Raw genomic sequence first — 55,633 nt, 5'->3', positions numbered from 1 at the left:
GTTCGTCCACGATCTGCTGGATGCGTGGCCGGAGTTCGACGGCCCGCTTGAGGGTGAAGTCCCCGACGACCATCCGCCGCTGGGCGCGATGCTCGGGGTCGTCGACGCCGAGCAGGGCCGTCCTGCGGTTGCGGATCCCGGCGAAGCGCTTGGTGGGGGCGGGGAAGCCGGGCCGGTCGCGGTTGGACGACAGGCGCGGGTCGGCCAGCAGCGCGCGGGCGGTGGCGTGTCCGCTGACGAGCCAGGCCTCGCGTCCGTCGAAGAGGGTGATCCGGCTCAGGGGGCGCTCGGCGCGCAGGGCGTCGTAGGCGGCGGGCGGGTGATAGGGACAGGTCCGGCTCTGGGGGAAGGCGACGGGTGCGGTCGTGTCCGTCATGGAGACCTCGCAGACGAGTAGAACGTCGTGCCGATCTTCATTAGATGCCCCAGGCATCTAAGGGGGCGACGCGAAGTTCGGCCAGATCGGCTGCGGGGTCGACATGGCCGGGGAGTGCCGTCCTCTTGTTCGAAACCGGGGGACCGTCACGGGTGGTACGGCCCCGGCGCCCCCGTCTCCGGGCCCACAGAAGCCGGCGCCGGTGCGAAAACCGGTTGCCCGCGCGGCGGGTCAGGCCGCAGGATCCGGCCATGTCTACGTTCACCGTGCTCCTGCCGTCGTCCGTCGCCGTTCCCGCCGCGGCCCGACAGCAGCGCACCGGCCGCCGGGGAGGACCGACGCCGCCGCGGTCATGACGGCCGCGCTCGTCGCGGGGCTGCTCGCCGGGTACGGCATCGCCGTGCCCGTGGGCGCCGTCGGGACCTACCTCGTCTCCCTCACCGCCCGCACCTCCCTGCGCACCGGCGTCTGCGCCGCGCTCGGCGTCGCCACCGCCGACGGGCTCTACGCCCTCGCCGCCACCCTCGGCGGCACGGCCCTGGCGTCCGCGCTGCGGCCGGTGCTCGGGCCGCTGCGGTGGGTCTGCGTGCTGGTGCTGCTCGCGCTCGCGGCACGGGGCGCGGTCATCGCGCTGCGCGAGTACCGCGGCCGGCGGCTCGCGGCCCGTACCGCCCCCGCTCCCCCGGGCCCCGCCCGGGCCTATCTGGGCCTGCTGGGCATCACGCTGCTGAACCCCACCACCGTCATCTACTTCGCGGCCCTCGTGCTCGGTTCCCGGGCCACCGGTCCCGCCGGCTTCCTGGAACAGGGCGTCTTCGTGCTGGCGGCCTTCGCCGCCTCCGCGAGCTGGCAGGTGCTGCTGGCCGGGGGCGGAGCCCTGCTGGGCCGTGCGCTGACCGGCCGTCGGGGGCGACTGGCGACGGCACTGGTGGCGAGCGCCGTGATGACGGCTCTGGCCGTGCGGATGGCGCTCGCCCCGGGGTGAGGTCCGGTTCCGGCCGGATCCGGCGGGGCGGATGATTCCCGCGCGTACGGGTGTTGACGACAGGTGGCAAGGAGCCGCGGACGCGACGATGGGACGGATGTCATGCCTCTCGAGGGCGAGTACGAACCCAGCCCGACACAGTGGGTGCGCAAGCAGGTGGAGCTGTACGAGAGCTCCGGCGGCACGGAGGGGACGACGCTGCAGGGCTCGAACATGCCGGTCGTCGTCCTGACCTCACGCGGTGCCCGGAGCGGGAAACTGCGCAAGACGCCGGTGATGCGCGTGGAGCACGAGGGGCGTTACGCCGTGGTGGCCTCCCTCGGCGGGTCGCCCAAGCACCCCGTCTGGTACTTCAACCTGCTGGCCCACCCGCACGTGGAGCTCCAGGACGGGCCCGTGAAGCAGGACATGACCGCCCGTGAGGTCTCGGGCGAGGAGAAGGCGCGGTGGTGGGAGCGGGCCGTCGCGGCCTATCCCGCGTACGCCGACTACCAGAAGAAGACGGACCGGGAGATCCCGGTGTTCGTGCTGGAGCCGGCCGCGGCCGGCTGAGACGGGGCCGGCCGCCCGGTTGGGGCAGCCGGCGCACAACGTCCTCCCCCGTGGGTGTGAACCTGCCGCGACGGGGCAAGCGAGGTTCAGGCCCCGCCGCGTTCCCCCGTCGCGGCGGGGCTTTCCGCTGCCTCGCGCGCGGGCCGGTCGGTCACGTCCAGGAATATCTCGGCCGCCTCGGGCACCGTATGGGCGATGGAGCGCTTGATGCGGACGGCGACCTCCTCCACGCGCTCGCTGTCCAGGCCGGGCATCAGGTCGACGCGGGCGGCCACCAGGGCCGTGTCGAGGCCGGTCTTCATCGTGAACAGCGCCTCCACGCTGTCGATCTCCGGCTGGGCCCGCAGCAGCGACTCGATCCGCGCACTCGACTCCGGGTCGGCCGCCTCGCCGATCAGCTGGTCGCGGGCGTCACGGCCCAGCCGGAAGGCCACGTAGACCAGCAGCGCGCCGATCGCGAGCGAGGCCGACGCCTCCCACACCACCTGGCCGGTGACCATGTGCAGCGCCATGCCCACGATGGCCAGGGTGACGCCCAGCACCGCGGTGCCGTCCTCGGCGACGACCGTGCGCAGGGCCGGGTCGCGCATCCCGGCGCCCGCCCCGCCCTGCCGGCGCACCTGATACAGCGCCCGCACCAGTGAACCGCCCTCCGCGAGGAGGGCGATCCCGAGCACGATCAGGCCCGCCACATAGCCTCCGAGTTCCTCCTCCGCACCGCTCGTGAGGGCCTCGAAGCCCTGGAAGAAGGAGAAGCAGCCTCCCATCACGAAGATCCCCACGGCGGCGAGGAGCGACCAGAAGAACCGCTCCTTGCCGTACCCGAAGGGATGACGGCGGTCGGCGGGGCGCCGGCTGCGGCGCAGCGCCGCGAGCAGGAACACCTCGTTGAGACTGTCGGCCACCGAATGGGCCGCCTCGGACAACAGGGCCGGCGACCCCGCTGCCAGTCCGCCGATGGCCTTGGCCACCGCGATCACCAGATTGGCCGCGAGCGCCACCAGCACGGTGACGCGTGTCCTGCGATCACTTCCCTCATCAGTCACCTCCGCCGATTGCCCCGGTCGGCGGTGCTCACACCGTGCCGTCGGCGGAAAACGGGGAACGCGTTCACCAGGGTCCACGTACGGCAAGGAGGTCACCCCCATGAGCCGCGACGACGGCGACGACGGCAACACCGGTTACGGGAGGAAGGCGTTCAAACGGTCCAAGGCGCATTTCGCGGACCGCATCACCGCGGACGGCCGGGACGGCTGGCCGGTGGAGGCCGGCCGCTACCGCCTGGTCGTCAGCCGCGCCTGCCCCTGGGCGAGCCGGTCGCTGGTCTCCCGGCGGCTGCTCGGTCTGGAGGACTCCCTGTCCCTGGCCGTCGCCGACCCGATCCAGGACGACCGCAGCTGGCGCTTCACCCTGGACGAGGACGGTCGCGACCCGGTCCTCGGCATCCGCTATCTCAGCGAGGCCTACGACCGGCGCGAGCGCGACTACCCCGGCGGGGTCAGTGTGCCGGCGATCGTGGACGTGCCCAGCGGGCGGCTGGTGACCAACGACTACCAGCAGCTCACCCTCGACCTCGCGACGGAGTGGACGGCCCTGCACCGGGACGGCGCCCCGGACCTGTACCCGGACAAGCTGCGCGACGAGATCGACGAGGTGATGGCGGACGTCTACGAGGACGTCAACAACGGCGTCTACCGAGCGGGTTTCGCCACCGGGCAGGAGGAGTACGAGGCAGCCTGCGCGGGCGTGTTCGGGCGGCTGGAGTCACTCGCGGCCCGGCTGGAGCGGCAGCGGTACCTCGTCGGCGACACGATCACCGAGGCGGACATCCGGCTGTTCACCACGCTGGTCCGCTTCGACGCGGTCTACCACGGCCACTTCAAGTGCAACCGCTGGAAGCTGACGGAGAACCAGGTGCTGTGGGGTTACGTCCGCGACCTGTACCAGACGCCCGGGTTCGGCGACACCGTCGACTTCGACCACATCAAGCGCCACTACTACCGGGTGCACACGGGCATCAACCCGACCGGCATCGTGCCGCTGGGCCCGGACCTGTCCGGCTGGCTGACCCCGCACCGGCGTGAGGAGCTGGGCGGCAGGCCGTTCGGTGACGGCACACCGCCCGGGCCGGTCCGCGCCGAGGAGCGGATCCCGGCGGCGCCCACCCCCTGACCACCCTCATTCCCCCCTTATTACGAGCGATCAAGGAGTTCTCGTGGCCAAGAAGAAGAAGATGTCCCTCGCGTACCAGCCCCTCGGGTTCGTGCTCGGCTGGTCGGGCGGCTGGCTGGGCGGGCTGGCCTTCCGCAAGGCGTGGATGGCGATCCGGCACGAGGAGGACGCGCCGGACGCGCTGGACAAGGACCGCGGCTGGGGCGAAGTGCTGCTGGCCGCCGCGATCCAGGGCGCCATCTTCGCGGTGGTGCGCAGCGCCGTGGACCGGGCGGGCGCCAAGGCCATCGAGCGTTCGACGGGCACCTGGCCCGCCGGCGAGAAGGGCGGCCGGGACTGACGACGGCGCGGCCCCGCCCGGCTTCTGCCGGGCGGGGCCGTTTCGTGTGCGCCCTGCCGTCCGCCGCTGCCCGTGGGGTGCTGGTGCTCAGCCCTGCTTGGGCGCCGTCGGCGCGGTGCGCCGCAGGGTGAAGGAGTGGCCCGCCGGGTCGGCGTAGCCGCGCTCCTCCAGGGGCCCCGAGGGCTCCTTGGCTTCCAGGGGGCGGCCGCCGAGACCGATGACCCGGCGTTCCACCGCGTCGAGGTCGTCGACCACGAACTCCAGGTGGGCCTGGAGGGAGTTCTCGGGACGTGGCCAGCTGGGCGGGGTCGCGTTGACGTCCCGGCGCAGTGCGATCCGGAAGCCGTCGGCGCTCTTGATCTCCACCCGGTTGGCGGTGGCGTCCGACTCCTCCCCCTCCAGCAGTTCCTTGTAGAACACGGCGAGTTTCTCGGGCTCGGCGCAGTCGAGCACGAGGACCCCCGCTTTCACCAGTGCCATGTCTCCTCCGCAGGATTCCGGTCGCGGGGCGGTCGTGCCCCGCGGACCCGTACCTTGCGGATATCCCGGACCGGCGGATTCAGTCGGTCTTCAACCACCGTCCGTCGCCCATGAGTTCGCGCCGCGCGTGAGGGCGGTGAGGTCATGGTTCCGGTGTGACGGGGTCTCCCCCGCGCCCCCGCCGCACGACCGGGGATTCCGGTTGTCCCAGGGAGGGTGGGAGTGTACGCAGCTCAACACCTTTCGGCAGTAACCGAGATCACGGTCCGGTCACGAATGGCGCATTAGCGCCTTGGGCAGCCTCGTACCGCTTCTCGCTTCAACTTTCGAGGCGGGAAGTCCAGTTCGAGTGTGCGGGCGGTCCTGCTGACCGTCCGCTCCCAGGGGTGGAGGGACTCAGCGTTCCGCCTCCCGAAAGGAAACGCATGCCTCAGGACGCCCGGTTCGACCTGCCCTACGACACCCCGTGGCGTCGACGCGGCAGTCGTACCCCCCGCGGTCGTTCGTAGCGAGCCGAAGCCGGTCGCGTGAGTCCGGCTGTCCGGCGAGGCCGTCGCCGAAAGCACAGAACATTCCCGGACACGGCCGTCAACGACCACGGTCGATCGATTCCGTTGCCAGGACCACAGCCCATTGGGAGACCGGTGTGAAATCTCGAGTCGCAGGTGCCGTTCCGAAGACGTCCGTCGACAGCTCGCTCCCGGCGCAGCCGAGCGCCCAACTCCAGCCCACGGAGGCGGGAAACGCCCTGGCCCGCCTTCTGGTGGACCACATCAACGGGAGCACGGAGCAGTACCGAAGGTCCCAGAACGCCCTTCAGCAGCGGCTGAACGCGTTCGGCTCCCCCCACTCCTCCAGCACCACGCTGCATGTGGAGGGAGCCCTCCATCTGGCGCGGCCCGCGTTCCTCCCGCCCGACGAGGAGGGCTACGCCAGGTTGCGGCACCTGGACGCCGGCCTGCGCATGATCGAAGCAGCCTTCCCCCAGGTCAGCACCGACATCGAGGTGTGCAGACTCGCCTGCGCGATGCTGGAGGGGGCCTGGAGGAGCCGGGCACTCACCCCGCCGCCGCGCGAGGAGGAGCAGACGACCGTCTGCGCCTGCCCTCTGTGCCGCCGGCTGCCCACGCCCCCCGCGCGCACGCTGGACGACTACCGCTGGCGGCAGAGCGCCGGTCGTCCCCTCACCGTCAAGACCTGGCCCTACCGCCGGGAACTCGACAGCGTCCTGACCGGTGGCTGGTCCTGGACCCGGCAGATGAACGACCTCGAACGAGACCTCGGCCATCGCCACCGCTTCGAGGACGACATCCTCGTCTTCCACGAGTACAAGCGCGTGGTCGACACCATCGACACAGCGCTCCTCACCCGGCACGTCGAAGACCGCCTGGTCGAGGACTTCAGCACCAACAGCGCACGGGCCCTGGTCTCCGGACTCTTCGCAGCCCACAAGCGCTCCGTCGACGAGTACTGGCTCCAGCAGCACGAGGCGGGCAGCGTCGTGCTCCCCCAGACCAACCCGCTCAGCCAGAGCGCCTACTCGGCCCTGCAGATGCTGGACTGCCTCTTCTGGCACGTCGCCCCCGACACCGAACTCTGGCAGGAGGAGAACCTCGCCTCCCTGCTGCTGTGCCGCGTCATCGACGACATGGCCGATGTACGGGCCGACGCCCTCACCGGCGAGATCAGCAACTTCTGGCTCGCCGACATGCCCACCCACACCAAGGCGCTCTACGCCGCCTGCGCGATAGCACTCGTCAAGTACGGCTGCACGCCCGAGGCCCACAGCGCGATGTGGAACACCTGGCTGATGACCACCACCATCGTCTGGATGGGGCTCACGGGCCGCCACGCCCTGTGGTTCGACGGCATCACCGAGGGCCTCCCCCCGGCCGAGGAGTGCCCGCTGTGCGACCTCCAGCCCAACCCGTGCACCGGCATCCTCACCCACGGCACCACCCTCACCATCGCCCCGCGGCCCACCGCACCGGAACTGAGCCCCCGGACCGCCGAGCTGTCCGCACGCTGCCGGGCCCAACACCCCGCGGCCTGGGCCCTCTTCGACGCCGAGCTCCATGCCTTCGAGGCACTGCACGGCCCCTGGTACGGCAACACGGACAGCACCTGGGAGATCTTGCGCCGCACCTACATCGCCGCCGTGGAGGCATCCAGCGCCGCTCCCTCGCCGGACCGCGCGCGTCAGATCCAGCAGGACGCCGGCGTAGTCGGATCCGAGACCTTCCACACCCTGCACGATCACCGGACCGGGCGGGAGGACACCGCACTGCTCGCCTACATGTTCGGCTGCGCCCATCCGCATTTCCTCTGGAACGCCACGGGCTACCGTCCCACGGGCGTCGCGGGCGACTGGCTCGACGGCTGACGCCTCGATGCGGTGACGGCCTGCCGAGCGGATGAGCCACCGCCCGCACCCACGCACGAAAGTCGCCCGGCCGGAAGCCGGCCGGGCGAGGGACTTCCGGTGTGGCCTAGACGGTGAACTCGACCGGCAGGCTGTCCAGCCGGGACTCCCACGTGGAGGCGGTCGAGCTGAGCTCGTCCGGCGGTACGGCCAGACGCAGGTCCGGCAGCCGGTGCAGCAGGACGTCCACGCCGATCTCGATGATGGACTGGCCGATGTTCTGCCCCGGGCACTCGTGCGGTCCGGCGCTGAACGCCAGGTGCGACTGGTTGCCCTGCACGGCGACGGCCGCTTCGGGCCGTACCTCCGGGTCGAGGTTGCCGGCGGCCAGGCCCAGGATGAGCAGTTCTCCCTCCTGGACGTGATGGCCTCCCAGCTCCAGGTCGGCGGTCGCGAACCGGCCCGGCAGCACGGACAGCGGCGGGGCGTCCCACATGACCTCTTCCACCACCGAGGAGATGTTCAGCTCCCCGCTGACCAGGCCGGACAGCCGGGCGGCGTCGGTGAGGACCCGTTGCAGGACCCGGGCCAGCAGATTGCTGGTGGTGGTGTGCGCGGCGATCAGCACCAGGCGCAGATGGCTGACGACCTCGTCGTGGTCGAGACCGGCCGGGTGCTCCAGCAGGGCCGTGGCGAAGTCTGAGCCCGGCTCGGCCCGCTTGCGCTCGGCGAGTTCCGCGAGGATCTCCATGATCCGCTCGTTGTGCTCGAGGGCGCCCTCACCGCCCTTGAAGACCTGGGCGCACGACTCGATCAGGCGGAGCCCGTCCGCCGCGGGAAGGCCCAGCATCCTGGTGAGCACGAGCATCGGCAGCTGCTCGGCGTAGTCGGCCACGAGATCGGCGCGCCCGGCGTCGGCGAACGTGTCGATCCGCTTGTTCGCGAAGTACGCCACGTGCCGCCGGATGCCCCGGGCAGCCGCCGCCTGCAACCCGTCGGTGACGGCGCCGCGCAGCCTGCGGTGCGGTTCGCCGTCCTGGGACACACAGTCGGGGCGCCAGCCGACCATCGGCATGATCGGCGAGGTCTCCTCGATCCGGCCCTCCCGCCAGTCCCGCCAGATCCGCGCGTCCCGGCTGAACTGGCGGGGGTTGTCGAGCACCCGCCGGTTGTCGCGGTAGCCGAGGACCAGCCACGCGGGGACGTCCCCTTCGAGCAGGACCGGCGCGACCGAGCCGTGCTCCTTGCGCAGCCGCTCGTAGATGCCCGCCGGGTCGGTCGCGGCTTCCGGGCCGTACAGCCGGGTCAGGTCGGCCCCGTGGTGGGCGACGGGGCAGCCCCGCACGGCCTGCAGGCCGGATTCGGTCGAGTCGTTCATCGGGGCTCCATGGCCACGGCCGAGCGTTCCTTCAGATGGTGGATCAGGGCGACGAGGACGTCCCGGCTGGAGGCCCGGTCGCGGGCGTCGAAGGCCACGACCGGGGTGTGCTCGGGGATGTCCAGGGCGTCCCGGATCTCCTCGACCGGATAGTTGCGGGAGTCGGGGAAGACGTTCAGGGCGACGACGAAGGGGACGTCCAGCCGCTCCATCTCCTCGATCGCCCGGAAGCTGGACTCCAGGCGGCGCGTGTCCACCAGGACCACCGCGCCGAGGGCCCCCTTGAACAGCCCGTTCCACAGGAACCAGAACCGTTCCTGCCCGGGCGTGCCGAACAGGTACAGCACCAGGCTCTCGTTGATGCCGATCTTGCCGAAGTCCAGGCTGACGGTGGTCTGCGTCTTGTCGGCGACGCCGATGAGGTGGTCGACGTCGGCGCTGGCCTGGGTGAGGGTCTCCTCGGTGGTGAGCGGCTTGATGTCGCTGACCGACCGGACCATGGTGGTCTTCCCGGTGCCGAACCCGCCGGCGATCATCACCTTCACCGAGCGGGTGTCCCCGGCCGAGCCTCCGGGTTGGTCAAAGCCTTTCAAGTCCACTGAGTACCTCCTCAAGGAGCGCGAGGTCGGGCCCGCGGCCGGCTTCGTGGGCCGGGATGGGGTTACGGGCTTCGACGCGACCTGCGTCCAGCAGGTCGGACAGCAGCACCGCGAGAATGTTGAAGGGGAGCCCGAGGTGAGCGCCGAGTTCGGCGACCGACAGCGGGTCGCGGCAGCGGCGGAGGATCTCCTCGTGCTCGTGCTGCATGCCCGGTAACGGGGCGGCGCGGGAGACGACGAGAGTCGCCACGTCGAGACTCGACGCCGAACCGCCCGGTCCGCTGCGCCCGCCGGTGAGGACGTAGTAGCGCTCGAGACCGGACGGGTCCGACGGCCTGCGGGGAGCACTCATCCAGAGTGCTCCTCCAGGCGAGGAGTGGTGCCGAGGAGCTCACCCATCCTGCGGGCCAGGTCCCTCATCTGGTGCCCGAGCAGGCCCTGGTCGAGGCCTTCCCTGGCGAGGACACCGAGGTACGTCTCCACACCGGCGCGCACGACGAAGAGGTGCCCGCCGTCCACCTCGATCATCGCCAGGCGCAACTGCCCGGCGTACTTGGGGAACTGCTCGGCGACCGGCTGGGCCAGGGCCTGCAGTCCGGCCACCACGGCGGCGAAGCGGTCGACGTCGTCGGGGTCTTCGGCGCCGTAGGAGGTGATGGCCTTGCCGTCGCTGGAGGCCACGAGGGCGAAGCGGATCTCCTGGATGCTCTCGACGAGATCGCGGAGCGCCCAGCTCACGTCTGTTCCTTGTTGCGTCATGAGGAGTGGTCGCTCTCTTCGGTGCGGTGCTCGGTGTACGCGCGGCCGGCGCGGGTGTCGCCGTCGTCGGCCGCCGGGGAGGCCTCCGCCGCGTCGCGTCCGGCGGTGGCGAAGGCGGCGAGGCCCGAGAAGGACGCGTCCGGCGGGACGGCGGCGACGGTTCCCCGGCCGGTCCGGTCGGTCCGCTCGGCCGGCTTGGACGCCTCCGTCTCGTTGCGCCTGCTGCGGCGCCGGGGCAGCCCGCCGGGCGTGGTCTCCCCGGTCTCGGCCGGCGGGGCGGACGTGGTGACCGTCTCGCGGGCCGGGGTGGCCGCGGCGGCGCGGACCTCCTGAGCGGGTGGGGCCGGTGCGGTCACGGCCGTGGGCAGCGGGCTGAAGTACTTGTGCGGGACCACGACCACCACGGAGGTGCCGAGCCACGGCGAGTCCGCGAAGGTGACGCGGATGCCGTAGCGACGGGCCAGGGCGCCGACGACCCGGAGGCCGATGCTGGCGTCCTCGGTGATGCCGCCGAGGCCCGCGCCGGGCGCGGTGCCCGCGAGGGCGTGCTCGGCCTCGCGCTTCTTCTCCTCGCTCAGGCCCTTGCCGGAGTCCTGGATCTCGATGCCGACGCCGTTGGGCACCTCCTTGCCGGAGATGAGGACCGGCTCGGTGGGCGGCGAGTAGCGGGCCGCGTTGTCCAGGAGGTGGGCCAGGATCAGCGTGAGGTGGTCCACCAGGCCGCCGTCGACGCCGAGTTCGGGCAGATGGCGCACCTGGATCCGGTGGAAGTCCTTGATCCGGCCGATGCCTCCGCGCACCACGCTCAGCAGCCGCTGCGGCTCCTGCCACTGCCGGCCGGGCCGGTCCGAGCCGCCGAGCACACCGATGCTCGCGGCGAGGGAGTCGGCGGGGCCGAGCTCCTGGTCGAGCTCCATCAGGCCGCGGGCGACGGCGGGCAGCCGGCCGTGCTCGCCCTGCATCTCGTGCAGCCGGCCGCGGAGCTTGCTGGTCAGGACGTGGATGCGGTTGCCGATGCTGATCACGGCCTGCTCGGCGGAGGTGGAGCGGTCGAACTCCGCCTCCAGGCCGATCAGGGAGGTGCGCAGCAGCTTGCGCAGTTCGGCCTGGAGTTCCGCACTGACCTTGGCGCACTGGCTGACCGTGGGCAGCAGGTCGTCGACGGCCTCGCCGGCGCGCAGCTTCTCCATCGCGTCGGGCAGCTGTTCGTCGGCGAGCAGGGCGACGGCCGCGAGCTGGTGGGAGAGCTGCTCCTGCCAGGCCTCGGCCTGCTCGGCGAGCCGGGCCTCGTAGGACGTGGTCTGTTCGGTCAGCCGCTCCTCATAGGCCCGGGACCGCTCGGTGAGCTGTGCCTCGTATGCAGCGCTCTGGTCGGCGAGCTGCGTCTCGTACGCGGCGCTCTGGTCGGCCAGGCGCCGTTCATAGGTCGCGTTCTGCTCGTTGAGCCGGGATTCCAGCCCGGCGCGATCGGCGGCGAACTTGCGTTCCAGGCCTGCCACATGCTGCTGCCACTGCTGGTTGTGCTCGGCCTGCGTGGCACGGAAGGAGGTCTCCGCCCGGTGCAGTTGGGCCCGGGTGCGCAGCAGCAGGCGTACGCACACGGCACCGGCCGCCGTCGCCGCGACTCCGGCGACGGCCGTGGTTATTCGCTCCGAGCTCATGAACGTGGCGGCAACGGTCCCGCCTCCCAAGCCCAGCGGCAACAACCACCAGCTGTACCAGGCGACAGGGGCCCGCGCCGCCGGTGGCGGAGTGGCGAGTTCCATCTGCATCCTTCGAGGCAACACGATCGAACGGGGGGGTGTGGACCGCACTCATGAGTACGCACCGCGAGTCGGCCGAACGCGATCGCGTCAACTCGCAGCGCCGATCGGAACCTTATCGGGTTTGGACCCGAAAGGATCAACCTCGCCCCCCGGCCGGAGGTGAGGGTTCCGTCACGTCGTGACGGAAGGCAACACGTCGACAAATGTCCTTGCTGGCAGTCGAATTGGACGATTGGCAGGTGGGACGGGTCGCCCTGGCGTCAGCGGGCCGTCTGGAACGTGCGGCGGTAGGCCTGCGGGGAGACGCCGATCGCCGCGTTGAGGTGCTGACGCAGGGAGGCGGCGGTCGCGAAACCGACCCGGCCGGCGATCTGATCCACTGTCAGGTCGCTGGACTCCAGCAGGTGCCGGGCCCGGGACACGCGCTGCTGGATCAGCCAGCGGCCGGGGCTGAGACCGACCTCGTCGTGGAAGCGGCGGGCGAAGGTGCGCTGGCTCATCCGGGCGTGGCCGGACAGATCGGCCAGGGTGAGCGGTTCACCAAGGCGCTCCAGGGCCCAGGCGCGGGTGGCGGCGGTGCTCGCGGGGCCCTGTTCGGGGACGGGCTGCTCGATGTACTGGGCCTGGCCGCCGTCCCGGAAGGGCGGGACGACGCAGCGGCGCGCGACACTGTTGGCCAGCCGGCTGCCGTGGTCCTTGCGCACGAGGTGCAGGCAGACGTCCACGCCGGAGGCGGCTCCGGCGGAGGTGAGGAAGGGGTGGTCGTCGACGAAGAGCACGTCCGGGTCGAGGTCGACGCGCGGGAACATGCGCCGGAACCGGTCGGCGACCTGCCAGTGGGTGGTCGCCCGGCGCCCGTCGAGCAGGCCGGCGGCGGCGAGGACGAAGGCGCCGGTGCAGATGGAGACGATGCGGGTGCCGGGGCGGATGAGCGCCAGCGCGGCCAGGACGTCGCCGGACACCTCGTCGGTGAGGTGGGCGGGCGCGACGGGTGCGATCACCACCGTGTCGGCCGTGGCGAGGGCCTCGGGGCCGTGCTCCACGGTGATGCCGAAGTCCGCGTTGGTGCGCACCGGACGGCCGTCGACCGAGCAGGTCAGGACCTCGTACCGGTCGTCGGCCGCGCCGAGGATCCGGCTGGGGATGCCCAGCTCGAAGGGGTACACCCCGTCCAGGGCCAGGACCACCACACGTTCACGTCGCATGGCACGATCCTATCGAAGGTTGGCAATCTTGCCATTGGCGACCGGCGTGCGGACCGGCACGCTGGTTGACCATGAGCACACAGAACACGATGCGAGCCATCAGCCAGGACGTCCTCGGCGGTCCCGAGGTCCTCAAGGAAGTGGAGATCGAGCGCCCGGCACCCAAGCCCAACGAGGTGCTGGTCCGGGTGCGGGCCGCCGGGGTCAACCCGACCGACTGGAAGCATCGCGCCACCGGCGGTTTCCTGGGCGAGCCGCCCTTCGTCCTCGGCTGGGACGTCTCCGGGGTGGTGGAGGCGGTCGGCATCGGTGTCGTGGCCTTCGCGCCCGGTGACGAGGTCTTCGGCATGCTGCCGTACCCCTACGGGCACGGCTCGCACGCCGAGTACGTCATCGCCCCCGTCCGGGCCCTGACCCGGAAGCCGGCCGGCGTCGACCACGCCCAGGCGGGCGCGCTCCCGCTGGTCTCGCTCACCGCCTGGCAGGCGCTGACCGAGCACGCGGACCTCCGGCCCGGGCAGCGGGTGCTGATCCACGCGGCGGCGGGCGGGGTCGGGCATGTGGCGGTGCAGATCGCCAAGGCGCGCGGCGCCTACGTGATCGGCACGGCCAGCGCGGGCAAGCACGGGTTCCTGCGCGAGCTCGGCGTCGACGAGACGATCGACTACCGCGAGACGGACGTCACCGAGGCAGTGAAGGACGTCGATGTCGTCCTGGACACGATCGGCGGCGACACCTCGCTGCACTCCCTGCGGGTGCTGCGCGTCGGCGGTGTGCTGGTCTCGATCCTCCCGGGCGGCTCGGATGAGCTCTACGAGCAGGCCGGGCGGCTCGGAGTGCGGGCGCTGCGGATGCTGGTGGACGCGGACCGCGGCGGCATGGAGGCGATCGCGGGCCTGATCGAGCAGGGGAAGCTGCGCGCCACGATCGCCGGGACGTTCCCGCTGTCGGACGCGGCCGAGGCGCACACCCTGGGAGACACCGGCCGCACGACGGGCAAACTGGTGCTGCTGAACGACTGACCGGGCGAACGGCGTGCCCGGGCGGCCGGTCGGGCGGGCCGACACGCGGGACCGGCCGCGCCGGGCACGAGGGCCGGGGCCCACCGAGCCGTGCGGGCGCGCGGCCCCGGGCACACCGAGCCACGCGGGCACGCAAGCCAGGGCACACCGAGCCACGCGGGAACACGGGCCCAGGGCACACCGCACAGCGCGGGCGCGCGGGCCGGACACACCGAGCCCCGCGGGCACGCGGGTCGGGGCACACCGCACAGCGCAGGCACGCGGGCCAGAGCCCACCCAGCCGCGCGAGCCTGCAAGTCGGGGCACACCCAACTCCGCAGGCACGCGGGTCGGGGCACACCGCACAGCGCGGGCACGCGGGGCCAGGACACACCGAGCCCCCCGGGCACGCGGGCCCAGGGCACATCCAGCCGCGCAGGCACGCGAGCCAGGACACAGCGAACAGCACAGGCACGCGGGCGCAGGGCACACACAGCCCGCAGGCACGCGAGCCAGGGCTTGCCTGTGGGCGCTGGGCTCGTCTTCGATCCGTCCGGTCGGGGCGGCTGGGTGGCCCGTGATCGGCGCATCCAGAGGACGGACGAGTTGCCAGAGGACCTGGCGGCCGTCCGCCCGGACCTCGCTACACCGCCCGAGCCGTACGGCCCGGCGGCGCCGCGCGGGCGTGAGGGGGCCGGGCCCCCGGGGGGCCGGTCAAGCGCCGACCCCGGCACGGTCCGCGACCAGGCCCGCAGGGCCGCGGAGCCGCCTGCGGCGGTGTCAGAACGTCAGAACCGGCTTGATCGTCTTGCCCGACCTCATGTCCTGGACCGCCCGGTCGATGTCCCCGAAGGGATACGTGCTGATCAGCCGGTGCAGCGGGAGGCGGCCGTCCTTCACCAGGCGGACCAGGGCCGGGATCATGGTCTGGGTCTCGCTGTCGCCGAGGGTGAGGCCGACGATCCGCTTGCCACCAAGGAGGCCGTTGACGTCGAGGGCGACCTCCGTGCCGAAGGGCGGGGCGCCGACGACGACCAGCGTGCCGCGGGCGGCCAGCGCGTCGACGCCCTGGCGCAGGACGGCGACGTTGCCCGTGGTCTCCACGATCCCGTCCGCGCCCTGCCCGCCGGTGATCTCGGCGAGGGCGGGGGCGAGGTCCGTCCCGCTGGTGTCGACGGTGTGGGTGGCGCCCAGTTCCCGGGCCAGCGACAGGCGTTCGGCGACCCGGTCGACGGCGACGATCCTGGTGGCGGGGGTGAGGGCGGCCGCCATCACGGCGGACAGGCCGACCGCTCCGGCGCCCAGGACCACGACCGTGCCGCCGGTCTGCGGTTTCAGGACGTTCCACACGGCCCCGACACCGGTCTGCACGCCGCAGCCCAGCGGGGCGATCGACTCCAGCGGCACGTCCGGGTCGACCTTGACGAGGCTGCGCTCGTCCGCCAGGGCCCGCTCGGCGAAGGAGGACTGGCCGAAGAAGTGGCCGCCGAGGGCCTGGCCGTCCCGGCTGATGGTGCTCGTTCCGTCGGCCCGGCTGCCGCCGATCAGGTTCAGCGGCAGCCACGTCGCGCAGTACGCGGGGTGCCCACCACGGCAGTTGCGGCAGTCACCGCAGGAGGTGAAGGAGAGCAGGACGTGGTCGCCGGGTGCGACGCCGGTGACGGCGGGGCCGACGGCCTCGACGACGCCCGCCCCCTCGTGACCGAGGACCCCGGGCAGGGGGAAGGGCAGTCCGCCGCTCGCCACCCCGAGGTCGGTGTGGCACAGACCGCCGGCGACCATGCGGACCAGCGCCTCGTGCGGGCCGGGCTCGTCGAGGACGACGTCGGAGAGGGTGAAGGGCGCGCCGCCGGACTCGACGACCGCGGCACGGGTGGTGGTGGGCATCGCGATGACTCCTTGACGGTGTCTCAGCCGAGCGAGACGACGACGGACTTGACCTTGGTGTAACCGGCGAGGGCCTCGGGCCCGTACTCGCGGCCGTAGCCGGAGTCCTTGACCCCGCCGAAGGGCACCGCGGGGTCGAGCATCGCCCAGTCGTTGACCCAGACGATGCCCGCCTGGAGCCGGTCGGCGACCCGGTGGGCGCGGGCGAGGTCGGTGGTCTGGACGCCCGAGGCCAGTCCGTACGGCGTGGAGTTGGCGAGGGCGACGGCCTGGTCCTCGTCGTCGAAGGGCTGGACGGTGAGAACGGGGCCGAAGATCTCCTCCTGGATCACGCGGGAGTCGTTCGCCAGGTCGGCGATGACGGTGGGCTTGTAGTAGTAGCCGCCGTCGAGGTCGAGCCGCTCACCGCCGCAGACGATCCGGGCGCCCTCCTTGCGGGCCAGGGCGACGTACTCCTCGACCTTCCTCAGGTGCTTCTCGGCCGCCATCGGGCCGACGACCGTGGCCGGGTCGCGCGGGTCGCCGACCGGCACACCGGGCACGGCCTCGGCGAGGATGCCGAGCAGGGTCGGATACACCGAGCGGGCCACCAGCAGGCGCGGGCCGCCCATGCAGAACTGGCCGGTGTTGAAGACGAAGCCCTTGATGACGGCGCCGACCGCCTTCTCCAGGTCGGCGTCCTCGAAGACGAGGTGGGCGGCGTTCCCGCCGAGCTCCATGGTGACGGGCTTGAGGGCCTCGCCCGCGACGCTCGCCACATACCGGCCGATCGCCGTGGAGCCGGTGAAGGCGACCTTGTCGACGCCCCGGTGCCGCAGCAGCGCCTCCCCCGCCACCGGGCCGGTGCCCGTCACGACGTTCACCACGCCGTCCGGTACGCCCGCCTCCTGGAGCAGCCGGGCCATGTACAGGGCGCTGAGCGGGGTCTCGTCGGCGGGCTTGTGGACGACGGTGTTGCCGGCCGCCAGCGCCGGGGCGAGCTTCGAACCGGCCAGGATGAGGGGGAAGTTGAACGGTGTGATCGCGGCGACCACGCCCAGGGGCTCGCGCTTGGTGTAGGCGAGGGCGTTCATCGGGACGTCGCGCAGGGCGCCGTCCTGGCTCTGGGCGAGGCCGGCGTAGTACTCGTAGTCGTTGGCCGCGTTGGCCACGTCGACCGCGCCGCACAGGGTGATCGGCTTGCCGACGTCGAGGCTCTCCAGGGCGGCGATCTCGTCGGCGTTCTCGCGGATCAGCCCGGCGACCCGGTGCAGCACCCGGCCGCGCTCCCGGCCGCTGAGACCGGACCAGGCTCCGTCGTCGAAGGCCTCGCGGGCGGCGCGTACGGCCGCGTCGACGTCGGCGGGGCCGGCCTCGGCCACCGTGGTGACGACGGTGCCACGGGACGGGTCGACCACCTCTGTGCGTGCCCCGTCGGCGGCCTCGCGCCATCGGCCCCCGATGAACAACTGCCCGGGTGTGCTCTCGAAGGTGGTCATCGCCGCTCCCAGCGTCGTCGCCAAGACTTCAACAAACAGGATTCCTGTCTGTGCGCAGTCTCTGCACAGACAGGAATCCTGTCAATGGTCTAGCCTGCCTCCATGCTCGACTCACAGGTGACCAAGGCGCCCCCTTCCCTGCTCTACATGGTCAAGCAGGTGGAGCTCGTCGTGCGCTCCCATCTGGACGAGTTGGTCAGACCCTCCGGCATCACCGCTCTTCAGTACACGGCGCTGACCGTGCTGGAGCGGCACGACGGGCTGTCGGCCGCCCAGCTGGCGCGCGACTCCTTCGTCACCGCGCAGTCCATCGCGGACCTGGTCCGCTCCCTTGAGGGCCGTGGACTGGTGCGCCGGGAGCGCAACCCCCGCAACCGCCGGGAGCTGCTGATCATGCTCACCGACTCCGGTCGCGAGCTGCTGGCCCGGCATGCCGGACCCGTCCGGGAGCTGGAGGACCGGATGGTGCGCGACCTCACGGCACACCAGGCGGAGCAGTTCCGCCAAGCGCTCACCAAGGCCTGGCACGCCCTGTCGTAGCCCCCCGGCCCCCTGCGGCGCACCCCCCGGAACGACACCGGCGCACACTCCGGCGCGAACCTCGGCCATCTCGGCCGCAATTCAAAGACATATGTCAATCGAACATGCTCAAATTCACTCGATGGGGGGTAACTTGCGGGACGGGGAACGGTGTTGAGGCCGTGGCCCCTCCCCACGCACGGAGCAGGCTGGAGGCGATCTCGTCGTGCGGCAGGAACCTGCACCGCTCACCCGGCATCTGCGCGTCCGCCAGGAACGGGGGCACACGGTGCTGGAGTTCCGCGGCGAGATCGACCTCGCCGCGGCCGCGGAGATCACCCCGCATCTGGACCGGGAGACGGGCCGCCCCGGCGCCCGGGTCGTGATCGACCTCAGCGGGATCGAGTTCTTCGACTGCTCCGGCCTGCGCCTGCTGTACCGGGCCCGCAGCCGGGTGCTCGACCGGCGCGGACAGGTGCTCCTGGTCTGCTCCCACCCGCTGACCCTGCGCGTCCTGCGGATCACCGGGCTGTCCCGGCTGTTGCCCCCGCAACCTTCGCTGGAGGCGGCACTGGAGCAGCCGGAGGCGACCTCCCGTCCCTGACCGCGTGCGCCCCGTGCGCTCCCCGCCGAGGTCGCCCCATCCTGAACCCGGCGGTCTGGCGGCGGACGTCGCGGGCATCCGGACAGTAGGAAGGAGGGCCGTCGCATGACGACTCCCGTCAAGCGCCTCCCCAGGCGCATGCCCGGCTGGGCGAAAGTGGTGGCCGCGCTCGTGCTGGTGCTCGTCGTGTTCTTCGCCGGGCTCCGGCTGAGCGTGCTCCCGGGCCTGAAGGACCTGTTCGGCACCGAGACGCACGACCGGTCCGGTCCCGCGCTGCTGAAGTCCATCCAGGACATCAGCCGTTACGACGCGGCCTCGGGCAACTTCCAGGTCGTCGTGGACCTGGAGAAGGACACCAAGCTCCTGCCCGACGCGATTCGCGGCACCCGCACGCTGTACGTCGGCGCGGGCACCGTCGACGCCTATGTCGACCTGGGCAAGGTCGGCGAGAACGACGTGAAGGTCAACGAGGACCGCACGTCCGCCACCCTCCGGCTGCCGCATGCGCGGCTGGGCAAGCCCGCCCTCGACCCCGACCGCTCCTACGCGGTCTCCAAGCAGCGCGGTCTCCTCGACCGCCTCGGCGACATCTTCTCGGACAACCCCAACGGCGAGCAGGCCGTGCAGAAGCTCGCGGTACGGCACATCGGCGACGCGGCGAAGGAGAGCGAACTGACCGCGCGCGCCGAGTCGAACACCACCGGCATGCTCCAAGGCCTGCTGCGCTCCCTGGGGTTCAAGGAGGTGCGGGTCTCCTACGGCAGCTGATCGGCCTCCGCGGAGCCGGGACGGCGGTGGAGTGCCCCGGCGCAACGCGGGCAACCGAGGGTGGGAGCGGTCCCCGGCGACGTCGCCGGGGACCGTGGCCGGTAACGACCCCCCACGGCATCGTCGGCCCGCCCGGGGGTAACCGCCTTGTCACGCCGGGACGTTGAAGAGTGGAGGACACCCCATGGCCAGTGCAGCCTCACGTCCCCGGACCACCGGGTCCGGGAGCGAGCGACGCCCGCTCCCGTGGCCCGCCCGGCTGCTGGCGATGCTGTGCGCGTTCCTGTTCATGGTCGCCTTCGCCGTGGTGCTGGCCCGGCTGACCCTCCAGCCCTCCCCCGCCTCGGAGGCGCTGACCCACAGCAACCTGACACCGGGCAACTCCCTGAAGGCCTATCTCGACCAGCCCGAACTGCGGGACGCCGTCAAGCAGATCGGCGGCAACATCCTGCTGGGCATTCCCTTCGGCGTCCTCGTGCCCGTGGTCGCGCCCCGCACCCGCGGCATTCTGCGCGTGCTGTTCCTGACCGCGATCGTGATGCTCCTGGTGGAGTTCGCGCAGGGCGCCCTGATCACCGGGCGCGCCTTCGACATCGACGACGTCATCCTCAACACCACGGGCGCGCTCATCGGCTACCTGCTCCTGGGGCGCCGCCTCAGCAGGGCCGTGCACGCGCGCAAGCCGCGACGGAGCCGCGCGGAGAGGGAACCGTCGGCCGACAAGGCCTGACACACGGCCGCCGGGCCCCGGGTGCGGACACGGCCTAGTGCACGGTCCAGGTGAACTTGTCGCCGCCCACCCAGCGGACCACGTCCGGATCGTCCATGTCGTGCACGGTGATGCCGAACGCGGCCGCGGCGGCCAGCACGTCGGTGACGGCCCGGGCCTCCCCGACCACCTGGCCGTCGATCTGCACGATCCGGAACGGCGGTGTGCCCGGCTGTACCCCGAGCACCATGATCCGCGGGTGGGATATGTACGGGCTCGCGCTTTCGGTCATGCTTCGAGCGTAGAACGCAACGGGCGCCCGCGCGGGTTCGGGGCGCCCGCCGGACCGGCCGGGCCCCTCAGGGGCGGCGCCAGTCGTGGCCGGTCAGATGGGAGCCGGCCTGCGGGCCCATCCGGAGCATGCCGCCGTCGACGCTCCAGGACGCCCCGGTGACGTACGAGGCGTCCGGGCCGGCCAGGAAGGCGATGACGGCGGCGACCTCGCGGGCGTCACCGGGCCGGCCGAGCGGAATGCCCGGACGGCTCTCGGTGTGCGGGTCGGTGTCCTCCTGCCCGGTCATGGGCGTGGAGATCTCCCCGGGCGCGACGGCGTTGACGGTGATGTGGTGCTCGGCCAGTTCGAGCGCCATGACCTGGGTGAGCAGCCCGAGACCGCCCTTGGCGGCGCAGTAGGGGGCGGCGCCCACCCGCGGCTGGTGCTCGTGGACGGACGTGACGTTGATGATCCGGCCGCCCTCACCGTGCCCGATCATGTGCCGGGCCGCCTTCTGCCCGCACAGGAACGGTCCCACGAGGTCGACGTCCAGGACCTCGCGCACGTCGGACAGCTCCAGGTCGAGGAAGGGCGTCATGGTGCCGGTGCCGGCGTTGTTGACCAGCACGTCGATGCGGCCGAGCCGCTCGCACAGCTCGTCGACGATGTCGGCGGCGTCGGGCAGCCGGGTGAGGTCCATCCGGGCGACCTCGGCCCGCCGGCCGTGCGAGCGCACCTCGTCGGCCGTCTCCTCGGCGCCCTCGCGGTCGCGGTGATAGGTGATGCCGACGTCCATGCCCGCCTGTGCCAGGCGTACGGCGGTGGCCCGGCCGATGCCGGAGTCGGCGCCGGTGATCACGGCGACTTTGCCGGGTGACGCGCTGGGGTCGGGCATGAGGGGCCTCCAAGTCGGCGGGGTCGGGACGATCGCAGTACCCGGGGGGAAACCGGGCAAACGGCGCCTGCCGGGTGCGGCCCGCGGGGCGCTGGGGAACCCTTGAGGTGGAGGTGGCGATGGACCCCGTCGAGGCACTGGAGCGGATCGCCTTCCTGCTGGAGCGGTCCCTGGCACCGACCTACCGCGTGCGCGCCTTCCGTACGGCGTCGCGGGTGCTGAAGGATTTGGGCGAGGATGAGGTGCGCCGGCGGGCGGCGGACGGCTCGCTCGAGGGGCTCAAGGGGGTCGGCCCGAAGACCGCGCAGGTGGCGCGGGAGGCGCTGGCCGGGCAGGTGCCGGGCTATCTGGAGAAGCTGGAGGGCGAGGCGCACGAGCCGCCCGCCGTGCGGGGCGGGCAGAAGCTGCGGGCGCTGCTGCGCGGGGACTGCCATCTGCACTCCGACTGGTCGGACGGCGGCAGCCCGATCGAGGAGATGGGGCGGGCCGCCGCGGAACTCGGTCACGAGTGGGCGGTGCTGACCGACCACTCGCCCCGGCTGACGGTCGCGCGCGGGCTGTCGCCCGAGCGGCTGCGGGAGCAGCTGGACGTGGTGGCGGAGCTGAACGAGACCTGGGCGCCGTTCCGGCTGCTGACCGGCATCGAGTGCGACATCCTCGAGGACGGCGCCCTCGACCAGGAGCCGGAACTGCTGGACCGGCTCGACGTGGTGGTGGTGTCGGTCCACTCCAAGCTGCGCATGGACGCCCGGTCGATGACCCGGCGGATGGTGGCCGCCGTACGCGATCCGCACTCGGACGTGCTCGGGCACTGCACCGGGCGGCTGGTGACCGGCCGGGGGCGGCCGGAGTCGGAGTTCGACGCGGACGAGGTGTTCGCGGCGCTCGCGGAGACCGGCACGGCCCTGGAGATCAACAGCAGGCCGGAGCGGCTCGACCCGCCGCGGCGGCTGCTGCGCCGGGCCGTGGACGCGGGGGTGCTGTTCTCCGTCGACACGGACGCGCACGCGCCGGGGCAGCTGGACTGGCAGATCAACGGATGCGCGCGGGCGGAGGAGTGCGGGGTGCCGCCGGAGCGGGTGGTGACCACGTGGTCCCTCGGGGAACTTCTGGCCTGGACGCGTGAGCGGCGGCTGCCGTCCGGCGTGGCGGGCCGCTGACGTGGTACCCGCGCGGCCGGAGAGAAAGGGACTGCACTTATGGGAAGCGCGGGACGGGCGGCCGTGTTCGATGTCGACGGCACGCTGGCGGACACCAATCATCTGCATGTCGTGACCTGGTGGGAGGCCTTCCGGCAGGCGGGCCACCAGGTGCCGATGCACGCCCTGCACCGGGCCGTGGGCCTGCCGTCGACCGACCTGATCGCCCATGTGCTGGGCGACGACCGGGACACGGACCAGGACGCCGACATCAGCGCCGGGCACAAGGCGCTGTACGGGCAGTACTTCGACCGGCTCCCCGCGCTGCCGGAGGCCGGGGCGCTGTTGCGGCGGCTGCACGGGGACGGCTGGACGGTGGTGCTGGCCACCTCGGCGGGCGGGGCGGAACTGGGCGCGCTGCGCCGGGCGATCGACGCGGACGAGGCCATCGCGGCCACGGCCAGCGCGGACGACGTGGAGCGGGGCAAGCCCGCCCCCGAGCCGGTCGAGCACGCCCTGGAGCTGGCGGGGGTGCCGGCGGAGCGGGCGGTGTTCGTCGGCGACACCGTGTGGGACATGCGCGCGGGCAGCGGGGCCGGGGTGCGCTGTGTGGGCGTCCTGTGCGGCGGCATCCCGCGTGCCGATCTGGAGGAGGCCGGCGCGGACGCGGTCTACGCCGACCCCGCGCACCTCCTGTCGGCCCTCGACGGCAGCCCGCTGTCGTGAAGGGGCGTGAAACCCCCGGTCACGCGGATACCCGCAGTGCATGACGCGTGTGACGAGTGCGGTACGGCGGGTGGCGGGAGGCCTGCGCGGCCGAAGGGACAGGGGCAAGGACGGGGACAGGGACACGGACACGGGAGCGGCTCCGGGCGCGCGACCCCGGGGAGCACCGACGGCCCGTGGGCGGATGCGTGACCTGGAGCGGGGAGCGCGCGCCGCGCGACCGGTGGATGCCGTGCGGCGTGACGCGCGAGGTGCCTGGAACGCCGTACGGGCGGCGTGGCGCGGGCCCGGGCGGGAGCGGGATCTGGTCGTCCAGTCGCTGAAGGCGGCCGGGGCTGCGGTGCTCGCCTGGCTGGTGGGTGGCGTCTGGATGGGCGACCCGCTGGCTCTGATGGCGCCCTGGGTGGCGCTGGTGCTGGTGCAGGCCACCGTCTTCAGCTCACTGGTGCAGGGCGCCCGGCAGTTCGGGGCGATCTGCGTCGGCACCCTGGTCGCCTCGGGGGCGCAGGCGATCACCGACGACACGACGGGCGCGCTCGCCCTGTCCGTGCCGGTGCTGATGCTGCTGGCGAACTGGCCCCGCTTCGGGGACCAGGGCATCTACGCGGCGACCACGGCGCTGTTCACCCTCTCCTCCGGCATGGTGAGCCTGTCCGCCGTCGGGCACCGGGTGGGCCAGGCGGCGATCGGCGCGGTCATCGGCGTCGCCGTCAACGCGCTCGTCCTGCCCCCGATCCATCTGCGGGACGTGCGGGAGAACCTGGCGGCGCTGGCCCGGGAGGCGGGGGACGTCCTGCACACCGTCGCCGCCGACCTGCGGAAGGGCGAGTGGGACGCGCAGACCGCCTACGGCTGGGTCCGAGCCTCGGCCGGGCTGGACCACCGGCTGAAGGCGCTGCGTTCGGCACGCCGGTGGAGCCAGGAGAGTCTGCGTCTGACCTACGCGCCGCTGCGCGCCCTGCACCGGGTCCCGCACGAGCTGCCGTCGGAGGACGAGGACGAGCGGCTCGGCCGGGTGACCGGGCATGTCACCACGCTCACCCGGGCCCTCGCGGTGTCCGTGGACGACAACCGGACGCCGGCTCCGCCGGAGGGGCCCGCCCTGCGCGCGTACGCGCGGCTGCTGGAGCTGATCGGGGACGCCCTGCGCGCGGAGGCCGACAGCCTGCGCGACGGCGGCGAGACCGCGCGGCCGGACGAGAAGGCGGAGCAGGCGATGCGGGAGCTGCACGAGGAGTTGCAGGAGAAGCTGCGCCGTCAGGCCGGGGAGGGGGCCGCCCGCACCGCCGTCCTGGGCACGCTGCTTCTCCAGGCGGAGAACCTGTGGGCCGAGACCACCCTGGGCGAACGGGAGCAGTGACGCACCTCACCGGGCGGGGGTCCCCCGCGCGGAACACCCGGAGGTTGTTGCCCGTTGAACAAGACGTGGGTCCGGGCAGGACCCGCCCCTGAGCCGCCCCGGCCGTGATTCCCCCGTCCGGCCGGGGCTTTCCTTCGTCCACGTGCAATCCGCCCCACCCGGGTACTCGGCACCTCACGCGGAACACGCGGCCGAGAGGAGCGCACGGTGAGCAGCGGAACGGGCAAGCGCGTCGTCGTCACGGGGGCCACCGGCAACGTGGGCACCAGCGTGGTGCGCCTCCTGTCTGAGGATCCGGAGATCGACTCGGTGCTGGGGCTGGCCCGGCGGATCCCCGACTGGTCGCCTCCGAGGACCGACTGGGCCGCCGTCGATCTGGCCTCCGAGCGGCCCGATCTGGTGGAACGGTTCACGGACGCCGACGCGGTGATCCATCTGGCCTGGGCGTTCCAGCCGACCCACGACCCCGCGGCGACCTGGCGCACCAATGTGCTCGGCAGCATGCGGGTCTTCGAGGCGGTGGCGGCGGCCGGGGTGCCGACGCTCATCCACGCCTCGTCGGTCGGCGCCTACTCTCCGGGTCCCAAGGACGAGGCGGTGGACGAGTCCTGGCCGACCCACGGCTGGCCGGACGCCGCGTACTGCCGGGAGAAGGCCTATCTGGAACGCGCGCTGGACACCTTCGAGCGCGACCACCCGGGGACGCGGGTGGTGCGGATGCGGCCCGCCTTCCTCTTCCAGCGGGAGTCCGCGAGCGAGCAGCGCCGCATCTTCGGGGGACGCTTCCTGCCCGGCCCGCTGGCCCGCCCGGAGCTGCTGCCCTACCTGCCCGACATCCCGGGGCTGCGGGTGCAGGCGCTGCACACGGACGACGCGGCGAACGCGTACCGGCTGGCCCTGCTCTCCGACGTCCGGGGCGCCTTCAACCTGGCGGCCGACCCGCCGGTCGACGCGCGGCTGCTGGGCGAGATGTTCGACGCGCGTCCGGTGCGGCTGTCGCGCATGGCGGCCCGGTCGGCGATCGCCGCCGCCTGGGGCCTGCATCTGCTGCCCGCCTCCCCGCATCTGTTCGACGCGGTGCTGCGGCTGCCCCTGATGGATGCGGCGCGGGCGCGCAGGGAGCTCGGCTGGCGGCCGGAGCACACGGCGCCCGAGGTCCTGGAGGAGTTCCTGCTGGGCCTGCGGGAGGGCGCGGGGGCGAGCACGGAACCGCTGCACGGGCGCAAGGTGGGCTGACTTAGCCGGGGCGCTCGACGGGGGCACCACGCAGGCCCTCGTCGAACGCCCCGGGACATGCCCGAGGGCCGCAGCCGACCCCCACAGCCGGCTGCGGCCCTCGGTGGGATGCCCTCCCCCGTCAGGCGGAGGGCTCGTCCGGCACCGGGTGCTCGGGGTGAACCGCTCCCGAGCGCGGTGCTCCTTGCCGGCCCGTCCCCGCTTCGTCCGTGTCGGGGACGTCACCGGCGGGCTCGTCGGTCTCGTCGTCGCTGTGCTGCCGCTCGTTCTTTCCGGTGCCCGTGAAGCGCGGGGCGACCTCCCACGGGTCCTCGCCGTCGTCGGCCTGCTGGTCCGGCATGTCCCGCGGTATGGGCTCACCGTTCTCGCCGGGTCCTTCGAGGCGGTGGTCGGTCACGGCGTGCTCCCTTCTGTGGTCCGGGCGCCACGCGAGTACCTCCGCGGTGATCGGCGAAACCTCAGCGCGGAATCCGTTCCTGAAGTGCCGTCCGCCAGGCGGGGAGCGGGTCCTTCGGTGCCGGGTCGGGGCGCCGTCCGCCACGTGCGAAGAAGTCGGCCAGGGGCAGGATCGCGGCACCGACCGTGACCGCGTCGGGCCCGAGCCGGCCGAGGTCGACGGTGACCTTCCCGGCCGGGTGGCGCAGCGCGTACGACATGGCGTGCCGGCGTACGGCGGGCAGGAAGCGCGCGCCGAGCGCCAGACCGGCCCAGCCGCCGATCAGGATCCGCTCGGGCTGGAAGAGGTTGATCAGGTCGGACAGGCCGGCGCCCAGGTACTCGGCGGTCTCCTCCAGGACGGCCAGCGCCACTGGGTCGGCCACGGTGCCCTCGGGCGGGTAGGCGGCGGCGAGCATCGTGGTCAGGGCGGTCTCCTCGTCGGTGCCGTCCGGGACGCGGCCGCCCTCCTCCCGCCAGCGGGCGAGCAGCGACTCGGCGCCCGCGTACGCCTCCAGGCAGCCGGGGGCCCCGCACCGGCAGCGGCGGCCCCGGACCCGTACCGTCAGATGCCCCCACTCCACGGCGCGGCCCTGGTCGACGTCGGGGGTGACGAGGCTCGCGCCGACACCGGAGCCGAAGAGCACCACGACGGCGTTGCGGGCGCCGCGTCCGGCGCCGAACCACATCTCGGCCTGGCCCAGCGTCTTGGCGCCGTTGTCGATGAAGTACGGCACGGTGTCGGGCAGCGGGGAACCGGCGCGCAGCAGCGCCTCCAGCGGGACGGCGTCCCAGCCGATGGTCTGCCCGTGCACGAGCGCGCCGCGGTCGGGGGTGCGCTCGACGATGCCGGGCACGCCGATGCCGACGCCGAGGAGCCGCTCGGGGGCGAGGTCCGCGGTGTCCAGTACCTCGGCGATGCCCTGCCGGATGTGGTCGACGATGACCTCGACCTCGTACCGCTGCGGCGTGAGCGGGTGCTCGGCGCGGGCGAGTTCGGTGAGGGTGAGGTCGAACAGCTCCACGCGGACCCGGGTCTCGCCGACGTCGACGCCGATCATGTGGCCGCTGACGGGCGCGACGCGCAGCAGGGTACGCGGGCGGCCGCCGTCGGAGTCGACGCTGCCGGCCTCCTCGACCAGCCCGTCGGCGACCAGGTCGGCGACCACGTTGCTGACGGAGCCGGAGCTCAGCCCGGTCGCCGGACCGAGTTCGAAGCGGCTGAGCGGACCGTCGAAGTAGAGCCGTTGCAGCACCGCCGTGCGGTTGGCCCGCCTGAGGTCGCGTACCGTGCGCCCGTTGCGCGCCACCATGTGAATCCCCTCGCATCCCCTGTCCGACCTGCAACATACCGTCGGGCGGGGCTCGGCGCGACATTCCTCCACCCCTTATTTCACGATGTGAGCTAACCGGTGGCCGACCGCGCGGTTCAGCAGCCCTCGGCGATCTCGTCCAGGGCCGCGACGAGCTCCGGGCCGACCCTCTCCCGCACCCAGCGCTGCTGCTCCTCGCCGGCCTGCCGGGGAACCGTCTCGGTGAGCATGATCAGGTACAGGTAGGCGCGGTACAGGGCGAGCCGCAGCCGGGCCGGGGCGCCGAACCCGGCCCGGCCGCCCTCCTCCCGGTAGCCCGCGAGGAACGCCTCGTCGTCCCGGATGTCCCCGAGCAGCGCCAGGGAGACGAAGTCGGCCAGGGGGTCGCCCCAGAACATGCGCTCCCCGTCGATGAGGCCGCCGATGCGGGCCCGTCCGCCGGGTCGGTCGACGAGGACGTTGCCCCGCCACAGGTCGAAGTGGACCAGACACGCGTCGGTGACCTCGTCGAGTGCGCCGTACGCGGACGCGGCGGTGGCGGCCACCGCGTCGACGGGGCGCGGCAGCCGGGCTCCGTAACGCCGGGCGTCGTCGAGGACGGCGTCGAACATCGTCGTGAACGCCGTCCGCCAGTCGGGCGCGAGCGGGCCGAGGGCGCCGGAAGGGTAGCCGAAGCCGGGCCCCCTCACACGGTGCAGGCGGGCCACCTGGCGTCCCAGCTCCGTCCGCAGGGCGGTGTGCTCCGCGTCGGTGAGCGTGTCGTCCCACGGCTCGCCCGGGACGGCCGTCATCAGCAGGTAGTCCTCCCCCGCGGACACCTCCCGCGGGGCGGGGACCCCGGCCCGGGCGGCCGAGCGGTAGAACTCGGCCTCGGCGACGAGCAGCCGCTTCTCGTGCCGCATGCCGGGGACGGCCGCGGCGGGCGGGATCTTCAGCACGTAGCGGCCGCCGTCGGTGAGGCGGAGTTCCTCGACGGTGTTGTACGTGCCGCCGGTCAGCGGGGCGAGGTGGGCGAGACTGCCGGGGTCCAGGCCCGCCGCCTGAAGGATGTGCCGGGCCCGTTCCCAGGAGTCCACCACCGTGTGCCCACCTCTCCCCTGCCGTCGCGGTCAGCCGGCCGCGTACACGTCCTCGACGTAACGCCCGTGCGCGATCAGCTCGTCGAGCCACTGCTCGGCGGCGGCCTCGTCGGTGCCGTCGGCGGTCTGCGTGTGCTTGCGGTACAGCGTACGGAACGCCTCCCGCACCCCGGGCGCCATTCGGGAACCGTCTCCGCAGACGTACACCCGCGCTCCGGCGTCCAGCAGGGCCATGACCTCCTCGGCCTCTGCGGCGATCCGGTGCTGCACGAACCGCACCTCGCCCTCGGGGGTCTCGCTGAACGCCGGGCGCAGAAAGACGGCTCCGGCGGCCTCGGCGGCGCGCAGCTCCTCGGCGTGCAGGAAGTCCGCGTCGGGGGCGTCGCAGCCGAAGTAGCACAGGGCGGGGGCGAGTTCGGCGCCCGCGGCGACGGCCGCGGCGCGGTCGGCGATGACACCGCGGAACGGGGCGAGGCCGGTGCCCGCCGCCACCATGACGACCGGTGCCGCATCGCCGGTGACGTCGATGCGGAAGGCTTCCCGGCACGGCTGCACGCGTGCGTACACGGTGTCACCCGGTTCGAGGGTGGCGAGGTGGCCGGAGCCGGTGCCCCGGTAGACGCCCCTGCCGGAGCGGGCCGGTGCCTCCAGCAACGAGACCATCAGATCCACGTGGCCGGGGTCGACGGCGGGCGAGGAGGAGACGGAGTAGTGGCGGGGGCGCAGCGGGGTGAGCAGATCCAGGAGCTGCGGCCAGTCCAGCGCACCGCGCAGCGCCGGGTGGTCCTCCAGGATCTCTACGAGGGTGCGCGGGTCGTCGGTGAGGGCGGCCAGGGCCGCGCGCTCCGGCGGGCACGGGTTGGCGGCGGCGAGCGCGGCCAGCTGCCCGGCGCTCGGGCGCTCCTGGAGCTCCACGTGGTGGGTGAGGAGCTGCCGTACCGTCACGGGCCGTTCCACGGCGATGCCGTCGCGGCGCGGGCGGGTGGCGCGGATGTCCAGGACGGTGTCGAGGCCGGCGCCGAGCGCGGTGGCGGCGCGGGTCACGAGCTCCGGGGCGTTGGCGGGCAGGACGGTGAGGTGGTCGGCGGTGCGGTAGGTGACACCGTCCGGCAGCGCCACCCGGACGAACCGCTTGCGGCGGGCGTATCCGGGCGCTGTGAGGTCGCGCGCCTCGGTGACGCGCATGGGGACCAGGCCGTGCCGTTCGGCGAGGGCGTCCAGCGGGCCGCCGGTCAGGGCGCGGACCTCGTAGGCGGTGGCGGGTCCGGGGTCGGGGGCCGTGGCGTCCGGGTCGCCGTAGCGCTCCAGCAGGGCGGTGCGCAGGGACGCGGTGAAGGCGCGGACGGTGCCGGAGAGGTCGCCCGAGGCGTCGGCGGCGGCGCGCTCCAGGAGGCGGCCGGCGCCGGACGCGGCGAGCCGCTCGTCGATCCGGGTGGGGACGTGCTGGTAGGTGGCGGCCCAGTTGCGGTCACCGACGCCCAGGACGGCGTACGTCACGCCGGACAGGTCGTGGGTCTCCTCCAGCCGGGCGGTGAAGGCGGTGGCGTCGTCGGTGGGGCGGCCGTTGTAGGAGGCGGCGGTGATGACGACGGGGCGGTCGGCGGGCAGTCCGCCCGCGTAGGCGTCGAGAGGCGCCACCTCGGTGGCACAGCCGATCGCGGCGGCCTCGTCGGCGAGTTGCGCGGCGAAGTCGCGGCAGGTGCCGTAGTTGCTGCCGTGCAGGAAGAGGGCGGCGGTGCCGGGGCGGACGCGGGCGGGCAGGCCCTGCGGCTCGGCCGACTCGGCGTCCTGGACCGGGGCGGCGCCGGGCAGCGGCGGGTGGACGCGGTCGGCGGCGGTGCGCGGGGTGAGCGCGAGGGTGAAGCCCTCGGGCTTGAGGGTGAGGGTCTCCTTGACGGTGAGCCGGTAGTCGGCGTGGTCGCTGAGCCGGTAACGGTGGACGATCATCGCCAGCAGCATGGTCGCCTCGTGCAGGGCGAACTGGCGTCCGATGCAGGCGCGTTCACCGGTGCCGAACGGCTTGAAGGCGTGCACCGGCCGCTCGGCCTCCGCCTCGGGCGTGAAGCGGGAGGGGTCGAACAGCTCGGGGTTGTCGCCCCACACCGGCTGCCGGTGCAGCATCGGGGTGAGGACCAGGGCGGCCTGCCCGGCGCGCAGCGGGATGCGGCCGCCGAGCAGGGTGTCCTCGCGGGCCTGCCGGGCGAACACGGCGGCCGTGGGCCACAGCCGCAGGGCCTCGTTGAGCACCTGGCGGGTGTAGGTCAGCCTGCCGACCTCGTCGTACGTCGGCTCGGGGTCGGCCCGGTCGCCCCACAGCGCGTCGACCTCGCGCTGCACCAGCCGGAGCGCCGTGGGGTGCTTGGCGAGGTAGTACAGCGCGAAGGACATGGCGCCGGAGGTGGTCTCGTGGCCGGCGATCAGGAAGGTGATGACCTGGTTGCGGATGTTGTCGGTGTCGAGGGTGGTGCCGTCGGCCGGGTGTGCGGCGGTGAGCATCAGGGCCAGGAGGTCGTCGGCGTCGCTCTGGTCGGTGCCGGTGCGGGCGGCGATCACCTCGTCGACGACCCGGGCGAGGTAGGCGGAGTCGTCGCGGAAGGCCGCGTCCTGCGCCGAGTAGTCCTGGCCCGGCACGCGGGCGAGGCGGGTCATGCTCCACTCCAGGCAGCGGACCATCGACTCGACGAAGGGGTGCGGTTCGTCCCGTTCGAAGGATCCGAAGTCGTAGCCGAAGCCGGCGAGCCCGATGGTGTCGAGCGTCATGCGGGTCATGTCGTCGGGGACGTTCACCGGCTGCCCGGCCCGGGCGTCGCGGTCCCAGGACGCGATGAGCCGGCGGGCCACCTTCAGCATCACCGGGTGGTAGGTGCGCATGGAGCCCAGCGCGAAGGCGGGCATCAGGATGTCGTGCGCCTTGGCCCAGTTGGGTTCGTCGTTGTAGGCGGTGAACAGGCCGTCGGCGGCGAACTCGCGGACGTTCTCCAGACCGGGCCCGATGTGCTTGGCGAACCGCTGCTCGTCCGCCAGGTCGGCCACGAGATCGAGGTCGCCCACGAACAGGATGTCCCGCCCGTACAGCCGCCGCACGAACACGGGCCCGTGCTCGCGCATCAGGTCCATGGCCTGCTGGACGGGCGCACCGCCGGGGCCGGTGGCGGAGATGTCGGCGACGGGGACGCCGGGGAGGGCGTCGGCGGTCGGGGGAGTCTGTCCGGTGGGGGGCATGACGCGGCAACTGCCTTTCGCGCTACGGAAGTACTGCGCTCCAGCGTGATCCACGGGGTACCGGGGACGGTGCCGTGGCCCTACATGATTGTGTAGGGCGAGCAGGTGCGCCGCTCTTGCGCGGGAGCGGCCCGGCATGGCAGGAGAGACTCGTGGACCTGGCCCGGCAGGAGGCCGTGACCTGGCGCAACCGCGCCCTGCTCCTGTTCGACCGGGTGGCGATGCCGGTCGCGGTGTGCGACGTCCACGGCGCGGTGCTGCTGGCCAATCCGGCGATGGCCGCGGAGTGCGGAACGACGCCGGGGCGGCTGCGCGGCCGTGACGTGCTGGACCTGTTCAGCCCGCGGGAGGCCACGCAGGTGGAGCGCATCGCCGAGGCCCTGCGCCTGCGTCACCGCTCGCGCTACCAGGTATCGGTGCGCTGGCGGGCACCGGGCGGCGCGGAGCGGCACGGCGAGCTGACGGCGGATCCGGTCAGCGACACCGCGGAGGACACCCCGGCCCTGCTGGTGATGCTGCGGGTGGATGCCGAGCCGGTCCCCTCCCCCGCCGCTCCTGCCGAGCGGGAACGGGTGACACCGGGGGAAGCGCGCATCCTGGCCCTGCTGGCCGCCGGCGCCACGACGGCCCGGGCGGCCCGCGAGACCGGCCTCACCACCGACGGGGTGACCTATCACCTGCGTCGCCTGTCCTCCCGCTGGGGCGCGTCGAACCGCACGGAGCTGGTGGCCCGGGCGTATGCCCTGGGGGTGCTCGGGGCCGGGGTGTGGCCGCCCGCCCCGCCGGCGGACGGGGCCTGACGAAAACTCGGTGGCACCGCCTCACCGCGGCTGCCTACCCTGGCCCGGTCCACGAAACCTAGACCCCCTAGGTTTCGCACCGACCACTCCCGAGGAGCCCTCCCGTGCAGCCGCTCACCGAGCAGGACATCCGTGCCTCGTTCATCAACTGCTCGAAAGGAGAGGCCAAGCGCCTGGCCGTGCCCCGGGACCTCGACGAGCGACCCTGGGGCGACCTCGACTTCCTCGGGTGGCGGGACCCGGGAGCACCGGATCGCAGCTATGTGGTGACCGAGCGGGACGGGCGGCTCGTCGGCGTCGCGATGCGGTTCCAGGCCGCGCAGCGCGGGTTCCTGCACCGCAGCATGTGCTCGCTGTGCCTGACGACCCACCCGCGGGGCGGCGTCGCCCTGATGACCGCGCGCAAGGCCGGCCCGGCCGGGCGCGAGGGCAACTCCGTCGGGGTCTACATGTGCACCGACCTCGCCTGTTCCCTGTACGTACGCGGGAAGAAGACGCCGGAGACCGGGTCGCGGTTCGAGGAGAGCCTCACCCTGGAGGAGCAGATCGCGCGGACCACGCGCCGGCTGGACGCCTTCCTCGACAAGGTGTCCGCCTGACCGCCCTCGGTCGCCCCCGCATTCCCCCGGCACTAACGTCCTTCGTGAACGTCCTGCATGGATGTGATCATGGATGCGTTCGTGACGCCGGGGAAGGGGAACTGCCCGAGGATGCGAGAGGTACGTGAGTGGACGGCGCGCGCCGAGCGGATCCTGCGCAAGCGCCGTGATCCGGTGGTCGTGCAGACGCTGCGGTCCGCGACCGCGGCGACGATCGCGTATGTCATCGCGCTGCGGCTGAGCCCGGAACCGGCGCCCCTCACCGCTCCGCTGACCGCGCTGCTGGTCGTCCAGGTCACGCTGTACGCCACGATCACCAACGGCTTCCGGCGGGTGAACGCCGTGGTGACCGGCGTCCTGGTCGCCATCGCGTTCAGCCTGCTGGTCGGCCTGACCTGGTGGAGCCTGGCGCTGCTCCTCGTGGCGTCGCTGGCGGTGGGACGGCTGGTCCGGGTGGAGGAGTACGTACCCGAGGTCGCGATCAGCGCGATGCTCGTCCTCGGCGTCACCACCGTCGGGGACACCGCCTGGGCCCGGGTGGTGGAGACGCTGATCGGCGCGGGCGTCGGACTCGCCTGCAACCTGCTGCTGGCTCCGCCGGTGTGGGTGGAGGAGGCGGGCGAGTCGATCGAGGGCCTGGCGCGCCGCCTGCGCCAGCTGATGCTGCGCATGGGTGAGGAGGCCGCCGACGGCACGCCCGTGCACCGCGCCGAGAAGCAGCTGCACGAGGCGCGCCGGCTCGATCACGACATCGTCGAGGTGGACGCGGCCCTGCGGCAGGCCGAGGACAGTCTGCGGCTCAATCCGCGCGTGCAGGACAGCGTGCTGCACCGGGTGGTGATGCGCACCGGTCTGGACACGCTGGAGATCTGCACGGTCGTGCTGCGGGTGCTCGCCCGCTCCCTCACCGACCTCGCCAAGGAGCGTGAACCGGAGCCGCTGTTTGAGCCCGAGACGGGCGCCGCCCTGGAGCAGTTGCTGTCCGAGATCGCGGACGCCGTGGTGAGCTTCGCGGTGCTGGTGACCACCCACCTCAGCGCGAGCGCGGAGTCGGCGGAGGAACGTCTCGCCGCGGAACTGCGCACCGCGGCGGGCACCCGCGACAAGCTGGCCCTGCTGCTGCGCGAGGAGGCCGAGCGCGACCCCGGGCACTGGCAGCTGCCGGGCGCCGTCCTGACGGAGGTCAACCGCATCCTCGACGAGCTCGACACCGAGCACCGCACCCGGCGCCTGTTCGAGGAGCTGGACCGGGTCTCGCGGGAACAGCGCGCGCGGATGCCCCGGCTGACACGGCTGCGGGAACGGCTGGGCGTCACGGAGCAGCTGTGGCGGAACCGCGCGGGGTTCAGCGGGCGTTCTCGCTGAGGGAGCGCCGGCAGGGGGCCGGCCCCTGATGCGAGGAGCGGGCCGATGGCCGACACGACCGTGCGGATCGACGGGAACACACTGCGGCTGCCGGGCGGGGTGGCGGTCCGCTTCATCCGCACCCTGCGCCTGCCGGAGACCGGCACCCATCCGCTGCCTCCGGGGCTGGGCGAGTTCCCGGTGCGGCGGGTCGCGGACTACGCGGACCGTGTCCCCGAGGAGTGGCGGTCGCGCGGCGGTGTGATGCTCCCCGTGTATCTGCGTGAGGCGATGTGGCTGAGCTTCGCGGGCACCTCGGAGCCGGCCGCCCTCCAGGTCGGCGTCGGCAAGGTGTGCGCGGTCTCGGGCCGCCCCTGGAGCGACCGCCTGGCGCGCGGACCGCAGAACTACGTGGTGCTCCCCCGCCAGCCCTGGCTGGACGGCATCAACTCCGGCACGGGCACGGTCCGGCAGTTCGTGGCCGTCCCGCTCGGCCTGGGCGCCACCGTGGAGGGGCAGGTCACGGGCGAGGAGGTGTGGGGCGGGGTCCAGTTGCGGTCCTTCGCGCTGAACCAGCGGGAGCTGGCGCGGTGGCGTGAGGAGGAGCGGCAGCGCGCGGAGCGGACTCGGGTGATGCCCCCGCCGGGTGGTTACGGCGCCGCGATGCCGGGCGGCCTGCCCACCGCCGGGTCCGGCGGCTTCGGCGCCGCGATGCCCATGGCGGCCCCGCCCGCGTCCTTCGGGGCCCCGATGCCCATGGCGGCCCCTCCCGCGCCGGGGGCGGTCCCGGCGCCCGCCGCCGCTGCCGCGCCGTCGAGTGCTCCGCGCGCGGCCGTGGCGATGGGCCTGGGCGTCGGCGGCTCCATGCGGCAGGAGGTGTACCAGGACGACCGGCCGCTCTCGGACTGGTCGCAGGCCCCGGCGGGGCGGGTGTTCGTGCACCTGGTCACGCCGCCGGAGTGGCGCCGCATCACCGGCGAGGCCGCGCCGCCGTCGCCGGTGGACCGGGCCGCGTACACCCGCGCGGGCCTGCCCTGGTTCGACTGGTTCGACCAGGACGCGGAGGATCTCGCCCCCACGGACACGCTCCGGTCCGTCAAGCCGGTCGGCGACTGGCTCGGCGACGACCACGAGCCCTGGCAGCCGCCCACTCCGGGTCAGACCCAGCAGCTGGGGGACGCCCCGGGCGAGCCGATCGAGGACGGGAACTGGTAGCCCGCCCTTCCCGGCACCCTGTCCGGCTCTCGCACCTCGCGCCACCCGCTGCCGTATTTGCACCCGGCGGCGGGGAAACGCCAAGGTGGCTGTCACGATGGGGACCGGTGACGACCTGAGGGGCGACATGGACAGTGGTGGCTGGAGCAGGCGCCGGTTCGTCGGCGCACTGGCGGGCGGGGCCGCCGCGGCGGCCCTGCCGTCCTGCGACGACGCACCCGCGCCCACGTCGACGTCGACGCCGAGCACGGCGCCCGAGGCGAGTGCCGGCCCGTCCCGCGCGGACCGGCGCCCCTCCGGGCCCCGCCCCCTCCACCTGGGCACCTACACCTCCGTCGAGGGCGGCGGCAAGGGCATCGGCCTGGCCACGTACGACCCGGCCACGGGCCGGATCAGCGCCGACGGCACGATCACCGGCGTCGGCGACCCGTCGTACCTCGCGCACCACCCGGACCGCGGCACGCTGTACGCGGTGGACGAGCGCGACGCGGGTGCCGTGACCGCCGTCCGGCTGTCCGACCGGAAGGTCCTGGGCAGCCGCGGCACCGGCGGCGCGGCCCCCTGCCATCTGTCGGTGCACCCGGGTGGACGCTGGCTGCTCAGCGCGAACTACGGCTCGGGCAGTGTGGCGGTGCATCCCATCGACGCCTCGGGCGCGCTCGGCGAGCGCACCGGCCTCGTACGGCACTCCAGCCCGCCGCCCGGCCCCGGCCAGGAGGGCCCGCACGCCCACCAGTTCGTCACCAGCCCGGACGGAGGCCATGTGCTCGCCGTCGACCTGGGGACGGACACCGTCTACACCTACCGGCTGGACGAGAAGGCCGGCACGCTCACCGAGGTCGCGCAGGCGCACACCCGGCCGGGCGCCGGACCGCGCCACCTCACGTTCCACCCGGGCGGCCGGTACGCCTACCTCGCCAACGAGGTCGACAACACGGTGGCGGTCTGCGCGTACGACCGGGCCTCCGGCCGGCTGACCGTCGGCGAGGCACAGTCCACGGGCACCGGCTCGGGCACGAACTATCCGGCGCAGATCCTGGTGACCGCGAACGGCAGGTACGCCTACCTCGCCAACCGCGGCCACAACAGCCTCACCCGCTACGCCGTCGAGGCCGGCGGCGCCCGGCTCAGGCTGCTCGACACGGTGCCGGTCGGCGGGGACTTCCCTCGTCAGATCGCCCTCTCGCCGGAGGGCACACTGCTGTTCGCGGCGAACCAGAAGTCCTCCACCGTCACCGTCTTCCACGTGGACGAGGCGAGCGGTGAACTGCGCCGCGCGGGCGCGCCCTTCCCCTCACCCGTCGCCGTCTGTGCGCTGCCGCTGTAGGGCTCGCGGGCAGGACGCCGCACTGGCCTGGGACAGCAGGGTGTGCATGCGCTCGGTGAGCTGAGCGACGTCGTCGGCGGGCGCGTGGAACGCCAGGCGTACGTCGCCGTGGGCGCGGGCGCGTTCGATGCGCAGGGTCAGTCCGTGCCGGTCGACGGCGAGCGGCTGGACCCGGACGGCACCGTACAGGCTGCCGGAGTCGACGAGCCGGGTGAGCCGCTCGACGGCGTCGGCGTGGCAGTCGGCGAGGTGGGTCAGCAGCCGGGCCTCGGCCGTGGTGAGCGGGTCGGGCGCTGCGGCGGCGAACTCGCCGAGGTCCACGACCACGGAACCGGACGGCCTGCGCAGCACCACCCGCGTGGGCGTGAAGACGAGTTCCTCCCCGTCGACGGCGAACCAGCCGGCCAGCCACAGCCGGGCGCGGATGCGGCTGCGGACGGGGACGGGTGCGACGTCGGCGAACTCCAGCACCGCGGACGGCTCGCCGCGGGGCGCGCAGATCGCGGCCGCGAGCAGGGCGCTGTCCTCGGGCACGGCCAGACGCACCCGGCCGTCCTCCTCCACGCTGTGCGCGCCGACCAGTTCCTCTCGCGTGCCCTCCGCGGTCACCGCGCAGGACCACGCGGCGGCGAGCACCGAGCGCGCCCGCTCCGCGGCGGCGGGAGCCGCCGTCCAGCCGTGGCTGTCGTCACCCATCCCAGACCTCCTTAGGTAAGCCTCACCTAACCTACCGAAGATCGAGGTGCACGCCAACCACGGCAGAGGTTCTTCAGCGATACGGGAGCGGCCTCAGACCCGCGCTGTCCAGTGCCCGGGGCGGGTGACCGACGTGGGCAGCCGGGTCCCGGCACTCCCCCGCGCCGCGTTCAGCTGCGGCTGGGTGAGGAAGAACGCCCCGGTCAGGTCGGCGTCCGTGAGGTCCGCGTCGCGCAGATCGGCGCCGATCAGGTCGGCGCCCCGCAGGTCCGCGCCGGTGAGGTCGGCGGCGATGAGGTAGGCGCCGCGCAGGCTGGCACCACGCAGGTCGGCACCCTTGAGACGGGCGCCCATGAGGTCCGCCCCCCGGCGGTCCTTCTTGCGGCCCCCGATGCCGGCCCTGGCCAGCTCGCTCGTCCTCAGCAGCAGGACGTTGACCTCCTGGCGGTGCGCCGCCACGTCCAGCCCGGCGAGCTCCTCGGGGGCCATGGCGGTGAGTTCCCGGGTCCTGTCCAGCGCCTTGCGCAGGTCGGCGTGGACGGGACGGGCCGCCGGCAGGGTGAGCGCCTCGCTCAGGTACCACAGCAGTTCGTGCAGCTGCCGGACGACCGGGAACACCTCGAACATGCGGCGGGCCCGCTCCGGCGGACCGGTCCGCCAGTCCTGCCCGCCGAAGGTGATCTGCGAGACGTGCTGCCCGGCGCCGAAGCAGTCGTAGACCGTGCAGCCGGTGAACCCCTTCTGCCGCAGCCTGGCATGGATGCCGCAGCGGTGGTCCTCCCGGAGGTTGCGGCAGGGCGTGCCGGCGGCCTTGTCGACCGCGAAGTCGGCCGAGGCGGCGAAGGGCAGGGCGACGCAGCACAGCCCGAAGCACCGCTCGCAGTCGCCGCGCAGTTCCGCCTGCCCGGCCTGGTGATCTCGCATGCCGTTCAGCATACGAAACGACAACTCACCGCCGGCGTGGGGTCACCTCGCTCCTCCGGGCACCTCCAGCCGCTCCAGCCGCTCGGGGTCGGCCAGGATGTACAGGTCCGTGATGCGGCCGTCGACGATCGTGACGCCCATGACCGACTGGACGCGGCCCCCGTGCGTGTTGACCAGTCCGACCGAACCGTTGACCAGGACCAGCTCCGCGGACTGCGTGAACGGGGCGAACATGAGCGCCTGCTCCGCCACTGCCTTCGCGCCCCGCACCAGCTTGGAGGCGGCGGCGCCCCGGACGAGCGCGCCCGAGTCCGCCCGCAGCAGCACATCCGGGTGCAGAAGGGCCACCAGCGCCTCGAAGTCCCCGGCACGTGAGGCGGCCAGGAAGGCGTCGAGCACCTGCTTCTGCCGGCCGAGGTCCGGCTCGGACGACGGGGTGGCCCCGCGCACCCGGCGCCGGGCCCGGCTCGCCAGCTGCCGGGTCGCGGCCGGGCTGCGCTCCACAATCGGCGCGATGTCGTCGAACGGCACGGCGAACATGTCGTGCAGCACGAACGCGAGCCGCTCGTCCGGCGCCAGGTTCTCCAGCACGACGAGCAGGGCCAGGCCCACGGAGTCGGCCTGGAGCACCTCCTCGGCCGGGTCGATGTGCGACAGGGGCCGCAGCACGGGGTCCGGGACGAAGGCCCGCACCGTGTCGTGGGTGTCCCCCATCGGCTCCTCGCGGCGGGCCGTGCGAGAGCGCAGCAGGTCCAGGCAGACCCGGCCGGTCACCGTGGTCAGCCAGCCGCCGAGGTTGTGGATGTCGTCCGCCTCGGCGCGGCTGAGCTTGAGCCAGGTCTCCTGGACGGCGTCCTCCGCCTCCGCGAGCGATCCGAGCATGCGGTAGGCCACCGCCTTGAGATGCCCCCGGTGTTGCTCGAACCGGTCGGCCAGTTCCACGCTGCCTGTCATGGTCTCCCCCGTCATCCGTCGATCAGCCGCTGATCATCTGCTGAACAGTTCGAACGCCACCGCCGGCCGGCCCCCGAACCTCTCCCCTGTCGCCTCGGCGTGCCCTGTCAGGAACCCGCGCACGTACGTCTCCGGGTCCTCACTGGTCAACACCTCGATGTAGGTGCGGTGTTCCAGCAGGGAGCGCACAGCCCGTTCCATCCCGGCCGTGGCGTCGACGGCGTGTGTGGGCGTGCTGGAACCGGCGACGGCGACCCAGCGCACACCGTCCCAGGGATCCAGGCCCTGTTCGACGAGCTCGGGGAAGATCCACCGGTTACCGGCGTCGCCGGCCGCGTCGAGCGTGGCCCGGCCGACGGCCACGTGGTCCGGGGTGTTCCAGGCGACGCCGCCCCAGGTGTCGCGGTGATTGAGCGTGATGACCAGCTCGGGCCGGTGACGGCGGATCGCGGCGGCGATGTCGCGGCGCAGGGCGGTGCCGTACTCGATGACGCCGTCCTTGTGGCCGAGGAACTCCACCTCCGACACGCCCACCACCGCCGCGCTCGCCCGCTGCTCCCGCTCGCGCAGCGGCCCGCACCGCGCGGGTTCGATCGTGTCGATGCCCGCCTCGCCGCGGGTCGCCAGCACGTAGGCGACCTCGCGACCCTCGTCGGTCCAGGCCGCGATCGCCGCCGAGCAGCCGTACTCGAGATCGTCCGGGTGGGCCACGACCGCGAGGGCACGCCGCCAGTCCTCGGGCATGGGCTGGAGTTGAGTGGTCGTCATGTCCGCAGACTATGGCCCTCGGGGAGCATCGGAACGGAAATCGGCGGTAGCGGGGCGATCTCGATTTCGTCACCTGGCATCGGGAACGAAGGCCTGATCAGGGCTCGTGGCCGATGGGCGCCGCCGCGGGAGCATCATGGCCGTGGTCAGTGCGGTGGCGAGGACGAGCGCGGCGGCGAGGCAGAAGGCGTCGCGCGCGCCGGTGAGCGCGGCGGCTGCCGGGGTGGGGTCGCCGAGTTCGGCGGCATGCAGGAAGAGGCTGCCGAACAGGGCGACGCCGAGCGTGCCGCCGAGTTGCTGCACCGCGTTGAGCAGACCGGCGGCGGAACCCGTCTCGTGTGGGCGGACTCGGTGCAGGGCCGTGGTGAAGAACGGCACGGCGTAGAGGCCCTGCCCGAGCCCGGCCAGAGCCAGCGACGGCAGTAGCAGCCATGGGTAGGAGGCGGGCGGGCTGGTGGCGTACACGGCGGCGGCCGACACGACTCCGGCGAGCAGGGCCAGCAGGCCGACGTTCATGACCCGTGCCCCGTAGCGGGGTACGAGCCGGGCGCCGGCAACCCAGGACGACAGCGCCATCGTCGCCGACCAGGGCAGCAGCGTGAAGCCTGCCGAGAGGACGTCGCGGTGCTGGCCCAGCTGCATCTGCAGCACGACCACCAGCATCAGGCCGCCCACCACGGAGAAGAACAGCACGCTGGACACCAGCGCGGCGGTGAAGCTGCGGTCGACGAACAGGCCCGGCTCGATGAGCGGGCTGCGGCCTTGGCGGGACCGCCGCCGTTGATGTGCGGCGAAGCCCGCCAGCACCGCTCCGCCGGCTGCGAGCATGGCCCAGGACCAGCCCGGCCAGCCATGTGCGCCGCCCTGGATGAGGGGATAGACCAGCAGGGTGCTGCCCAGGACCACCAGCGCCGTGCCGGCGTGGTCCAGCCGCGGTCGAAGCGCGGCACGGTCCTCGTGCAGCAGCGGTGTGGCCGCCAGCACGGCGGCGCCGAGGGGGACGTTGACGAGGAAGACCGCGCGCCAGGAGAGACCCAGCACGTCCGCCTGGGTCAGCGCGCCGCCGACCACCGGGCCGGTCACCGCGGCGAGCCCCATGACCGGGCCGATGGTGCCCATGGCCCGGGCCAGTGCCGGCCCGGTGAACATGGCGCGGATCATGCCGATGGTCTGAGGGATGATCAGTGCGGCCGCGGCGCCCTGCACCGCCCGCGAAGCGATCAGCACCGCCGTGGACGGGGCGAGCGCACACCCCAGCGAGGCCAGGACGAAGCCGACCGTCCCGGCGCGGAACACCCGCCGCCGACCGACGATGTCACCCAGCCGCCCGCCGGTGACGAGGAAGACGGCGAAGGGCAAGGTGTACGCGGCACCGAACCACTGGATGACGGAGGCCGGGCCGCCCAAACCGGCGCGGATCACGGGGGCGACGACGGTCATGATGGTGGCGTCGAGGAGGTTCATGGCCTCGGCGACCAGCAGCACGGCGAGTGCGGCCCAGCGGTGCCGCGGAGGTGGGGTGGTGGAGTACGACATGTGCCCGAGAGTGCGCGCCGCCGCCCGGGCGCCTCCACTTCGAGCGGCCGGATCGCCGGATCATTCCACGGGAGGGTCCGTGATGCATGATTTCCACATGCTGGACGACATCGACCGTGGTCTCATCCACGCCCTGCGCATCGACGGGCGGGCGCCGTTCAGCGTGATCGCCGACGTCCTCGACGTCTCGGCGCAGACGGTCTCCCGCCGCTACCGGCGGTTGTGCGCGGACGCTGCCCTGCGGGTGGTCGGCCTGGCCGAGCCGCAGCGCAACGACCGCACCCAGTGGCTGCTTCGGCTGACCACAGGCCCGCGCGCCGCCCAGGATGTTGCCGAAGCGCTGGCCCGCCGCGCCGACACCTCCTGGGTCAAACTCGCTTCGGGCGGCACCGAGATCGACGCGATCGTGCACACCTCCACCGCCGACGGGCCCGCCGGGCACGCGCTGCTGTTGCACGACATCCCGCGCACGGCCGGCATCACCGCGGTCTCCGCACACTGCGTGCTGCACACCTATCTCGGTGGGCCCACCGCCTGGTCCGGCCATCAACAGGCCCTCGACGCCGCCCAGCAGCGCCGACTGCGCGCCGCCATAGCCGAGGCGGCGTCTGTCACCGCCGCTCCCGGGGCGCGGGCGGCCCTCAGCCGCGCCGATGACGACCTGCTCACCGCCCTCCAGCACGACGGTCGGGCGAGCCTGAGCAGCCTTGCCGCGGCCACCGGCTGGTCGCCCGCCACCGTCGCGCGCCGGCTGGAGCAATTGCGGGCCGGCGGCCGGCTCTTCTTCGACGTCGAACTCGACTCCGCCCTGTTCGGCGTCACCACGCAGGCGCTCCTGTGGATGAGCGTCGCCCCCGGTCACCTCGACCAAGTCGCCCGTACCCTGGCCCGGCACCCCGAGCTGGCCTTCGTGGCCGCCGTCACCGGCCCCCACAATCTCACCGCCCTTGCCCTGTGCCCCGACCCGGCGGCGCTGCACCGCTACCTCACCGAACGCCTGGGCACCCTGAAGGCGATCCGCACCCTGGAAAGCGCGCCCGTGTTACGCATCATCAAGATGGCCGGACCGCTCCCGGCCACCGGCAAGCCGCCCAAGCGACGCCGCTGACTCACACCCGGCACGAGGCGCCGCCGGGCACACGGCACGGCATCACGCCTCGCCCCGGGCCAGTGCGAGCAGCCGGTCGAGGACGCGGGGGCCGCCGGTGCGGATGCCGTCGTGTTCGTACTCGTCGGTGATCCAGGTGCGCAGGCCCCGGATGGAGCGGGCGGTGCGCAGGGAGTGGGCCGTGTCGACGTACATGTCGTCGTGGTAGACGGCGGCCACCACCGGCACCGTGTTGGCGGCGAGACGGGCGGGGTCGTACAGGGGCGTCCAGTCGGTGCGGGCGGCGAGCAGGTCGGCGGTCTCGCGCAGCGGGCGCAGCGCCGGGTCGCAGTCGAACATCCAGGGGTGAATCGATTCTCCGGTGAACAGGAGAGGCTCGTCGCCCGCGAGGGCCTTGGCGGCGTCGAACTGCGGGAACTCGGCGCGGACCCGCTCGGCGGACCAGGCGGTGGGGCGGGCGTCCTGGCCGTAGATCGACTCGTGGATCAGGGCGTACAGCGGGTGGCGGGCGTAGGAGAGCATGGCCTGCACCTGCTCCTGGAACGCGTCGGAGAGCGTGAAGCCCTGCGCGGTGCGCACGAAGGCGTTCTCCAGCAGGTAGTGCAGGCGGTGGGTGCCGTCGCCGGTGCCGAGGGCGATGCCGAGGGACTGGAAGGCCTCGACGGTGAGCCGGTAGCCGTTCGGCAGGACCACGTCGTGGTGCAGCAGGTGGTCGGCGATGCGGCGGGCGCGCTCGGCGTCCTGCGGGTAACGGGCGTAGTGGGCGGTGACCTTGCGTTCGACGCGCGGGAACGCGGCGCGGTAGACGTCGTCGGCGTGGGCGTCCAGGGAGGGCAGCCCGCCGGTGATCACGGCGGTGGTCAGTCCCTCGGGGGCGAGGGACAGGTAGGTGGTCGCGCAGAAACCGCCGAAGCTCTGGCCGAGGACGGTCCAGGGCTCGCCTGCGGTGAGCTGCGCGCGGACGGTCTCGCAGTCGCGGACGATCGAGTCGGCGCGGAAGTGCCCGAGGTAGTCGGCCTGGTCGGCGGGGCCGCCGCGCAGCGGGAGCGTCTGGCGGTTGGCGGGGGTGCTGTGCCCGGTGCCGCGCTGGTCCAGGAGCAGCACCCGGAACTCCTTCAGGGCCCTGCCCAGCCAGCCCGGCCGGCCGACGGACCGGTCGGCGCCGAAACCGGGACCGCCCTGGAGGTAGAGCAGCCACGGCAGGTCCTGGTGCGTCCGGTCGCTGGCGACGACCTCGCGGGCGTACAGCTCGATCGTCTCGCCCTCGGGCCGGTCGTGGTCGAGGGGGACGGTGAAGCGGCGGTCGGTGAGGACGACTCCGGGCTGGCGGTAGCTGAGGGTCAACAGGGCTCCCGGGACGGACGGATTTTCGGGCCGCGTCCCAGTTCATCACAGCGATCGTCCGCGGGTGAGCCGTTCGATCATGAAACCTTGCTGAACGGCGGTTCAGGGTTCAGCGGGCGGACAGGCTGGAGCGGCGCACCACGAGTTCCGGCTGGAGGACGACCCGCCGGTGCTCGTGCGGGCGCGACGACGTGCCCTCCTCCTCGGTCTCCTCCAGGAGCAGGTCGGCGGCCATGGCGCCCATGGTGACGGCGGGCTGGCGGACCGAGGTGAGCGGGACGGCGGCGGCGGCCGCGAACTCGATGTCGTCGTAGCCGACGATGGCGAGGTCGTCGGGGACCCCGACGCCGGCCGCGTACATGGCCTGGAGGACACCGAGGGCGAGCAGGTCGTTGGCGCAGAACACGGCGGTGGGCCGGTCGGCGAGGCCGAGCAGCCGGGCTCCGGCGTCGCGGCCCGCGGCGACGTCCAGCCGTTCGGTGGGCAGTTCGCGCAGCGCGTCGGGCCCGAGCCCGGCCTCGGCGAGCGCTTCGAGGGCGCCGGTGCGGCGGTCGCTGACCTGGTTCAGGCCGGGCGGGCCGCTGACGTAGGCCAGGGAGCGGTGTCCGGCGTCGACGAGGTGGCGTACCGCGAGGGCGCCGCCCGCCACGTCGTCGACGGAGACCGAGCACTCGGTGGTGCCCTCGGCCACCCGGTCGACCAGGACGAACGGGATGTTGTGCCGGCGGAAGGTCTCGATGTTGCGGCCGGTCGCGTCGGCGGGGGTGAGCAGCACACCGCGCACCCGCTGCTCGGCGAAGAGCGAGAGGTACTCGGCCTCCTCGTCCGGGCTCTGGGCGCTGTTGCAGACCATCACGCCGAGTCCCGCCTGCCGGGCGGCGCGCTCGGCGCCGCGCGCGACGTCGACGAAGAAGGGGTTGCCCATGTCGAGGACGAGCAGCCCCATGATGCGGCTGCGGCCCGCGCGCAGCTGGCGCGCGGACTCGCTGCGGACGTAGCCGAGGCGGTCTATCGCGGACAGCACCCGGGCCCGGGTCTCGGCCGCGACCGTGTCCGGGCGGTTGATCACGTTCGAGACCGTGCCGACGGAGACTCCGGCGACGCGGGCGACGTCCTTGATACCCACCGACTGGGCCATCGGGCAGGGACCTCCAGAAGGAAGACGGGGGGCGGCGGGCGGGGCGGCATCACATTACCGGCATGCCGCCCCGTCGACCGGATGCGGTCAGGCGGGCAGGCGGAAGTCCGTCACGTGCAGCGCCGAGGGCGTCGTACCGCTGGACTTCTCCTGGTACATGAAGGACAGCACCCCGTCCTGCGCGACCCGTGTCTCGTCGATGACGACCTCGCCGAAGGCGCCCAGGCCGCTGCCGTCGAACAGGATCCTCCAGTCGGTGTATCCGGAAGCCGCGGAGGCGGCGGCGATCCGGCCGAAGGGGAAGACCGCGTACGCGTTGTCGTACTTGTCCAGGATCAGCTTGGTGCGCTGGCTGGAGTTCAGCGGGACCGGGATCTCGGTCTTCTGCCAGGTGCCGGAGGCGTTCTTGCGGACGTGGAAGGCACGGCCGTTCGCCGTCCGGTCCGCGACGTAGTTCGTGGTGCACTGGCCGAAGCGGCCCGGGACATAGGAGATGATCGCGTGCGGCCGGCCGGCGGAGTCGGTGAACTGGCTCTCCTGGTTCATCAGGGAGTGGTCCGGGTTGAGCGGGTCGATCACCAGGCCGGCGTCGGTCACGGACACCTTGTCGGAGCCGCCGGTGACGCCGACGACGGTGCCGGCGTTGTTGCGCCAGGTGCGGCCCCGGTCGTCGGAGTAGACGTAGCCGGTGTCGTGGTTGGTGATGCCGCCGCCGTTGCACATCACGGCGCCGTTCTGCTCGCGCCAGGTGAAGAAGGAGTGCAGCCGGCCGTTCCGGTCGTAGTCGATGCCGTGCAGATACATGTTGCGGGCGGTCGAGGAGCCGTGCTCGCTGGTGTACGTGCCGGTGGAGGCGGACCACTCGCCGAGGTTGGTCCACTTGGTGCCGTCGTACTCGGCGAGGGCGTTGCGGCCGTTGCCGGAGACGGCGACGCGGTAGCTGAGCTGAAGCTTGCCCTCGGGCGTGGAGACGAACTGCGGGTAGGTGAACTGCGAGGTGAGCGCCAGTCCGTCCAGGGTCGACTGGGGCGCGCCGAAACGGCTCGCGGTCCAGCTCAGCCCCGCCGGGTTGTCCATCAGCCCGGCCACCGACTTGACGTAGGTGAAGCCGTCGCTGTGGGAGTCCATGTTGAGGTGGAGGCGGCCGTCGACCTTGGAGACGCCCATGGAGATGACGTTGTGGGAGTCGTCGTAGCGCAGGGTGTGCCCGACCTTCACGGTCGACCAGGTGCTCGACCCGAGGGCGCGGCGGCCGACGACGGCGTTGCGGTCGGCGGTGTACCAGACGGCGTACTGGTAGCCCTTGTAGGTCAGCAGGCCGTTCTTCTGGAAGGCGTTGTTGTTGACCAGCCCGTCGTACGACACGAAGAACAGGGCCTGGCTGTCGAGGGTGGTGGTGCCGGTCCGGGTGACGGAGGGGCCGGGGTCGGCGGCCCGCGCGGTGCCGGAGGCGAGGGCGGGGGTCACCACCGCTCCCGCGAGGGCGGCGGCCAGCAACGTACGTCTGTGCATCTCGTGGACTCCATCGTCATGCGAGGTGGAACACCTCGGTGAGCGGTTTCATGGCCTCGTCGGGCCGGGCGCCGTCCAGCGACTCGAAGAACGGCGCCATCTCCGCCTGCCAGCGGGCGTTGACGTCGGTGGCTTCCATCCCGGCCCGGGCGGCGGCGAAGTCCTCGGTCTCGAGGTAGCCGACGAGCAGTCCGTCCTCGCGCAGGAAGAGCGAGTAGTTGTGCCAGCCGGTCGCCCTCAGGGCGTCGAGCATCTCGGGCCACACGGCGGCGTGCCGCTCTCGGTACTCGTCGAGGCGGTCCGCCCGGACCTTCAGCAGGAAGCACACGCGCTGCATCAACGACCTCCCAGGGTCTAGAAGTTGAACTGGTCGATGTTCTTGGCCTCGAACACGGTCGGCTTGCCGAGGCTGATCACGCCGTCCTTGCCGATGGTGTACTCGCCCATGGAGCCGGCCTTGAAGGTCTCGCCCTCCTTGCCGGTGATCTGCCCGGAGGACAGGGCGACGGCGGTGCGGGCGGCCAGTTCGCCGAGCTTGGCCGGGTCCCACAGCTCGAACGCCTCGACGGTGCCGTTCTTGACGTACTTGCGCATGTCGTTGGGGGTGCCGAGGCCGGTGAGCTTGACCTTGCCCTTGTACTTGGAGCCCGACAGGTACTGGGCGGCGGCCTTGATGCCGACGGTGGTCGGGGAGATGATCCCCTTCAGGTTCGGGTACTCCTGGAGCAGGCCCTGGGTCTGCTGGAAGGACTGCTGGGCGTCGTCGTTGCCGTACGCCACCTTCACGAGCTTCATGTTCTTGTAGGCGGGCTTCTTCAGCTCGTCCTTCATGAAGTCGATCCAGGTGTTCTGGTTCGTCGCGGTCTGCGCGGCGGACAGGATCGCGATCTCGCCCTTGAAGCCGACCTGCTTGGCGAGCAGTTGCACCTCGGTACGGCCGAGGTCCTCGGCGGAGGCCTGCGAGACGAAGGCGTTGCGGCAGTCGGGCGTGGTGTCGGAGTCGTAGGTGACGACCTTGATGTCGTTCTTCATGGCCTGCTTGAGCGCGGTGCACAGGGCGCCCGGGTCCTGCGCGGACACGGCCATCGCGTCGACCTGCTGCTGGGTGAGCGTGTTGACGTAGGAGACCTGCCCGGCGGTGTCGGTGGCGCTGGAGGGGCCGACCTCCTTGTAGCTGGAGCCCAGTTCCTTCAGTGCCTTCTCGCCGCCCTTGTCGGCGCTGGTGAAGTACGGGTTGTTGACCTGCTTGGGCAGGAACCCGACGGTGAGGCCCTTCTTGGTGGCGGCGTTCGGGTCGGCCTTGCCGGCGGTGGCGGCCGAGGCGTCCTCCTTCGCCACGTCCTTCTTGGTGGTGCCGCCGCAGGCGGTGAGCGCGAGCGCGAGACAGGTGGCGGTGGCGACGGCCGCGCAGCTGCGGCGCAGGGTTGACTTACGCATGACGTTTCCTTTGAACGAGGTTGAGTGAGACGCGCCTGCTTTCAGGGGCGCGGGGAACTGCGCGAACAACCACAGCGGACGGTTATCCGGACGACGACTGCGCACGCAATACGGCGATCTGCCGAGCCACCCGAGGCCCGAGCACGGACAGCACGAGCAGCACACCGGTCACGACGATCTGCGACTGTGCCGAGACATCCTGGAGGCTCATCACGTTCTGCAACGCCCCCAGCAGGAACACCCCCGCGATCGCGCCGCCCAGCGTGCCCTTGCCGCCGTCGAAGTCGATGCCGCCGAGCAGCACGGCGGCCACGACGGACAGTTCGAGGCCGGTGGCGTTGTCGTAGCGGGCGCTGGCGTAGTGCAGCGCCCAGAAGATGCCGGTCAGGGAGGCCATCAGACCGGTCAGGGTGAACAGGATCAGCTTCTGCCGCTTGACCCGGATGCCGGCGAAGCGCGCTGCCTCCTCGCTCGCGCCGATCGCGAACAGCGACCGTCCGAACGGTGTGGCGTGCAGCGCGACCACGGCGATGGCGAGCAGGACGAGGAACGGCAGCAGGGCGTACGGGACGAAGGTGTCGCCGATGCGTCCGGAGGCGAAGTCCAGGTACTGCGTGGGGAAGTCGGTCACCGCGTCCGAGCCGAGCACGATCTGCGCGATGCCCCGGTAGGCGGCGAGCGTGCCGATGGTGACGGCGAGGGACGGCAGCCCCAGCCGGGTCACCAGCAGTCCGTTGACCAGCCCGCACACCACACCGAGCAGCAGGCACACCGGGATGATCGACTCGATGGTCATGCCCTGGTTCCACAGGGCGCCCATCACCGCGCCGGACAGACCGGCCGTGGAGGCGACCGACAGGTCGATCTCGCCGGAGACGACCAGCAGGGTCATCGGCAGCGCGATGAGTGCGATCGGGAGCGTATTGCCGATGAGGAACGACAGGTTGAGGGCGTTGCCGAACCCGTCGACGAACCCGAAGGAGAACAGCAGGACCACGACGAGCAGGGCGCCGACGGCGGAATCCCACCTCTTCAGACCGGACCAGCCGGCCGCTCGGCTCGGGGAGATGTCAGCCATGGCGGGCGTTCCTCTTCTTCAGGGCGGAGGCCACGCGCAGCGCGACGACCCGGTCGACCGCGATCGCGAGGATGAGCAGGATGCCGTTGATCGCGAGCACCCAGACGGAGCTGACGCCGAGGGCGGGCAGCACGCTGTTGATCGAGGTCAGCAGCAGCGCGCCGAGGGCCGCCCCGTAGACGCTGCCGGAGCCGCCGGTGAAGACGACGCCGCCGACCACGACCGCGCTGACGACGGTCAGTTCGTAGCCGTTGCCGGTGCCGGAGTCGACGTTGCCGAAGCGGGCGAGGTACATCGCTCCGGCGAGTCCGGCGAGCGCGCCGCAGAAGGTGTACGCGCCGAGGATCCGCTTGCGGACGGGGATGCCGGCGAGGCGGGCCGCCTCGGGGTTGGAGCCGAGCGCGTACAGCTCGCGGCCGCCGGCGAAGTTCTTGAGGTAGTAGGCGGTCGCGATGAGCACGGCCAGCGCGATCAGCGCCAGATACGGCACCGCCGAGATGCCGCCGGAGCCGAAGTCGACGAAGCCGCCGGGCAGATCGGCCGCGGTGATCTGCCGGGAGCCGACCCAGATGGAGTCGATGCCGCGGATGATGTACAGCGTGCCCAGGGTGACGACGAGCGCGGGCACCTGGCCGAGGCTGACGAGCAGGCCGTTGAGCAGGCCGAAGCCGATGCCCAGCAGCACGGCCAGCGCGATCGCCACGACCGGGTTCCCGCCGCCCTGGAGACAGGTGCCGGCGGCGAAGGCGCTGATGCCGAGCGTGGAGCCGACGGACAGGTCGACATTGCGGGTGATGACGACGAGGGACTGGCCGGTGGCGACCAGGACCAGGATGGTCGCGTTCAGCAGCAGGTCCTTGATGCCCTGCTCGGACAGGAACTCGCTGTTGCCGGCCTGGGTGATGCCGATCATCACCAGGAAGACGACCAGGATGGCGAGTTCGCGCATCTTGAAGACGCGGTCGACCAGCCGGGTGCCGCTCGACTTGGGCACCTCGGCCACGGGGGCCTCTTGCGGGGTGACGACCGTCATGCGGCGGCCCTCCCGGTGGCTGCGGCCATCACGGTTTCCTCGGTGGCGTCGGAGCGGGGGATCTCGGCGGTGAGGCGGCCCTCGTGCATCACCAGCACGCGGTCGGCCATGCCGAGGATCTCGGGCAGGTCGGAGGAGATCATCAGGACGGCCACGCCGTCGGCGGCCAGCTGGGACAGCAGCCGGTGCACCTCGGCCTTGGTGCCGACGTCGATGCCGCGGGTCGGCTCGTCGACGATCAGCACCTTGGGGCCGGTGGCGAGCCACTTGGCGAGCACGACCTTCTGCTGGTTGCCGCCGGAGAGGGTGTTGACCGTATCGGCGATCCGGGCGTACTTGACCTGGAGCCTGACGGCCCAGTCCAGGGAGCGGCTTCGCTCGGCACCGCGGTCCATGAGCCCGGCCTTCACGGTCGTGCGCAGCCCGGTGAGACCGATGTTCCGCTCGATGGACATGTCCATCACCAGGCCCTGGGCGCGACGGTCCTCGGGGACCAGGGCGAGTCCGGCGGCCATCGCCGTGGAGGGCGCGCCGTTGACCAGGGGCTTGCCCTGGACGGAGACTTCGCCGGCGTCCCAGCGGTCGATGCCGAACACGGCCCGGGCGACCTCGGTGCGCCCGGCGCCGACGAGTCCGGCCAGGCCGACGATCTCGCCGTGCCGGACGTCGAAGGAGACGTCGGTGAAGACGCCCTCGCGGGTCAGCCGGCGCACGCTCAGGGCGACCTCGCCGGGTTTCACGTCCTGCTTGGGGTAGAGCTCGTCGAGGTCGCGGCCGACCATGCGGCGCACCAGATCGTCCTCGGTCATGCCCGCGAGCGGCTCGCTGGCGATCCAGGCGCCGTCGCGCAGGGTGGTGACCCGCCCGCAGATCTCGAAGATCTCCTCCAGCCGGTGGGAGATGAACAGCACGGCGGCGCCCTGGTCGCGCAGGGTGCGCACGACGCCGAAGAGGCGGGCGACCTCGCTGCCGGTGAGGGCGGCGGTCGGCTCGTCCATGATCAGGACGCGGGCGTCGAAGGAGAGGGCCTTGGCGATCTCGACGATCTGCTGGTCGGCGATGGACAGGCCGCGGGCGGGCCGGTCGGGGTCGAGTTCGACGCCGAGGCGCTTCATCAGGGCGGCGGTGGCGTTGTGCGTGGCCTTGTGGTCGATCCGGCCGAGGGCGCGGCGCGGCTGGCGGCCCATGTAGATGTTCTCGGCGATCGACAGGTCGGGGAAGAGCGTGGGCTCCTGGTAGATCACGGCGATGCCGGCGTCGCGGGCGTCGCCGGGTCCGTGGAAGGCGACGGGCGCACCGTCGAGCAGCACCTGGCCGGCGTCGGGGCGGTGCACGCCGGCGAGCGTCTTGATGAGGGTGGACTTGCCGGCACCGTTCTCACCGGCGAGTGCGTGCACCTCCCCGGGGAACAGCTCCAGGGAGACGTCCCGCAGTGCGCGGACCGCGCCGAAGGACTTGGAGACGTCCCTCAGCGCGAGAACCGGGGCCGGACCCGTGGTGGACGGGTGGGTCATGAGGGCTCCTCGACGACGTCGGCGGGTCGGCCCTCTCGACGTCGTGAAAGGTTTCAACTGGGTTGCCGGGACGTTAGGCGGGCCGCGCATGTCACGTCAATGGGTTCCGGTCGAAAAAGTTTCGAGGCCGCCAGGTCACGCATACATCACGGAATCCGTCTCGACCGGAGGGGTTGACACCCCTTCGGGGGGCCCATAGCTTCGCGTCCTGAATCGTTTCATTCAGTGGTCGTCACGACCCCATGTCACAGGAGCCTGACGTGACCGAGCTCGCAGCGGCGAAGGCCGCTCTCAAGACACAGGCCGTCGAGACGCCGTCGTGGGCCTACGGGAACTCGGGCACGCGGTTCAAGGTGTTCGCCCAGCAGGGCGTGCCGCGCACCCCGTTCGAGAAGCTGGACGACGCGGCCAAGGTGCACGAGTTCACCGGGGTCGCCCCCACGGTGGCCCTGCACATTCCCTGGGACAAGGTCGACGACTACGCGGCGCTGGCCAAGCACGCCGAACAGCGGGGCGTGAAGCTCGGGGCGATCAACTCCAACACCTTCCAGGACGACGACTACAAGCTCGGGAGCATCTGCCACCCGGACGCGGCGGTGCGGCGCAAGGCCGTGGACCATCTGCTGGAGTGCGTCGACATCATGGACGCGACCGGGTCCACGGACCTGAAGCTGTGGTTCGCCGACGGCACGAACTATCCCGGCCAGGACGACATCCGCGGGCGGCAGGACCGGCTCGCCGAGGGGCTCGCCGAGGTCTACGAGCGGCTCGGGGACGGGCAGCGGATGCTGCTGGAGTACAAGTTCTTCGAGCCGGCGTTCTACACGACGGACGTGCCGGACTGGGGCACCGCCTACGCCCACTGTCTGAAGCTCGGGCCGAAGGCGCAGGTGGTCGTGGACACGGGGCACCACGCGCCGGGCACCAACATCGAGTTCATCGTGGCGACGCTGCTGCGGGAGGGGAAGCTCGGGGGGTTCGACTTCAACTCGCGGTTCTACGCGGACGACGACCTGATGGTGGGCGCGGCCGACCCGTTCCAGCTGTTCCGGATCATGTACGAGGTCGTGCGTGGGGGCGGGTTGTCGCCGGAGGTCGCGTTCATGCTCGACCAGTGTCACAACATCGAGGCGAAGATCCCGGCGATCATCCGGTCGGTGATGAACGTGCAGGAGGCCACGGCCAAGGCGCTGCTGGTCGACGGTGACGCGCTGGCCGCGGCGCAGCGGGCGGGGGACGTGCTGGAGGCGAACGCCGTGGTGATGGACGCGTACAACACGGATGTGCGGCCGCTGCTCGCGGAGGTTCGGGGCGAGATGGGGCTGGACGCGAACCCGATCGCCGCGTACAAGGCGTCCGGATGGGCCGAGAAGATCGTCGCCGAGCGGGTGGGAGGGCAACAGGCGGGCTGGGGCGCGTAAGCGTCTGCCGGGTTCTGTCGTCTGCGGGGTGCGGGCCGCGTGTGGCTGGTCGCGCAGTTCCCCGCGCCCCTGAGCAAGTGCACTCACCGCTCCTCCGGAAGTAAGGAAGATTCATGTCCACCCACCCTGAAGCCGCCGCTCTCCTCGCCCGGTCCCGCCGGCTCGGCGCCGATCCCCGTAACACCAACTACGCCGGCGGCAACGCCTCCGCCAAGGGCACCGACACCGATCCCGTCACCGGCGGGGACGTCGAGCTGATGTGGGTCAAGGGGTCCGGCGGTGACCTCGGGACGCTGACCGAGGCGGGCCTGGCGGTGCTGCGGCTGGACCGGATGCGGGCGCTCGTCGACGTCTACCCGGGGGTCGAGCGCGAGGACGAGATGGTCGCCGCGTTCGACTACTGCCTGCACGGCAAGGGCGGGGCCGCCCCCTCCATCGACACCGCCATGCACGGGCTGGTCGACGCCGCGCACGTCGACCATCTGCACCCGGACTCCGGCATCGCGCTGGCCTGCGCCGCCGACGGGGAGAAGCTGACCGCCGAGTGTTTCGGGGACACGGTCGTGTGGGTGCCCTGGCGGCGGCCGGGCTTCCAGCTGGGGCTGGACATCGCCGCCGTGAAGAAGGCCAACCCGCAGGCCGTCGGGTGCGTCCTCGGCGGGCACGGCATCACCGCCTGGGGCGACACCTCCGAGGAGTGCGAGCGGAACTCGCTGCACATCATCCGCACCGCCGAGCGGTTCCTCGCCGAACGCGGCAGGCCCGAGCCCTTCGGGCCGGTGCTCGACGGGTACGCCGCGCTGAGCGCCGGTGAGCGGCGCGAGCGGGCCGCCGCCCTCGCCCCCTACGTGCGGGCCCTCGCCTCCCAGGACCGGCCCCAGGTGGGGCACTTCGACGACTCCGAGGTCGTCCTCGACTTCCTGGCGCGCGCCGAGCACCCGCGGCTCGCCGCGCTCGGCACCTCCTGCCCGGACCACTTCCTGCGCACCAAGGTCCGGCCGCTGGTGCTGGACCTGCCGCCCGCCGCTCCGCTCGACGAGGCGATCGCCCGGCTGAAGGAGCTGCACGCCGAGTACCGCGAGGAGTACGCCGCCTACTACCGGCGGCACGCCGAGCCCGACTCCCCCGCCATGCGCGGCGCCGACCCGGCGATCGTGCTGATCCCCGGGGTCGGCATGTTCTCCTTCGGCAAGGACAAGCAGACCGCCCGGGTGGCCGGCGAGTTCTACGTCAACGCCGTCAACGTGATGCGCGGCGCCGAGTCCGTCTCCACCTACGCGCCCATCGAGGAGTCCGAGAAGTTCCGGATCGAGTACTGGGCGCTGGAGGAGGCCAAGCTCCGGCGGATGCCGAAGCCCAAGGCGCTCGCCACCCGGGTCGCCCTGGTGACCGGCGCCGGCAGCGGCATCGGCAAGGCCATCGCGCACCGGCTCGTGGCCGAAGGGGCGTGTGTGGTCGTCGCCGACCTGAACACGGAGAACGCCCAGGCGGTCGCCGAGGAGCTGGGCGGCTCCGACAAGGCCGTCGCCGTGACGGTGGACGTCACCTCCGAGGAACAGATCGCCGAGGCGTTCCGGGAGGCCGTGCTGGCCTTCGGCGGAGTCGACCTCGTCGTCAACAACGCGGGCATCTCGATCTCCAAGCCGCTGCTGGAGACCTCCGCCAAGGACTGGGACCTCCAGCACGACATCATGGCGCGTGGCTCCTTCCTCGTGTCGCGGGAAGCGGCCCGGGTGATGATCGCCCAGGAGCTGGGCGGTGACATCGTCTACATCGCCTCGAAGAACGCCGTGTTCGCCGGGCCCAACAACATCGCCTACTCCGCCACCAAGGCCGACCAGGCCCACCAGGTGCGGCTGCTCGCCGCCGAACTGGGCGAGCACGGCATCCGCGTCAACGGGATCAACCCCGACGGTGTGGTGCGCGGCTCGGGCATCTTCGCCGGCGGGTGGGGCGCCAAGCGGGCCGCCGTGTACGGGGTGGAGGAAAAGAAGCTGGGCGAGTTCTACGCGCAGCGGACCATCCTCAAGCGCGAGGTGCTGCCCGAGCACGTGGCCAACGCCGTGTTCGCGCTGACCGGAGGGGACCTCACCCACACCACCGGCCTGCACATCCCGGTCGACGCCGGCGTCGCGGCCGCCTTCCTGCGATGAGCGCGGCCGTGAAGTCCTACGCCGCGGTCGACCTCGGCGCGTCCAGCGGACGTGTCATGGTCGGCCGCGTCGGCCCCGACTCGCTGGAGCTGAGCGAGGCGCACCGCTTTCCC

The 55,633-nt window shown here is 72.4% G+C and carries 53 protein-coding genes (2 of these 53 running past the window's edge); 23 read left to right on the top strand and 30 right to left on the bottom strand.

What is annotated here, in order from left to right; all coding sequences use genetic code 11:
* On the bottom strand, positions 1–376 hold the 5' portion of the coding sequence (locus tag AC0665_RS13125) for a cytochrome P450 (RefSeq protein WP_468633002.1). 821 nt of this gene lie to the left of the window's left edge; 376 of the gene's 1,197 nt are visible here — the first part of the coding sequence; it begins with the start codon at positions 374–376; its stop codon lies off the left edge, out of view.
* Positions 377–728: 352 nt separating this feature from the next.
* On the opposite strand from AC0665_RS13125, the gene AC0665_RS13120 reads away from it, so the two are divergent.
* Positions 729–1,361: a LysE family transporter gene (locus tag AC0665_RS13120; protein ID WP_478705005.1), complete on the top strand. Its 633-nt coding sequence runs from the start codon at positions 729–731 to the stop codon at positions 1,359–1,361.
* 102 nt (positions 1,362–1,463) lie between these two features.
* Positions 1,464–1,913 carry a nitroreductase family deazaflavin-dependent oxidoreductase gene (locus AC0665_RS13115; protein WP_468632999.1) on the top strand — a complete coding sequence of 150 codons (450 nt, stop codon included), beginning with the start codon at positions 1,464–1,466 and terminating at the stop codon, positions 1,911–1,913.
* A gap of 86 nt (positions 1,914–1,999) precedes the next feature.
* Here AC0665_RS13115 and AC0665_RS13110 read toward each other — a convergent pair whose 3' ends face one another.
* On the bottom strand, positions 2,000–2,920 hold the full coding sequence (locus AC0665_RS13110; protein WP_468404875.1) for a cation diffusion facilitator family transporter: 921 nt from the start codon (positions 2,918–2,920) through the stop codon (positions 2,000–2,002).
* Positions 2,921–3,059: 139 nt separating this feature from the next.
* On the opposite strand from AC0665_RS13110, the gene AC0665_RS13105 reads away from it, so the two are divergent.
* On the top strand, positions 3,060–4,085 hold the full coding sequence (locus AC0665_RS13105) for a glutathione S-transferase family protein (RefSeq protein WP_478705004.1): 1,026 nt from the start codon (positions 3,060–3,062) through the stop codon (positions 4,083–4,085).
* A gap of 43 nt (positions 4,086–4,128) precedes the next feature.
* Positions 4,129–4,425: a DUF4235 domain-containing protein gene (locus tag AC0665_RS13100; RefSeq protein WP_468404655.1), complete on the top strand. Its 297-nt coding sequence runs from the start codon at positions 4,129–4,131 to the stop codon at positions 4,423–4,425.
* An 87-nt stretch (positions 4,426–4,512) separates the two neighbouring features.
* On the opposite strand, the gene AC0665_RS13095 is transcribed toward AC0665_RS13100, so the two are convergent.
* Positions 4,513–4,905, bottom strand: coding sequence for a VOC family protein (locus AC0665_RS13095; RefSeq protein WP_363116468.1), 393 nt, complete (start codon positions 4,903–4,905; stop codon positions 4,513–4,515).
* Between the two features lie 646 nt (positions 4,906–5,551).
* Between AC0665_RS13095 and AC0665_RS13090 the strand changes: the two genes are divergently transcribed.
* Positions 5,552–7,288 carry a hypothetical protein gene (locus AC0665_RS13090; protein WP_478605492.1) on the top strand — a complete coding sequence of 579 codons (1,737 nt, stop codon included), beginning with the start codon at positions 5,552–5,554 and terminating at the stop codon, positions 7,286–7,288.
* A 106-nt stretch (positions 7,289–7,394) separates the two neighbouring features.
* On the opposite strand, the gene AC0665_RS13085 is transcribed toward AC0665_RS13090, so the two are convergent.
* The 6 genes from AC0665_RS13085 to AC0665_RS13060 all read right to left on the bottom strand — a co-directional run bounded on the left by AC0665_RS13085 (position 7,395) and on the right by AC0665_RS13060 (position 12,974).
* Complete coding sequence (locus tag AC0665_RS13085; protein WP_478605494.1) at positions 7,395–8,645, bottom strand: cytochrome P450; 1,251 nt, start codon at positions 8,643–8,645, stop codon at positions 7,395–7,397.
* Positions 8,642–9,244 carry a GTP-binding protein gene (locus AC0665_RS13080; protein ID WP_363116471.1) on the bottom strand — a complete coding sequence of 201 codons (603 nt, stop codon included), beginning with the start codon at positions 9,242–9,244 and terminating at the stop codon, positions 8,642–8,644. The genes AC0665_RS13085 and AC0665_RS13080 overlap by 4 nt, the downstream gene beginning before the upstream one ends.
* A complete protein-coding gene (locus AC0665_RS13075; RefSeq protein WP_030845180.1) occupies positions 9,225–9,596 on the bottom strand; it encodes a DUF742 domain-containing protein in 372 nt (123 codons plus the stop codon). Before AC0665_RS13075 ends, AC0665_RS13080 begins: the two co-directional genes overlap by 20 nt.
* Positions 9,593–10,003, bottom strand: coding sequence for a roadblock/LC7 domain-containing protein (locus AC0665_RS13070; protein WP_003994857.1), 411 nt, complete (start codon positions 10,001–10,003; stop codon positions 9,593–9,595). Before AC0665_RS13070 ends, AC0665_RS13075 begins: the two co-directional genes overlap by 4 nt.
* Positions 10,000–11,769, bottom strand: a complete 1,770-nt coding sequence (locus AC0665_RS13065; protein ID WP_468404647.1) for a sensor histidine kinase — start codon at positions 11,767–11,769, stop codon at positions 10,000–10,002. Before AC0665_RS13065 ends, AC0665_RS13070 begins: the two co-directional genes overlap by 4 nt.
* 260 nt (positions 11,770–12,029) lie before the next feature.
* Entirely contained in the window at positions 12,030–12,974 is a 945-nt protein-coding gene (locus AC0665_RS13060) for a GlxA family transcriptional regulator (RefSeq protein ID WP_478705003.1), read from the bottom strand.
* 71 nt (positions 12,975–13,045) lie between these two features.
* On the opposite strand from AC0665_RS13060, the gene AC0665_RS13055 reads away from it, so the two are divergent.
* Positions 13,046–13,996 carry an NADP-dependent oxidoreductase gene (locus AC0665_RS13055; protein WP_478705002.1) on the top strand — a complete coding sequence of 317 codons (951 nt, stop codon included), beginning with the start codon at positions 13,046–13,048 and terminating at the stop codon, positions 13,994–13,996.
* 759 nt (positions 13,997–14,755) lie between these two features.
* On the opposite strand, the gene AC0665_RS13050 is transcribed toward AC0665_RS13055, so the two are convergent.
* Both AC0665_RS13050 and AC0665_RS13045 read right to left on the bottom strand, forming a co-directional pair.
* Complete coding sequence (locus AC0665_RS13050; RefSeq protein WP_468632985.1) at positions 14,756–15,862, bottom strand: NAD(P)-dependent alcohol dehydrogenase; 1,107 nt, start codon at positions 15,860–15,862, stop codon at positions 14,756–14,758.
* Positions 15,863–15,885: 23 nt separating this feature from the next.
* Complete coding sequence (locus tag AC0665_RS13045) at positions 15,886–17,340, bottom strand: aldehyde dehydrogenase family protein (RefSeq protein WP_478605502.1); 1,455 nt, start codon at positions 17,338–17,340, stop codon at positions 15,886–15,888.
* A 102-nt stretch (positions 17,341–17,442) separates the two neighbouring features.
* On the opposite strand from AC0665_RS13045, the gene AC0665_RS13040 reads away from it, so the two are divergent.
* The 4 genes from AC0665_RS13040 (at position 17,443) to AC0665_RS13025 (ending at position 19,961) form a co-directional block, all read left to right on the top strand.
* On the top strand, positions 17,443–17,880 hold the full coding sequence (locus AC0665_RS13040) for a MarR family winged helix-turn-helix transcriptional regulator (RefSeq protein ID WP_478705001.1): 438 nt from the start codon (positions 17,443–17,445) through the stop codon (positions 17,878–17,880).
* 205 nt (positions 17,881–18,085) lie between these two features.
* Positions 18,086–18,463 carry an anti-sigma factor antagonist gene (locus AC0665_RS13035; protein ID WP_468632981.1) on the top strand — a complete coding sequence of 126 codons (378 nt, stop codon included), beginning with the start codon at positions 18,086–18,088 and terminating at the stop codon, positions 18,461–18,463.
* A gap of 105 nt (positions 18,464–18,568) precedes the next feature.
* Complete coding sequence (locus AC0665_RS13030) at positions 18,569–19,231, top strand: DUF4230 domain-containing protein (protein WP_468404633.1); 663 nt, start codon at positions 18,569–18,571, stop codon at positions 19,229–19,231.
* A gap of 184 nt (positions 19,232–19,415) precedes the next feature.
* Entirely contained in the window at positions 19,416–19,961 is a 546-nt protein-coding gene (locus AC0665_RS13025; protein ID WP_468632979.1) for a VanZ family protein, read from the top strand.
* Positions 19,962–19,995: 34 nt separating this feature from the next.
* Here the strand turns inward: AC0665_RS13025 and AC0665_RS13020 are convergent, their stop codons facing one another.
* Both AC0665_RS13020 and AC0665_RS13015 read right to left on the bottom strand, forming a co-directional pair.
* A complete protein-coding gene (locus AC0665_RS13020; RefSeq protein ID WP_031133568.1) occupies positions 19,996–20,232 on the bottom strand; it encodes a hypothetical protein in 237 nt (78 codons plus the stop codon).
* A 67-nt stretch (positions 20,233–20,299) separates the two neighbouring features.
* Positions 20,300–21,109: an SDR family oxidoreductase gene (locus AC0665_RS13015; protein WP_478705000.1), complete on the bottom strand. Its 810-nt coding sequence runs from the start codon at positions 21,107–21,109 to the stop codon at positions 20,300–20,302.
* Between the two features lie 119 nt (positions 21,110–21,228).
* On the opposite strand from AC0665_RS13015, the gene AC0665_RS13010 reads away from it, so the two are divergent.
* From AC0665_RS13010 to AC0665_RS12995, 4 genes are all read left to right on the top strand, one after another.
* Positions 21,229–22,269, top strand: a complete 1,041-nt coding sequence (locus AC0665_RS13010; protein ID WP_478704999.1) for a PHP domain-containing protein — start codon at positions 21,229–21,231, stop codon at positions 22,267–22,269.
* Positions 22,270–22,308: 39 nt separating this feature from the next.
* Positions 22,309–22,974, top strand: a complete 666-nt coding sequence (locus tag AC0665_RS13005; protein ID WP_478704998.1) for an HAD family hydrolase — start codon at positions 22,309–22,311, stop codon at positions 22,972–22,974.
* Between the two features lie 184 nt (positions 22,975–23,158).
* Positions 23,159–24,334: an FUSC family protein gene (locus AC0665_RS13000; RefSeq protein ID WP_478605508.1), complete on the top strand. Its 1,176-nt coding sequence runs from the start codon at positions 23,159–23,161 to the stop codon at positions 24,332–24,334.
* Positions 24,335–24,541: 207 nt separating this feature from the next.
* A complete protein-coding gene (locus AC0665_RS12995) occupies positions 24,542–25,570 on the top strand; it encodes an SDR family oxidoreductase (RefSeq protein WP_478605510.1) in 1,029 nt (342 codons plus the stop codon).
* 121 nt (positions 25,571–25,691) lie between these two features.
* Here the strand turns inward: AC0665_RS12995 and AC0665_RS12990 are convergent, their stop codons facing one another.
* From AC0665_RS12990 to AC0665_RS12975, 4 genes are all read right to left on the bottom strand, one after another.
* Entirely contained in the window at positions 25,692–25,967 is a 276-nt protein-coding gene (locus AC0665_RS12990) for a hypothetical protein (protein ID WP_363116485.1), read from the bottom strand.
* A 61-nt stretch (positions 25,968–26,028) separates the two neighbouring features.
* Positions 26,029–27,318 carry an ROK family protein gene (locus AC0665_RS12985; RefSeq protein ID WP_478704997.1) on the bottom strand — a complete coding sequence of 430 codons (1,290 nt, stop codon included), beginning with the start codon at positions 27,316–27,318 and terminating at the stop codon, positions 26,029–26,031.
* A gap of 116 nt (positions 27,319–27,434) precedes the next feature.
* The gene (locus AC0665_RS12980) at positions 27,435–28,397 is read right to left on the bottom strand and encodes a phosphotransferase family protein (RefSeq protein ID WP_478605514.1); all 963 of its coding nucleotides are present in this window, start codon (positions 28,395–28,397) and stop codon (positions 27,435–27,437) included.
* 30 nt (positions 28,398–28,427) lie between these two features.
* Positions 28,428–31,619, bottom strand: a complete 3,192-nt coding sequence (locus AC0665_RS12975) for a cytochrome P450 (protein WP_478704996.1) — start codon at positions 31,617–31,619, stop codon at positions 28,428–28,430.
* Between the two features lie 152 nt (positions 31,620–31,771).
* On the opposite strand from AC0665_RS12975, the gene AC0665_RS12970 reads away from it, so the two are divergent.
* The 5 genes from AC0665_RS12970 (at position 31,772) to AC0665_RS12950 (ending at position 36,904) form a co-directional block, all read left to right on the top strand.
* On the top strand, positions 31,772–32,419 hold the full coding sequence (locus AC0665_RS12970) for a PAS domain-containing protein (RefSeq protein ID WP_468404613.1): 648 nt from the start codon (positions 31,772–31,774) through the stop codon (positions 32,417–32,419).
* A 104-nt stretch (positions 32,420–32,523) separates the two neighbouring features.
* On the top strand, positions 32,524–33,018 hold the full coding sequence (locus AC0665_RS12965) for an FBP domain-containing protein (RefSeq protein WP_468404612.1): 495 nt from the start codon (positions 32,524–32,526) through the stop codon (positions 33,016–33,018).
* Positions 33,019–33,129: 111 nt separating this feature from the next.
* Positions 33,130–34,383: an FUSC family protein gene (locus AC0665_RS12960; protein WP_478508608.1), complete on the top strand. Its 1,254-nt coding sequence runs from the start codon at positions 33,130–33,132 to the stop codon at positions 34,381–34,383.
* A 45-nt stretch (positions 34,384–34,428) separates the two neighbouring features.
* Positions 34,429–35,577 carry a hypothetical protein gene (locus AC0665_RS12955; protein ID WP_478508610.1) on the top strand — a complete coding sequence of 383 codons (1,149 nt, stop codon included), beginning with the start codon at positions 34,429–34,431 and terminating at the stop codon, positions 35,575–35,577.
* Positions 35,578–35,704: 127 nt separating this feature from the next.
* The gene (locus AC0665_RS12950; protein ID WP_478705040.1) at positions 35,705–36,904 is read left to right on the top strand and encodes a lactonase family protein; all 1,200 of its coding nucleotides are present in this window, start codon (positions 35,705–35,707) and stop codon (positions 36,902–36,904) included.
* Here the strand turns inward: AC0665_RS12950 and AC0665_RS12945 are convergent.
* From AC0665_RS12945 to AC0665_RS12925, 5 genes are all read right to left on the bottom strand, one after another.
* Positions 36,872–37,600: a DUF2470 domain-containing protein gene (locus tag AC0665_RS12945; protein WP_468404606.1), complete on the bottom strand. Its 729-nt coding sequence runs from the start codon at positions 37,598–37,600 to the stop codon at positions 36,872–36,874. The two genes, AC0665_RS12950 and AC0665_RS12945, sit on opposite strands and share 33 nt — an antisense overlap.
* Before the next feature lie 93 nt (positions 37,601–37,693).
* Positions 37,694–38,536, bottom strand: a complete 843-nt coding sequence (locus tag AC0665_RS12940) for a pentapeptide repeat-containing protein (protein ID WP_478605519.1) — start codon at positions 38,534–38,536, stop codon at positions 37,694–37,696.
* Positions 38,537–38,566: 30 nt separating this feature from the next.
* The gene (sigJ, locus tag AC0665_RS12935) at positions 38,567–39,478 is read right to left on the bottom strand and encodes an RNA polymerase sigma factor SigJ (protein WP_468404602.1); all 912 of its coding nucleotides are present in this window, start codon (positions 39,476–39,478) and stop codon (positions 38,567–38,569) included.
* A 33-nt stretch (positions 39,479–39,511) separates the two neighbouring features.
* The gene (locus AC0665_RS12930) at positions 39,512–40,246 is read right to left on the bottom strand and encodes a PIG-L deacetylase family protein (protein WP_478508611.1); all 735 of its coding nucleotides are present in this window, start codon (positions 40,244–40,246) and stop codon (positions 39,512–39,514) included.
* A 69-nt stretch (positions 40,247–40,315) separates the two neighbouring features.
* A complete protein-coding gene (locus AC0665_RS12925) occupies positions 40,316–41,782 on the bottom strand; it encodes an MFS transporter (RefSeq protein ID WP_478704995.1) in 1,467 nt (488 codons plus the stop codon).
* Between the two features lie 97 nt (positions 41,783–41,879).
* Between AC0665_RS12925 and AC0665_RS12920 the strand changes: the two genes are divergently transcribed.
* Positions 41,880–42,890 (top strand): Lrp/AsnC family transcriptional regulator, encoded by a 1,011-nt coding sequence (locus tag AC0665_RS12920; protein ID WP_478704994.1) that lies wholly within the window; start codon positions 41,880–41,882, stop codon positions 42,888–42,890.
* Between the two features lie 42 nt (positions 42,891–42,932).
* On the opposite strand, the gene AC0665_RS12915 is transcribed toward AC0665_RS12920, so the two are convergent.
* From AC0665_RS12915 to AC0665_RS12880, 8 genes are all read right to left on the bottom strand, one after another.
* Positions 42,933–44,234 (bottom strand): alpha/beta fold hydrolase, encoded by a 1,302-nt coding sequence (locus tag AC0665_RS12915; protein WP_478704993.1) that lies wholly within the window; start codon positions 44,232–44,234, stop codon positions 42,933–42,935.
* Between the two features lie 109 nt (positions 44,235–44,343).
* The gene (locus AC0665_RS12910) at positions 44,344–45,372 is read right to left on the bottom strand and encodes a LacI family DNA-binding transcriptional regulator (RefSeq protein ID WP_478704992.1); all 1,029 of its coding nucleotides are present in this window, start codon (positions 45,370–45,372) and stop codon (positions 44,344–44,346) included.
* 87 nt (positions 45,373–45,459) lie between these two features.
* The gene (locus AC0665_RS12905) at positions 45,460–46,884 is read right to left on the bottom strand and encodes a BNR repeat-containing protein (protein WP_478508615.1); all 1,425 of its coding nucleotides are present in this window, start codon (positions 46,882–46,884) and stop codon (positions 45,460–45,462) included.
* Positions 46,885–46,900: 16 nt separating this feature from the next.
* Complete coding sequence (locus tag AC0665_RS12900; protein ID WP_478704991.1) at positions 46,901–47,221, bottom strand: L-rhamnose mutarotase; 321 nt, start codon at positions 47,219–47,221, stop codon at positions 46,901–46,903.
* Positions 47,222–47,238: 17 nt separating this feature from the next.
* A complete protein-coding gene (gene rhaS, locus AC0665_RS12895) occupies positions 47,239–48,321 on the bottom strand; it encodes a rhamnose ABC transporter substrate-binding protein (protein ID WP_478704990.1) in 1,083 nt (360 codons plus the stop codon).
* Between the two features lie 82 nt (positions 48,322–48,403).
* Positions 48,404–49,399 (bottom strand): ABC transporter permease, encoded by a 996-nt coding sequence (locus AC0665_RS12890; RefSeq protein ID WP_478605535.1) that lies wholly within the window; start codon positions 49,397–49,399, stop codon positions 48,404–48,406.
* Positions 49,392–50,432 carry an ABC transporter permease gene (locus tag AC0665_RS12885; protein ID WP_468632940.1) on the bottom strand — a complete coding sequence of 347 codons (1,041 nt, stop codon included), beginning with the start codon at positions 50,430–50,432 and terminating at the stop codon, positions 49,392–49,394. Before AC0665_RS12885 ends, AC0665_RS12890 begins: the two co-directional genes overlap by 8 nt.
* On the bottom strand, positions 50,429–51,946 hold the full coding sequence (locus AC0665_RS12880; RefSeq protein ID WP_478704989.1) for a sugar ABC transporter ATP-binding protein: 1,518 nt from the start codon (positions 51,944–51,946) through the stop codon (positions 50,429–50,431). Before AC0665_RS12880 ends, AC0665_RS12885 begins: the two co-directional genes overlap by 4 nt.
* Before the next feature lie 260 nt (positions 51,947–52,206).
* On the opposite strand from AC0665_RS12880, the gene rhaI reads away from it, so the two are divergent.
* The 3 genes from rhaI to AC0665_RS12865 all read left to right on the top strand — a co-directional run.
* Positions 52,207–53,367 carry an L-rhamnose isomerase gene (rhaI, locus tag AC0665_RS12875; RefSeq protein ID WP_468632936.1) on the top strand — a complete coding sequence of 387 codons (1,161 nt, stop codon included), beginning with the start codon at positions 52,207–52,209 and terminating at the stop codon, positions 53,365–53,367.
* A 113-nt stretch (positions 53,368–53,480) separates the two neighbouring features.
* A complete protein-coding gene (locus tag AC0665_RS12870; RefSeq protein ID WP_478605542.1) occupies positions 53,481–55,520 on the top strand; it encodes a bifunctional aldolase/short-chain dehydrogenase in 2,040 nt (679 codons plus the stop codon).
* Positions 55,517–55,633 carry the start of a rhamnulokinase gene (locus tag AC0665_RS12865; protein WP_478605544.1) on the top strand. The gene runs 1,332 nt beyond the window's last position, so 117 of the gene's 1,449 nt are visible here — the first part of the coding sequence; it begins with the start codon at positions 55,517–55,519; its stop codon lies off the right edge, out of view. The genes AC0665_RS12870 and AC0665_RS12865 overlap by 4 nt, the downstream gene beginning before the upstream one ends.

It is taken from the genome of Streptomyces sp. NPDC043685 (genome assembly GCF_056436585.1).
Note: the sequence above shows the minus strand (reverse complement) of the source record. Positions and strands in the feature narration are given on the sequence as shown.

Bases quoted from the DNA above. Each gene is read 5' to 3' on its own strand.
- sigJ (WP_468404602.1), bottom strand. From the start codon at position 39,478: ATGACAGGCAGCGTGGAACTGGCCGACCGGTTCGAGCAACACCGGGGG.
- AC0665_RS13070 (WP_003994857.1), bottom strand. From the start codon at position 10,003: ATGACGCAACAAGGAACAGACGTGAGCTGGGCGCTCCGCGATCTCGTC.
- AC0665_RS13025 (WP_468632979.1), top strand. From the start codon at position 19,416: ATGGCCAGTGCAGCCTCACGTCCCCGGACCACCGGGTCCGGGAGCGAG.
- AC0665_RS13120 (WP_478705005.1), top strand. From the start codon at position 729: ATGACGGCCGCGCTCGTCGCGGGGCTGCTCGCCGGGTACGGCATCGCC.
- AC0665_RS12945 (WP_468404606.1), bottom strand. From the start codon at position 37,600: ATGGGTGACGACAGCCACGGCTGGACGGCGGCTCCCGCCGCCGCGGAG.
- AC0665_RS12950 (WP_478705040.1), top strand. From the start codon at position 35,705: ATGGACAGTGGTGGCTGGAGCAGGCGCCGGTTCGTCGGCGCACTGGCG.
- AC0665_RS12905 (WP_478508615.1), bottom strand. From the start codon at position 46,884: ATGCACAGACGTACGTTGCTGGCCGCCGCCCTCGCGGGAGCGGTGGTG.
- AC0665_RS12880 (WP_478704989.1), bottom strand. From the start codon at position 51,946: ATGACCCACCCGTCCACCACGGGTCCGGCCCCGGTTCTCGCGCTGAGG.
- AC0665_RS13115 (WP_468632999.1), top strand. From the start codon at position 1,464: ATGCCTCTCGAGGGCGAGTACGAACCCAGCCCGACACAGTGGGTGCGC.
- AC0665_RS12940 (WP_478605519.1), bottom strand. From the start codon at position 38,536: ATGCTGAACGGCATGCGAGATCACCAGGCCGGGCAGGCGGAACTGCGC.
- AC0665_RS13075 (WP_030845180.1), bottom strand. From the start codon at position 9,596: ATGAGTGCTCCCCGCAGGCCGTCGGACCCGTCCGGTCTCGAGCGCTAC.
- AC0665_RS12960 (WP_478508608.1), top strand. From the start codon at position 33,130: ATGCGAGAGGTACGTGAGTGGACGGCGCGCGCCGAGCGGATCCTGCGC.
- AC0665_RS13055 (WP_478705002.1), top strand. From the start codon at position 13,046: ATGAGCACACAGAACACGATGCGAGCCATCAGCCAGGACGTCCTCGGC.
- AC0665_RS13050 (WP_468632985.1), bottom strand. From the start codon at position 15,862: ATGCCCACCACCACCCGTGCCGCGGTCGTCGAGTCCGGCGGCGCGCCC.
- AC0665_RS12925 (WP_478704995.1), bottom strand. From the start codon at position 41,782: ATGTCGTACTCCACCACCCCACCTCCGCGGCACCGCTGGGCCGCACTC.
- AC0665_RS13065 (WP_468404647.1), bottom strand. From the start codon at position 11,769: ATGGAACTCGCCACTCCGCCACCGGCGGCGCGGGCCCCTGTCGCCTGG.
- AC0665_RS12885 (WP_468632940.1), bottom strand. From the start codon at position 50,432: ATGACGGTCGTCACCCCGCAAGAGGCCCCCGTGGCCGAGGTGCCCAAG.
- AC0665_RS12870 (WP_478605542.1), top strand. From the start codon at position 53,481: ATGTCCACCCACCCTGAAGCCGCCGCTCTCCTCGCCCGGTCCCGCCGG.
- AC0665_RS12955 (WP_478508610.1), top strand. From the start codon at position 34,429: ATGGCCGACACGACCGTGCGGATCGACGGGAACACACTGCGGCTGCCG.
- AC0665_RS13105 (WP_478705004.1), top strand. From the start codon at position 3,060: ATGAGCCGCGACGACGGCGACGACGGCAACACCGGTTACGGGAGGAAG.
- AC0665_RS13030 (WP_468404633.1), top strand. From the start codon at position 18,569: ATGACGACTCCCGTCAAGCGCCTCCCCAGGCGCATGCCCGGCTGGGCG.
- AC0665_RS13095 (WP_363116468.1), bottom strand. From the start codon at position 4,905: ATGGCACTGGTGAAAGCGGGGGTCCTCGTGCTCGACTGCGCCGAGCCC.
- AC0665_RS13010 (WP_478704999.1), top strand. From the start codon at position 21,229: ATGGACCCCGTCGAGGCACTGGAGCGGATCGCCTTCCTGCTGGAGCGG.
- AC0665_RS13040 (WP_478705001.1), top strand. From the start codon at position 17,443: ATGCTCGACTCACAGGTGACCAAGGCGCCCCCTTCCCTGCTCTACATG.
- AC0665_RS12910 (WP_478704992.1), bottom strand. From the start codon at position 45,372: ATGGCCCAGTCGGTGGGTATCAAGGACGTCGCCCGCGTCGCCGGAGTC.
- AC0665_RS12920 (WP_478704994.1), top strand. From the start codon at position 41,880: ATGCTGGACGACATCGACCGTGGTCTCATCCACGCCCTGCGCATCGAC.
- AC0665_RS12890 (WP_478605535.1), bottom strand. From the start codon at position 49,399: ATGGCTGACATCTCCCCGAGCCGAGCGGCCGGCTGGTCCGGTCTGAAG.
- AC0665_RS13060 (WP_478705003.1), bottom strand. From the start codon at position 12,974: ATGCGACGTGAACGTGTGGTGGTCCTGGCCCTGGACGGGGTGTACCCC.
- AC0665_RS13000 (WP_478605508.1), top strand. From the start codon at position 23,159: ATGCGTGACCTGGAGCGGGGAGCGCGCGCCGCGCGACCGGTGGATGCC.
- AC0665_RS13085 (WP_478605494.1), bottom strand. From the start codon at position 8,645: ATGAACGACTCGACCGAATCCGGCCTGCAGGCCGTGCGGGGCTGCCCC.
- AC0665_RS12975 (WP_478704996.1), bottom strand. From the start codon at position 31,619: ATGCCCCCCACCGGACAGACTCCCCCGACCGCCGACGCCCTCCCCGGC.
- AC0665_RS12985 (WP_478704997.1), bottom strand. From the start codon at position 27,318: ATGGTGGCGCGCAACGGGCGCACGGTACGCGACCTCAGGCGGGCCAAC.
- AC0665_RS12930 (WP_478508611.1), bottom strand. From the start codon at position 40,246: ATGACGACCACTCAACTCCAGCCCATGCCCGAGGACTGGCGGCGTGCC.
- AC0665_RS13015 (WP_478705000.1), bottom strand. From the start codon at position 21,109: ATGCCCGACCCCAGCGCGTCACCCGGCAAAGTCGCCGTGATCACCGGC.
- AC0665_RS13045 (WP_478605502.1), bottom strand. From the start codon at position 17,340: ATGACCACCTTCGAGAGCACACCCGGGCAGTTGTTCATCGGGGGCCGA.
- AC0665_RS13020 (WP_031133568.1), bottom strand. From the start codon at position 20,232: ATGACCGAAAGCGCGAGCCCGTACATATCCCACCCGCGGATCATGGTG.
- AC0665_RS12900 (WP_478704991.1), bottom strand. From the start codon at position 47,221: ATGCAGCGCGTGTGCTTCCTGCTGAAGGTCCGGGCGGACCGCCTCGAC.
- AC0665_RS13005 (WP_478704998.1), top strand. From the start codon at position 22,309: ATGGGAAGCGCGGGACGGGCGGCCGTGTTCGATGTCGACGGCACGCTG.
- rhaS (WP_478704990.1), bottom strand. From the start codon at position 48,321: ATGCGTAAGTCAACCCTGCGCCGCAGCTGCGCGGCCGTCGCCACCGCC.